This window comes from Pseudomonas sp. CC120222-01a (genome assembly GCF_003097235.1).
Taxonomy (GTDB): domain Bacteria; phylum Pseudomonadota; class Gammaproteobacteria; order Pseudomonadales; family Pseudomonadaceae; genus Aquipseudomonas.
In genome coordinates this window covers 1-57,671 of sequence record NZ_QEQQ01000021.1, presented here as the reverse complement: position 1 = coordinate 57,671, position 57,671 = coordinate 1, and the positions used below count along the sequence as shown (strand labels likewise).

The window sequence follows — 57,671 nt, the reverse complement described above, 5'->3', positions numbered from 1 at the left end:
CCTCCAGCTATGGCCTGATCGCCCGTTCGGTGGAGTACAGCGAAGACCGCAGCTGGGTGGTGTTCAACCTGCGCCCGGAAGCGCGCTGGCATGACGGCGCGCCGATCACCGCCGCCGACGTGGCGTTCTCGTACCGTACCCTGCTCAAGCAGGGGCACCCGATCTACCGCACCAACCTGCAAGAGGTGCAGCGCGTCGACATCCTCGGCCCGCTGCGCATCCGCTTCGTCTTCAAGCGCGCCGGCAACCCGCTGCTGATCCTGCGCCTGGGCGAAATGCCGGTATTGCCCAAGCACTACTGGCAAAAGCGTGACTTCGAGGCCACCACCTTCGAACCGCCGCTGGGCAGCGGGCCGTATCGCATCACCCAGGTGGAGCCTGGCCGGCGCCTGGTGTTCGAGCGGGTGAAGAACTACTGGGGCAAGGACCTGGCGGTAAATCGCGGCAAGTACAACTTCAACCGCGTCGAATACGAGTTCTACCGCGATGCCACCGTGGCCTTCGAAGCGTTCAAGGCCGGCGAGTTCGACATCTATATCGAGCACCAGGCAAAGAACTGGGCCAACGGTTACAACTTCCCGGCCGTGCGCCGGGGCGAAGTGATCAAGGCGCAGATCCCGCACCAGATCCCTACCCAGACCCAGGGCCTGTTCATGAACAGTCGCCGGGCCACGTTCAGCGACCCACGGGTGCGCCAGGCACTCGGGTTGATGCTCGACTTCGAGTGGACCAACCGGGCGCTGTTCAGCAGCGCCTACCGCCGTGCGACCAGCTACTACCCCAACAGCGAGTTCGCCGCCAGCGGCGTGCCCACCGGCAAGGAGTGGCTGCTGCTGGCGCCGTTCCGCGACCAGCTGCCCGACAAGCTGTTCACCCAGCCCTACCAGGTCAGCCACACCGACGGGCGCGGCATTGGCCGCCAGACCCTGCGCCAGGCCCTGAGCCTGCTCAATCAGGCTGGCTGGAAGCTCGACGGCCAGCGCCTGGTCAACGCCAAGGGCCAACCGTTCAGCATGGAACTGCTGCTGGTGAACCCGAGCCTCGAACGCATCCTGCAACCTTATGTCGAAAACCTGGCCAGCATCGGCATCGATGCGCGCTTGCGCACGGTAGACCGTGCCCAGTACAAGCAACGCCTGGACCAGTTCGACTTCGACATGATCCTGATGACCCTGAACCAGACCTTGAGCCCGGGCCTCGAACAGTGGCTGTACTTCCATTCCAGCCAGGCCTCGACCAAGGGCAGCAAGAACTATGCTGGGGTCAAGGACCCGGTGGTCGACCACCTGCTCGACACCCTGCTGGCCGCGCGCACCCGCGACGACCAGGTCGCCGCCGCCCGCGCCCTGGACCGCGTACTTTCATGGCAGTACTACATGATCCCCAACTGGTACCTCGACAATCACCGCCTGGCCTACCGCAACCGGTTCGCCTTCGTCACCACGCCGCCCTACACCCTCGGGCTGAATACCTGGTGGATAAAGCCTTCGGAGAAAGCCCAATGAAGCCGACGCTACGCCTGGCCTGCAGCCTGCTGTTCGCCTGCCTGAGCCTGCCCGCGCTGGCCGCGCCGCAACACGCGCTGACCTTGTACGACGAGCCGCCGAAATACCCGGCCGACTTCAAGCACTTCGACTACGTCAACCCCGACGCGCCCAAGGGCGGCACCTTCCGCCAGTCCAGCTTCGGCGGCTTCGACAGCCTCAACCCGTTCATCAACAAGGGTGTGTCGGCCGACAACGTCAGCATCATCTACGACACCCTGATGCGTCAGAGCCAGGATGAGCCGTTCACCGAATACGGCCTGGTCGCCGGCAAGATCGAGAAGGCACCGGACAACAGCTGGGTGCGCTTCTACCTGCGCCCCGAGGCTCGCTTCCACGATGGCCACCCGATGCGTGCCGAAGACGTGGTATTCACCTTCAACACCCTGATCAAGGACGGCGCCCCGTTGTACCGCCAGTACTACGGGGATGTGGCTGAAGTGGTCGCAGAAGACCCGCTCAAGGTGCTGTTCAAGTTCAAGCACAACAATAACCGCGAGCTGCCGCTGATTCTCGGCCAGCTGCCGGTGCTGCCCAAACATTGGTACGAAACCCGCGAGTTCACCCGTGGCAACCTCGAACTGCCGCTTGGCAGCGGCCCGTACAAGGTCGCCGAGGTCAAGGCCGGGCGCTCGATCCGCTACGAGCGGGTCAAGGATTACTGGGCCAAGGACCTGCCGATCAACCGCGGGTTCTACAACTTCGACGCCATGACCTTCGATGTCTACCGTGACAACAACGTGGCGCTGGAGGCACTCAAGGCCGGGGCCTTCGACTACGAACTGGAGATGAGCGCGAAAAACTGGGCGACCGCCTACGACGTTCCCGCCGTCCGCGATGGCCGCCTGATAAAGGAAGAAATACCCAACGGCAACCCGGTGGGCATGCAAGGCTTCGTCTTCAACCTGCGCAAACCAGTGTTCCAGGACGTGCGTGTACGCAAGGCACTCAGCCTGTTGTTCGACTTCGAATGGACCAACAAGCAGCTGTTCAACGGCGCCTATATTCGCACCGACAGTTACTTCGAGAACTCCGAAATGGCCGCCAGTGGCCTGCCCTCGCCGGCCGAGCTGAAAATCCTCGAACCGCTGCGCGGCAAGATCCCCGAGCAGGTGTTCACCGAGGCCTTCGCCAACCCGGTCAGCGACGGCAGCGGGATGATCCGCGAGCAGCAGCGCCAGGCCTACAAGCTCCTTCAGGAAGCCGGCTGGAAGATCGTCGACGACAAGATGGTCGACAAGGATGGCAAGCCGGTCAGCATCGAGTTCCTGCTGGCACAGACCCAGTTCGAACGTGTACTGCTGCCGTTCAAGCGCAACCTCGCTGACTTGGGGATAGGCTTCGAGATCCGCCGCGTGGACGTCTCGCAATACATCAACCGCCTGCGCTCGCGTGACTTCGACATGATCGTCGGCGGCTTCGCGCAATCCAATTCGCCCGGCAACGAGCAGCGCGAGTTCTGGTCCAGCACTGCCGCCGACAACCCCGGCAGCCGCAACTTCATCGGCTTGCGCGACCCGGCTATCGATCAACTGGTGGAGGAACTGATCAATGCCGACTCGCGCCAGAGCCTGATCGACCACTGCCGCGCCCTCGACCGCGTGCTGCAATGGGGTTACTACGTGGTGCCCAACTGGCATATCAAGACCAATCGGGTGGCCTACTGGAACCACATCGGCCACCCCAAGGTATCGCCCAAGTATGACGTCGGCATCGACACCTGGTGGGTCAAACCGGATGTGACACCGGCGGTCACCGAAGCCCCTGCGGACGAGGCCAACTGACATGCTGGCCTATATCCTGCGCCGCCTGCTGCTGATCATCCCGACCCTGTTCGGTATCCTGATCATCAACTTCATCATCGTCCAGGCCGCCCCCGGCGGCCCGGTGGAGCAGATGATCGCCAAGCTCGAAGGTTTCGAGGGCGCCACCAGCCGCATCGCTGGCGGCGGCGCCGAAGTTTCGGTAGCCGGTTCCAATTACCGTGGCGCCCAAGGCCTGGACCCGGCGCTGATCGCCGAGATCGAGCACATGTACGGCTTCGACAAGTCGGCGCCCGAACGCCTGTGGATCATGGTCAAGAACTACGCCACGCTGGACTTCGGCGACAGCTTCTTCCGTGACGCCAAGGTCATCGACCTGATCGCCGAGAAGATGCCGGTGTCGATCTCGCTGGGGCTGTGGAGCACGCTGATCATGTACCTGGTGTCGATCCCGCTGGGCATCGCCAAGGCCGTGCGCCATGGCAGCCACTTCGACGTCTGGACCAGCTCGGCGATCATCGTCGGCTACGCCATCCCGGCGTTCCTGTTCGCCATCCTGCTGATCGTGCTGTTCGCCGGTGGCAGCTATTTCGACTGGTTCCCGTTGCGCGGCCTGACCTCGAACAACTTCGACGAACTGTCTACCACGGGCAAGGTGCTGGACTACTTCTGGCACCTGGTGCTGCCGATCACCGCACTGGTGATCGGCAACTTCGCCACCATGACCCTGCTGACCAAGAACAGCTTCCTCGACGAGATCAACAAGCAGTACGTGGTCACCGCCAAGGCCAAGGGCCTGAGCCGGCCGCGGGTGCTGTACGGGCATGTGTTCCGCAACGCCATGCTGCTGGTGATCGCCGGCTTCCCGTCGGCGTTCATCGGCATCTTCTTCACCGGCTCCCTGCTGATCGAGGTGATCTTCAGCCTCGATGGCCTGGGCCTGATGAGTTTCGAAGCGGCGATCAACCGCGACTACCCGGTGGTCTTCGGCACCCTGTTCATCTTCACCCTGCTCGGGCTGGTGGTGAAACTGATCGGCGACCTGACCTACACCCTGGTCGATCCGCGCATCGACTTCGCCAGCCGGGAGCACTGACATGGCCCTGTCCCCCCTCAACCGCCGGCGCTTCGAGCGCTTCAAGGCCAACCGCCGAGGCTGGTGGTCGCTGTGGCTGTTCCTGATCCTGTTCGGCCTGAGCCTGGGCGCCGAGCTGATCGCCAACGACAAGCCGATTGCCGTGCGCTACGACGGCTCGTGGTACTTCCCGGCATTCAAGCGCTACCCGGAAACCACCTTCGGCGGTGAATTCCCGCTGGAGGCCAACTACAAGAGCCCGTACATCCGCGATTTGCTGGAGAAGAAAGACAGCTTCGTGGTCTGGGCGCCGATCCCGTTCAGCTACCAGAGCATCAACTACGACTTGCGCGTACCGGCTCCGGCGCCGCCCTCGGCGGACAACTGGCTGGGTACCGACGACCAGGGCCGCGACGTGTTGGCACGGGTGATCTACGGCTTCCGGGTGTCAGTACTGTTCGCACTCACCCTGACCGTGCTCAGCTCCATCGTCGGCGTCATCGCCGGCGCCCTGCAGGGTTTCTACGGCGGCTGGGTGGACCTGGCCGGGCAGCGCTTCCTTGAAATCTGGTCCGGCCTGCCGGTGCTGTACCTGCTGATCATCCTTGCCAGCTTCGTGCAGCCCAACTTCTGGTGGCTGCTGGGCATCATGCTGCTGTTCTCGTGGATGAGCCTGGTGGACGTGGTGCGCGCCGAGTTCCTGCGCGGGCGCAACCTTGAGTACGTTCGCGCGGCCCGCGCCCTGGGCATGCGCAACGGCGCGATCATGTACCGGCACATCCTGCCCAATGCCATGATCTCGACCATGACTTTCATGCCGTTCATCCTCACCGGTGCCATCGGCACCCTGACCGCGCTGGACTTCCTCGGCTTCGGCCTGCCCCCTGGCGCACCGTCGCTGGGTGAGCTGGTGGCACAAGGCAAGTCCAACCTGCAAGCCCCGTGGCTGGGCATCAGCGCCTTCGCCGTGCTGGCGATCATGCTGAGCCTGCTGGTGTTCATCGGCGAATCCGCCCGCGATGCCTTCGACCCGAGGAAGTGAAATGAGCGAACAGAACCTGATCGAAGTGCGCGACCTGGCGGTGGAGTTTGTCACCGGCGAGCAGGTCAACCGGGTGGTCGATGGCATCAGCTTCGACATCCGCAAGGGCGAGACCCTGGCCCTGGTCGGCGAAAGCGGCTCGGGCAAATCCGTCACCGCGCACTCGATCCTCCGCCTGCTGCCCTATCCGCTGGCCCGTCACCCCAGCGGCAGCATCCGCTATGAAGGCAAGGACCTGCTGCAGCAGAACGAGAAGACCCTGCAACGTATTCGCGGCAACCGCATCGCGATGATCTTCCAGGAGCCGATGACCTCGCTGAACCCGCTGCACTGCATCGAAAAGCAGATCAACGAAATCCTCCTGCTGCACAAGGGCCTGACCGGCAAGGAAGCCACAGCGCGCACACTGGAACTGCTGGAATTGGTCGGCATCCCCGAACCGCGCAAGCGCCTGAAGGCCCTGCCCCATGAACTGTCCGGCGGCCAGCGCCAGCGGGTAATGATCGCCATGGCCCTGGCCAACGAGCCGGAGCTATTGATTGCCGACGAGCCGACCACGGCGCTGGATGTGACCGTGCAGTTGAAGATCCTCGACCTGTTGAAAAAGCTGCAGGCAAAGTTAGGCATGGCCCTGCTGCTGATCAGCCACGATCTCAACCTGGTGCGCCGTATCGCCCACCGCGTGTGCGTGATGCAGCGCGGGCAGATCGTCGAACAGGCTGAGTGCGCCACCCTGTTCAGTGCGCCGCAGCATCACTACACGCAGATGCTGATCAATGCCGAACCCAGCGGGTTGCCGGCGCATAACCCGATCGGGGCGCCGTTGCTGGAGGTGAAAGACCTGAAGGTGTGGTTCCCGATCAAGAAGGGGCTGTTGCGCAAGACGGTTGACCACGTGAAGGCGGTGGACGGGATCAACTTCAGCCTGCCCCAGGGGCAGACGTTGGGGATTGTTGGCGAATCCGGGTCGGGCAAGTCGACACTGGGCCTGGCGATTCTGCGCTTGATCTCCAGCCAGGGCGGGATCCGCTTTCATGGGCAGCAGCTCGAAGGGATGAACCAGAAGGCAGTGCGGCCGCTGCGGCGGGAAATGCAGGTGGTATTTCAGGACCCCTTCGGCAGCCTGAGCCCGCGCATGTGTGTGGCGGATATCGTTGGCGAGGGGCTGCGGATTCACAAGATCGGCACGCCTGAAGAGCAGGAAGCCGCAATCGTTGCGGCGCTGGAGGAAGTGGGGCTGGACCCGCGCACCCGCCATCGATACCCGCATGAATTTTCCGGTGGTCAGCGACAGCGGATCGCCATAGCCCGCGCGTTGGTACTGAAACCCGCGCTGATTTTGCTGGATGAGCCCACCTCGGCGCTGGACCGCACGGTGCAGCGGCAGGTGGTGGAGTTGCTGAGGAATCTGCAGGCCAAGTACAACCTGACTTACTTGTTCATTAGCCACGACCTTGCAGTGGTGAAAGCGCTGAGCCACCAGTTGATGGTGATCAAGCATGGGCATGTGGTGGAGCAAGGGGATGCGCGGGAGATCTTCCATGCGCCGCAACATGTTTATACAAAGCAACTGCTTGAGGCAGCGTTTTTGGCGGACGTTTGAAGCATTCAGAATCAGATTTAACCGCTGGTTTGTAGTCCATTTCCCAAAGATACTCCGGGCGCTCTTTTTCCGTTGCGGCTGTGTGGGTCGAGCCCTAGTCTCGGTTGGTCGCTGAACATCAGCGATGCGGCTTTGACAGGCCGGAATTGAAAGTTAGTGCACCCGCGTCGCCCTCAATGGCGGCTGTGCGTGTGGGCACGCTTGCGTGCGCCGGTCTTTCCTTTCTTTCCACCGGTCTGTCAACCCGCGCACAGCTGCCACCCAACCGTTTGACAGCGGACGGATGGCAGCAAAACCGGAAAAAAGGAGATGTATATGCTGAAGATTGTCCCCGATCCACCCCACGATTTTCATTCCCTTGAAGACACGCTTATTCAGGCTGCGGACTACGCGCTATGCGCGGCGACCGTGGTGCAACAGGCGTTGTTGCTACATCCCAAATCACCGTCGTCGATCCTGATGATGACCTCGATGCATGAAATGGAAGCGCTGCGGGCTTTGCTCGAGTCAGCCTTAATTCAGGTGCAGATGCCCACTGGGCCTCGGACTTTGCACTGAGGCTCAGGTGATGTGCTGGCTGGTCTGGCCTCTTCGCGGGCACGCCCGCTCCCACAGGGGATTGCGTACCCCTGTGTGCGGGCGTGCCCGCGAAGAGGCCAGACCAAGCAATAGAGATTTCAGGGAGATTTACACAATGTCCACAGACAACCCCCAATGCACTGTCGGCAAGACCACCTTCTTCCAAGGTGAAAACCAGACCCACCCACTGTTCCGCATCGAACCCGGCATTCCTTGCCAGGATGCCCGTGAACAGGCCTCGGAACTCATGGGCTATGTGCGGGAACTGACCATTCTTGGCCTGATGGACGAGAAACCGATGATGATCTGGGCTTCTCATTATCTGAGCGCGATGGCCAAGGCGCTGATGGATGACGCCGAACTCGGCATGAGGCATTGATCGGCCGGGGCTGGTAACGCATCACGGCCACCAGGTGTTCGCCGACAGATGTGCAGCGCCTATCAGATCGAGCGCCGCCCGCGCGGCGCATCGCGGGCAAGCCCGCTCCCACATCTGTTTCGGGCCAATCTCTCCTGTGAAGCCAACAGGGACCGCCTTGTTGGCATGTCGATGTATCTCGGTGGACGCTGATGCCGCTCCACCTGTCTCCAGCCATGCACCAGGGCGGATCCTGTTGGCGGCACAGGAGTGACTGGCCCGAAACAGATGTGGGAGCGGGCTTGCCCGCGATGCGCCGCACGGGCGGCGCTCGATCTCACAGGCTCTGCAACTGTTGTGGCAAGCACCTGTCAGCCCTGCTGTGATCCCACGACAGGCACCTCGCCCACCCGACCACTCATCAAAAATTCTGATCACGATCGTCTTTCATCATCAGCCAGATCGGGAATAGATTCTCTCCAGTCAACTCCCAGCAACAACGGTAGAGCCCATGTCCAGCCAACAACAACAGCCCGCCTCCCCAGCCCTCGACACGCTGATCCAGCGTTCCGGCCTTCCCAGCCCCTCTCTCAGCGAAGCCCAGGCGCATAAGCTACTGCAGGCGCACTACGGCCTGGATGGCGACCTGACTGCGCTGGGCAGCCAGCAGGACCTGAACTTCCGCGTGGACACAGCCCAAGGGCGCTTCGTGCTCAAGGCCTGCCATGGCAGCTACGCCGAGGTCGAACTTCAGGCACAGCACGCCGCCCTGGCCTACCTGCGCGAGCAGGGCCTGCCAGTGCCTGCCGTGCAAGCTGCGCAAAGTGGCGAAACCTTGCTGGCAGTGGACATCGACGGGCAGCCACTGCGGGTGCGCCTGCTCGACTACATCGACGGCCAGCCACTGACCCGCCTCAAACACATGCCGCCACGCCTGATGGCTGAGCTGGGCAGGCTATGCGCACAGCTCGACCTGGCCTTGGTCGACTTCGACCACCCTGGACTGGTGCGTACCCTGCAATGGGACCCGCAACATGCCCAAGCGCTGATCGAACACCTGCTGCCAATACTGAAGGACACCGGGCAACGCGCTCGCATCGAGCAGGCCACCCGCGTGGCCTGCGAGCGCCTGGCACCTTTGGCGGAGCGGCTGCCGACCCAGGCGGTGCACCTGGACATTACCGACGACAACACCGTGTGGGCCCAGGACGACCAGCGCCAATGGCAACTGCAGGGTGTGATCGACTTCGGTGACCTGTCGCGCACTTGGCGCATCGCCGACCTATCGGTGACCTGCGCAGCGCTGCTGCACCATGCCGAAGGCGACCCGCTGCGCATCCTGCCAGCAGTCAGCGCCTACCAGGCCCTCAACCCGCTGACCGAGGCCGAGCTGCGTGCCTTGTGGCCTTTGGTGCTGAACCGTGCGGCAGTGCTGGTACTGAGCAGCGCTCAGCAATTGGCCGTAGATCCGGACAACCAGTACACCCGTGACAACGTCGCCCATGAATGGGAAATCTTCGATACCGCCACGGCCGTGCCGTTCGCCTTGATGGTGGCGGCCATTCTGCAGGCGGCCGGCCTGCAAGCCGATGCCGTCGACCTGACGGGCTGTGCGCCCCTGCTCCCCGAGTTGGCCGGGCAGGCGGTCAGGCGAATCGACTTGGGCGTGCTCAGCGCGCACTGCGAAGCCGGCAACTGGGAACAGGCGGGCTTCGACCAGCACCTGCTGAGCGCGCAACCTGCGCCGGCCTGCAGCCTGCACGGCCAGTATCGACTGTCACAAACCCATGTCGATCGCCCCGAAGAGCCCGCCACCTGCGCGCTGGGCGTGGAGCTGCATGTGCCCAACGGCAGCCCGGTTCAGGCGCCCGAAGCGGGCATCTGGCAACGTCACGGCGACGGCCGCGGCTGCCTGCGTACGCCGCACTGGGCCTTGTGGCTGCAGGGCCTGGAAGATGCCCCGGCGGATGGCCAGGCCGTGGCCAAAGGGCAATCGCTGGGCAGCAGCTGTGGCTTCCTCAGCGTCCAGTTGTGCCTCGACAGCCACATCCAGCCGCCATTCTTCGCCACACCATCGCAAGCTGCCGCCTGGCTGGCCCTGTGTCCGACGCCAGCCGTGCTGCTGGGCTTCGATTGCGACGCCGAACCGTTGCCCGACCCACAAGCCCTGCTGGCCCGTCGCGACGCCAGCTTCGCCCGCTCGCAGAAGCACTATTACGCGCAACCGCCGCAGATCGAGCGCGGCTGGCGCAACTACCTGATCGACCTGCAAGGCCGTTCGTACCTGGACATGCTCAACAACGTCGCCGTACTGGGCCACGGCCACCCGCGCATGGTCGCCGAATCGGCGCGCCAGTGGTCGCTGCTCAACACCAACTCGCGCTTCCACTACGCCGCCATCACCGAGTTCTCCGAGCGCCTGCTCGACCTCGCGCCCGAGGGCTTCGACCGGGTATTCATGGTCAACAGCGGCACCGAGGCCAACGACCTGGCGATCCGCCTGGCCTGGGCCTACAGCGGTGGCCGCGACCTGCTCAGCGTGCTGGAGGCCTACCACGGCTGGTCGGTGGCCACCGATGCCATTTCCACCTCGATCGCCGACAACCCGCAGGCCCTGGAAACCCGCCCCGACTGGGTGCACCCGGTGGAGGCACCGAACACTTTCCGCGGCCGCTTCCGCGGTGCCGACACGGCGGCCGACTACCTGCGCGACGTCGACACCAAGCTGGCCGACCTCGATGCCCGTGGCCGTCAGCTGGCCGGCATCATCTGCGAACCGGTGTACGGCAATGCCGGCGGCATTTCGCTGCCGGCCGGTTACCTGCGCGACGCCTATGCCAAGGTCCGGGCCCGGGGCGGCGTGTGCATCGCCGACGAGGTGCAGGTCGGTTATGGCCGCCTGGGCGAGTACTTCTGGGGCTTCGAGGAGCAAGGCGTGGTGCCCGACATCATCACCATGGCCAAGGGCATGGGCAACGGCCAGCCGCTGGGTGTGGTGATCACCCGCCGCGAAATCGCCGAGGCTCTGGAGGCCGAGGGTTACTTCTTCTCCTCGGCCGGCGGCAGCCCGGTGAGCTGTCGCATCGGCATGGCGGTACTGGACGTGATGCAGGAGGAAGGCCTGTGGGACAACGCCCGCGACACCGGGCGCTATTTCAAGGCACGCCTGCAGGCACTGGTCGACAAGCACCCACTGGCCGGTGCGGCCCATGGTTCGGGCTTCTACCTGGGGCTGGAGCTGGTGCGCAACCGTGAAACCCTGGAGCCGGCCACCGAGGAAACCATGCTGCTGTGCGACCGCCTGCGCGAACTGGGGATCTTCATGCAGCCGACCGGCGACTACCTGAACATCCTCAAGATCAAGCCGCCGATGTGCACCACCCGGGCCAGCGTCGACTACTTTGTCGACAGCATCGACCGGGTGCTTGGCGAAGGGCTGTAACTGTCAAGGTGTGGGCCCCAGCGCTGCGGCCCACGCCTGTAAAGCCGCGCAGGCAGCCATGGCGATCTGCTCATCGGTACGCCCGGTGAACTGCCGCTCGATCGCATCGGCGGCAATCAACCCGGCAATGGTGGGCTTGCCCACCGTGTCGGTCAGGTCCAGCCACTCCCCCCAACTGGCAGGCTCGTCGTACCAGCGTAGGTAACCCGAGGGTGAACGCGGCCACCAGCGCTCATCGAATTGCAGAATCACCTTTTCCAGCTTGCCCATTGCCAGATGTGCCAGTGCTTGTTGCTGTGCGTCTGGCAACACAGGGTTGAAGTGCAGCGTTTTCAGCACGCCTAGAGGGACTGTGCAAATGCAGAAATCGCACGACTGGTCATTGACCACGACCTTCGCGCCTGACCAGTCGATGGACGTTACCGGGCTGTTCAGGCGGATATCCAGCCCCTGCGCCAGGCGATCTACAAGTTCGCTGTAGCCACCGGGCAGCATGCGATCTCCATGCCCTACACCCTCCTCGTCCAGCGCGCAGATCGACAACTGCGCCACGGGCAGGCACGCTTCCAGTACCAGGTTGCCGTCGATGGCGAATTGCGTCGCGCGCACCTCTGCTGGATCAAGGCTAGCCATGTAGCGGTCGATCGCATCGGACAAGGGCAACCGCCGATCAATAGCTTCTGTCAGGGCCAACCAAGCGCCGTCGATGTCAGGCAACACCCCGCCGCGCGCAGCAGCGAGCGGGTTGCCGAAGTCGGTCTCGACGCAAGCCAGCCCCTGTTGCAGGGCAAGGGCGGCCAAGGGGTTGTCGGCGAAATGCTGAAGCCATGCAGCACCTTCATCGGCCCTAACGCCACCCAGTTCAATAGTGTGCGTGCGCCCACCCGTTCGCCCCCTGGCCTCCAGAACGACGCATTCGATACCTTGCTCATGCAAGGACCGCGCAGCTGCCAGCCCCGCGCAACCAGCGCCGATCACAATCACCTTGCGAGCGCCGGCATGCAAAGCCGCCTCGGCAGCACGCAGGCCATCTTCCCAGGCCCCGTGGGTCATCGCCGGAGCAGTGCCGCTACAGGCCTCCCCGGCGATGACCAGCCGTCTTTCCAGCACCTGGCCAAGGACTGCTCGGTGCTGCCCGGTCCCGCCTGGCAGCAGTGCGCTGTAGGCTCCTAAGCTGAACGGGTCTGTACTCCAGTGGGTGACATGCCACGCCGTGGGTCTATGCACGTTGTTGTCCTTGGGGGATTGTCCGAGCTGTGCATTAATGATCATAATTTCCAACCACAAAAGACAATTATCATCAGGTTCACTGACAATGGCCTTTACCAGCGACTCACTGGCAATTTTCCTTGCAGTCATGGATGCCGGGTCGTTCTCTGCAGCCGCTCGCAAGCTGGGGCGTGTACCGTCGGCCGTGAGCATGGCGATCGCGCAACTGGAGGCCGAGCTGGACCTGGCCCTGTTCGACCGCGCTACACGTAAAGCCCTGCCTACCAGTGCTGCCCTGGCGCTGGAGCCGCAAGCCAGGCAGGTGATCTGCCAGCTCAACCTGCTCGACGCCCAGGCCCTGCAACTGCACCAGGGGCTGGAAAAGCGCCTGACCATCGCCATGGCCCCGGAGCTGCAGACCGGCCGCTGGAGCCAGCCGCTGGAAACCCTGGCGAAGGAGTTTCCCAGCCTGGAGATCGAAGTGCGCTCGGCAACCCAGACCGAAGCGGTGCGCCTGCTGCATGAAGGCAGCGTGCAACTGGCGCTGGTGTTCGAGCGCCCGGGGATCGATGAGCGCGAGTCCTTTCTCGAAGCGGGCAGCCAGTTGCTGGTGGCTGTCGCTTCACCGCGTCATCCCGCTGGCAGCAACAGTGGCACGCCGCTGCCTGAAGAAGCGTTTGCCGAACAGCGACAGATCATCGTGGCTTCGGGCAAGGCCACCGGCTCGGACCCGCGCATGGTGCTGTCGCGGCGGATATGGTTGACCGACAGCTATCTGGCGACGCTCGACCTGGTGCAGTCCGGCCTGGGCTGGGCGTATTTGCCGCAGCCGCTGGTGGAGCCGTTGATTGCCTCGGGGGCACTGGCCGAGGTGCGGTTTGACAACATGGCCAGCCGGTTGCGGCTGTGGGTGGACATCATCTGGCTGAAGCCGCGGCCGTTGGGCCTGGGTGCCAGGCGCTATCTGGAAGTCATGCGCCAGCTCTTCGAAAAGGAACCCCCGAGGGCCTGATTGTGGGAGCGGCCTTGTGTCGCGAAAGGGCTGCGCAGCAGCCCCGGCAATCTATGCTGCGAAGCTGAGATCCTGGGGCCGCTTCGCGCCCCTTTCGCGACACAAGGCCGCTCCCACATTGACCGCGTCAACCTGGCGATGGCGCCACCAGGCGGTAGCCGACTCCGGCCTCGGTAATGATGAACCTCGGCGCCGTCGGATCATCACCGAGCTTCTGCCGCAAATGCCCCACCACGATCCGCAGGTAGTGGGTGTCGTCGACATGGGTCGGCCCCCAGATGTCCTTGAGCAATTGCTGCTGGGTAATCACCCGCCCCGGGTGCCCCGCCAGCTGTGCAAGCAACGCGTACTCCTTGCGCGTCAGTGCGATCTCCAGGCCATCCAGCGTCACTTTGCGAAAGGCGAAGTCCACCACCAGCGGCCCGAAGCTCGCCGTCACTTCGCTGCCGCCCGACTGCGGCACCTGGCGCAGCAGCGCACGCACCCGGGCCAGAAACTCCTGGATGCCGAAGGGCTTGGTCACATAGTCGTTGGCGCCGCCATCCAGCGCGTCTACCTTCTGCACTTCGCTGGCCCGCACCGACAGCACCAGCACCGGCACCGCGCTCCACTCGCGCAACTCGCGCAGCACCTGCTGGCCGTCCATGTCGGGCAGGCCGAGGTCGAGCACCACCAGGTCGGGCTTGGCCAGCGCGGCCTGGGCCAGGCCTTCGCTGCCGGTGGCGGCTTCGATCACCTTGTAGCCCTGGGAGCTGAGGCTGATGCGCAGGAACTTGCGGATCTGTGGTTCGTCGTCGATGACCAACAGGGTGGCGGACTGGCTCATGGGGTTTCGCTTTCGGCTTCGGGTTGCTGGGGCAGCGGCAAGCATAGAGTGATGCAGGTGCCGTGGCCATCGATGCCGTCGCCCACCAGGATCTGCCCGCCGTGGGCACCGATCATGCCCTGGCAGATCGCCAGGCCCAGGCCGGTGCCCTGCCCGCCACGATCACCACGGGCAGCGGTGTAGAACATGTCGAAGATCTTCTCGCGTTCAGCCACCGGGATGCCGGGCCCCTGGTCGCTGACGGCAAAGTGCAGCTGCTCATCGTGCACCGAAACCTGCAACTCCAGGCGGCCTTGGGCGGGCGAGAAGCGTGCGGCGTTTTCCAGCACATTGATCAGCGCCTGCTCGATCAGCGCGGCGTGCACGAACAGCAACGGCAGCTCGCCGGGCACCTCGGTGTGCACGTGCAACGGCGCCAGCACCGCGCGCAGGCGGTTGAGGGCACTGCCGACAATGTCGGCCGGGGCTACCCAGTCGCGGGCAAGCTTGAGGCCGCCGTGGCCGAGGCGGGTCATGTCGAGCAGGTTCTGGATGTAGCGGTCCAGGCGCTCGGCTTCGTTGCGCGTGCCTTCGAGCAGCTCGCGGCGATCTTCGACGGGGATCGCCTCGCCCAGCGCCAGCAGGCTGTCGATACTGCCGCGCATGGCCGTCAGTGGGGTGCGCAGGTCGTGGGACACCGAGGCGAGCAAGGCACTGCGCAGCTGCTCGGTTTCGCCGTGCAGGCGGGCGGCTTCGAGCTGTTCGGCCAGCCGGGCACGGGCCAGGGCCTGGGCCAGGGGTTGGCCGAGGGCCATCAGCAGGCGCCGACGCTGGGCACTCAGCGGTTCGCCTGAGCGTGGGCGCACACCGAGCAGCGCCAGGGGCTGATCGTCAACCGCCAGCGGCCACCACCACCAGCGCCCGTTGGGTAAGGTATCACTGCCGTGGCCAGCGGCCTGGCCATGCTGCCAGGCCCACTCGGCGGCGGCACGCTCGTTGTCGCTCAAGGCCTGGGCTTCGCCGCTCGCCAGGTGCAGCAGCCCTTCGCTGTTGCGCTCCAGCAGGCACACCTGCACGTCTTTCCAGCCATTGAGGTGGCGACCGGCGGCGTTGAACACGGCCTGGCGGTCAGTGGCCACGGTCAGCCGGCGCGACAGGTCGAGCAGCTGGTTGGTCTGCGCCTGGGTTTCGCGCAGGGCCTGCAGCTGGCTGCGCTGGCGGGCCGCGAGGTTGCCGGTGAGGGCCGCCATGAGCAGGAAGAACACCAGCGTTAGTACGTCTTCCTCGCGCTGGATGCTGAACGAGAAGTTCGGCGGAATGAACAGGAAGTCGTAGGTCAGGAATGACAGCGCCGCACAGGCCAGCGCCGGGCCCAGGCTGCTGCGCACGGCCACCAGCAGCACCGCGGCAAGGAACACCAGCGAGATATTGGGCAGCGCCAGCACGCTCGACACGCCCCAGGCCAGGCCGGCGGCCAACGCCGTGGCCACCAGCGCCAGCAGGTAGTGGCGCCAGACCCACACCCGGCTGACCGCAGCCCGCGCCGGCCGTGCCTGGCTGTCGCGGTCGAGCACGTTGATCTCCAGGCCATGGCTTTCGCGCAGCAGCCGGGTGGCAACGCCGGCGCCGAACAGGCGACGGCGCAGCCGGTCACGGGATTGCCCGACCAGCACCAGGCTGGCGCGACGCTCGGTGGCGTGCTGGATCAAGGTCCGCGCCACTTCGCCGGCACGCAGCAACACCACCTCGCCCCCCAGACGCTCGGCCAGTTGCTGGGCCGCCTGCAGGCGCTGGCGGGCGGCTTCGTCACGCAACCGGCCGTTGTCGACATGCACCAGGCTCCACGGCAGGTGGCGGCGCTGGGCAACACGGCTGGCGTGGCGCACCAGGCGCTCGGCCTGCTCATCGCCATCCACGCCCACCAGCAGGCGCCCACGCAAGGCCGGCGCCGCTTCGCCGCGCAGGCGGTAACCGTGGGCAAGGTCGGCGTCGACCTGGGCGGCGGCGGTCTGCATGGCCAGCTCGCGCAGGGCGGTAAGGTTGGTTTGTGAGAAGTACGCATCGATGGCGGCCCGTGCCTGCTCCGGCACATACACCTTGCCTTCGCGCAGGCGTTCGAGCAGCTCGCGCGGCGGCAGGTCGATCAGCACCAGCTCGAAGGCTTCCTGCAGTACCCAGTCCGGCAGGGTTTCGCGCACCTGCACGCCGGTGATGCCGCGGACCTTGTCGTTGAGGCTTTCCAGGTGCTGGACGTTGACCGTGGTGTACACGTCGATGCCGGCGGCGAGCAGCTCCTGCACGTCCTGCCAGCGCTTGGCGTGACGACTGCCGGGGGCGTTGGTGTGGGCCAGTTCGTCGACCAGGGCCAGGGTCGGCGCGGCCTTGAGCAGGCCGTCGAGGTCCATTTCCTCCAGGGTGACGCCACGGTATTCGCTGCGCAGCAAGGGCTGTTGGAGCAGGCCGCCGAGCAGTGCCTCGGTCTCGGCGCGGCCGTGGGTTTCGACCACCCCGGCCAGCACCTGCACACCTTGGCGTTGCTGGGCGTGGGCGGCCTGGAGCATGGCGAAGGTCTTGCCCACGCCGGGGGCGGCGCCGAGGAAGACCTTGAGCCGACCGCGACCGCTGCGTGGGAGGGTGGCCAACAGCGCGTCTGCGCGGGTGGAGTCACTCATGTTTCATCCTTCTGGGGCAATTCATGCCTTGTAGGAGCGGCCTTGTGTCGCGAAAGGGCCGCAAAGCGGCCCCAGACATTCAGCATCATTGCTGAAAGTGCTGGGGCTGCTCTGTAGCCCTTTCGCGACACAAGGCCGCTCCTACAGAGATAGAGGGCAGCTTTGCATCAGCGGCTCAGCTGTTCCAGTGCCTGGTTCAAGGCCAGCACATTGACCACCGGTGGCCCGATCAATGGGTGGAGGGTGGCCTCTTCCAGCAAGGCTTGCAAGCGCTCCACCGGTACCTGCCGCGCCGCTGCCACCCGAGGAATCTGGTAGGCCACTGCTTGCGGTGGCAAGTGCGGGTCGAGGCCGCTGCCCGAGGTGGTCAGCAAGGCCTGCGGCACCGGCCCCAACTGCGCCTGGTACAGTGCCGCAGCATCGCCCTTGACCCGTTCGGCCAGCGCCGGGTTGCTCGGTGCCAGGTTGCTGGCGCTGCTGGCCACGGTGGCGAATGCCCCGGCCGAGGGCCGCGAGTGGAACCAGCCATCGCCCTGGAAATCCTGGGCGATCAAGGCCGAACCCCGCACCTGCCCGCGCTCATCGCGCACCAGGCTGCCATTGGCCTGTTCGGGGAACGCCAGCTGGGCAACCCCGGTCACCGCCAGCGGGTACAGCGCGCCAGTGACGACCGTCATCAGCAGGATCAGGCTCATCGCCGGGCGTACGTAACTGTTCATGATGGCCTCCTCAGACCAGGTGCAAGGCATTGAGCAGCAGGTCGATCAGCTTGATCCCGGCAAACGGCACGATGATGCCGCCCAGCCCGTAGATCAGCAGGTTGCGCCGCAGCAGGTGCGCGGCACTCGCCGCCTGCACACGCACGCCGCGCAGGGCCAACGGGATCAGCACGATGATGATCAGCGCGTTGAACACGATCGCCGAGAGGATCGCGCTCTGCGGGCTGGCCAGGTGCATCAGGTTGAGCACACCGAGCTGCGGGTAGATGGCGGCGAACAGCGCCGGCAGGATGGCGAAGTACTTGGCCACGTCGTTGGCGATGGAGAAGGTGGTCAGGGCACCCCGGGTCACCAGCAGTTCCTTGCCCACCTGCACCACGTCCAGCAGCTTGGTGGGGTCGCTGTCCAGGTCGACCATGTTGGCCGCCTCGCGCGCCGCCTGGGTGCCATCGTTCATGGCCATGCCGACGTCCGCCTGGGCCAGCGCCGGGGCGTCGTTGGCGCCGTCGCCGCACATGGCCACCAGGCGGCCGTCGTTCTGCTCCTGGCGGATGCGGGCCAGTTTCTTCTCCGGGGTGGCTTCGGCGAGCACATCGTCCACGCCGGCTTCGGCGGCGATGGCCGCAGCGGTCAGCGGGTTGTCGCCGGTCACCATCACCGTGCGGATGCCCAGCTTGCGCAGCTCGGCAAAACGCTCGCGGATGCCCGGCTTGACCACGTCCTTGAGGTGGATCACGCCGAGCAGGCGCTTGTCCAGGCACACCAGCAGCGGGGTGCCGCCGCTCTGGGCGATCCGCTCCACTTCACGGGCCAACGCGGCCGGCAGGTCGAGGCGCTGCATGCCGACGAAGGCCAGCACGGCGTCGACAGCGCCCTTGCGGTAGCGGTGCTGCTGGAAGTCGATGCCCGACAGGCGCGACTCGGCGCTGAAGGCAATGGCCTGGTACTGCCCGGGCGACGGCTCGATGAAGTCGTGCAACTGGCGCAGGTATTCGACAATCGACTTGCCCTCGGCGGTGTCATCGGCCAGCGACGCCAGCAAGGCACCCTCCCCCAGCTCCTTGGCGGTCACGCCCGGGGCCGCATGCAGGGCGCTGCAGCGGCGGTTGCCGAAGGTGATGGTGCCGGTCTTGTCGAGCATCAACGTATGCACGTCGCCGGCTGCCTCCACTGCGCGGCCGGAGCGGGCGATCACGTTAAGGCGTACCAGGCGGTCCATGCCGGCGATGCCGATGGCCGAGAGCAGGCCGCCGATGGTGGTCGGGATCAGCGTCACCAGCAGCGCGGCGAGGAAGATCAGCGGCAGGCTGCCGCCGGCAAAATGGGCGAACGGTTGCAGGGTCACCACCACGATCAGGAAGATCAGGGTCAGGCCGATCAGCAGGATGTCGAGGGCGATTTCGTTGGGGGTCTTCTGCCGCTTGGCGCCTTCGACCAGGGCGATCATGCGGTCCAAGGTAGACTCGCCGGGGTTGCTGGTGATGCGGATCAGCAGCCAGTCGGAGACCAGCCGGGTGTTACCGGTGACGGCCGAACGGTCGCCGCCAGATTCGCGGATGACCGGCGCGGACTCGCCGGTGATGGCCGCTTCGTTGACCGCCGCGATGCCTTCGAGCACCTCGCCGTCACCGGGGATCATCTCGCCGGCCACCACGCGTACCACATCGTCCTTGCGCAGTGCCGTGGCCGCGACGCTTTCGAAACTGCCGTCGCGTTTGCGGCGCTGTGCCGTCAGCCCCTGGCTACCGGCCTTGAGGCTGTCGGCGCGAGCCTTGCCACGGCCCTCGGCGAGGGCCTCGGCAAAGTTGGCAAACAGCACGGTGAACCACAGCCACAGGGCAATCTGCGCGGCGACGCCAGTGCTGACGCCATTGCCGGGGGCGAAGCACAGTGCGGTGGTGAGGATGGCCGTCAGGGCGACCACCAGCATCACCGGCGCCCGTTTGAGCTGGCGCGGGTCAAGCTTGACGAAGGCCTGCACCAGCGCCGGCCGCCACAGGGCCGCGAAGCGGGTCTGGTCCTTGGCGCTGTGTGAGGCTTTCACTTCAGGAATGGGCATGTTCATGGATGATTCCTCAGAAACCCAGGCTCAGTTGTTCGGCGATCGGCCCGAGGGCCAGGGTCGGCAGGAAGGTCAGGCCACCGACCAGCAGGATGGTCACCAGCAACAGGCAGGCGAACAGCGGGCCGTGGGTGGGGAAGCTGTTGCTGCCCTGGGGCGCGCTCTTCTTCGCCGCCAGGCTGCCGGCCAGGGCCAGGATCGGCAGGATGTAGCCGAAGCGGCCGATCAGCATGGCCAGGCCGATCATCACGTTGTGGTACACCGTGTTGGCGCCAAAGCCGGCGAACGCCGAGCCGTTGTTGGCGGTGCCTGAGGTGTAGGCGTACAGCAGCTGGCTGAAGCCGTGGGCGCCCGGGTTGCTCACTGCACCTGCCGGGCCTGGCAGGCTGGCGGCGATGGCGCCAAGCACCAGCACGCCCACCGGCATCACCAGCAAGGTCGCCACCAGCAGCTGCACCTCCCGCGCTTGCAGCTTCTTGCCCAGGTATTCTGGCGTGCGGCCAATCATCAATCCGGCCAGGAACACGGCGATCAGCACGAACAGCAGCATGCCGTAGAGCCCGGCGCCGACACCGCCGAAGATCACTTCACCGACCATCATGTTGACCATCGCGACCATGCCGGTCAGCGGGTTTAGGCTGTCGTGCATGGCATTGACCGAGCCATTGGAGGCCGCTGTGGTGGTCACGGTCCACAACACCGAGCCGGTGGTGCCGAAGCGGCTCTCCTTGCCCTCCATGGGCGCGCTCTGCTGCACCTGGGCGCTTTCCAGCGCCGGGTTCGGCTGGTATTCCGACCACAACGCCGTGGCGCCGCCCAGCAGGAACAGGCCAAGCATGCAGGCGAGGATGGCGCGGCTCTGGCGCAGGTCCTTGACGTAGTGCCCGAAGGTAAACACCAGCGCCACCGGGATCAGGATGATCGAGGCCACCTCGAACAGGTTGCTCCAGGCCGTGGGGTTTTCGAACGGGTGCGCCGAATTGACGCCGAAGAAGCCACCACCGTTGGTGCCCAGCTGCTTGATGGCGATCTGGCTGGCGGCCGGGCCGAGCGGGATGGTCTGGTCGGTGCCTTGCAGGGTCACGGCGTGGGCGTAGTCGGCGAAGGTCTGCGGCACGCCCTGCCACACCAGCAGCAGCGCCAGCAGCAGGCACAGCGGCAGCAGGCCGTAGAGGGTGGCGCGGGTCATGTCGACCCAGAAGTTGCCCAGGCTGGTGGTGGAACGGCGGGCGATGCCGCGGCACAGCGCAACCAGCACGGCCAGGCCAGTGGCGGCGCTGACGAAATTCTGCACGGTCAGGCCGAGCATCTGGCTCAGGTAGCTGACCGACGCTTCACCACTGTAGGCCTGCCAGTTGGTGTTGGTGACGAAGCTCACCGCTGTGTTGAAGGCCAGCGACCATTCCTGGCCGGACAGGTGCTGCGGGTTGAGTGGCAGGTAGCCTTGCAGCAGCAGCACGCTGAACAGCAGCAGGAAGCCGGCCAGGTTGAAGGCCAGCAGCGCCAGGGTGTACTGCTTCCAGTTCTGCTCCTGGTCGGCGCGCACGCCAGCCAGGCGGTAGCAGCCCTGCTCCACCGGGCCCAGCACGGGCGTCAGCCAGGTGCGCTGCCCTTCCATGACCTTGTAGTAGAAACGCCCGAGCCAGGGTGCCGGCAGCAGCACGATGGCGAAAAAAGCCACTAGCAACATGTAATCGTAACTGTGCATGGCCGCTCCCTAGCTGCGATCGGCGCGCAGCAGCGCTACCAGCAGGTAAACCGCCAAGGCCACTGCCAGTAGCAGTGACAACCCGTCGAGCATGTACATGAGTGGAACTCCCCCGTGGTGCGGTGTTGACCGCTTTGAAGGAATTGTCCGAGGGAGGGGCGTAAAGGGGCGAGATCAGGGGGTGGGGATGGGAATAAAGAATGCGTAAAAATCAAAGTACAGGTTTTCTGTGCCGGCCTCTTCGCGGCGGTGCAGGTTTACTGCTGGGGTTGCCCGGCGTTACGGCTCCAGTCCAGCAGCAGGCTGTAACCGACCGCCAGCAGAGTCGGCCCGATGAACAGGCCGATAAAGCCGAATGCCAGCAAGCCGCCGAACACACCCAGCAGCACGATGACCAGCGGCAGGTTGCCGCCGCGGCTGATCAGGTAGGGCTTGAGCACGTTGTCCACGCCGCTGATGACGAAGGTGCCCCAGATACCGAGGAATACCGCCATGCCGTATTCGCCCTTCCACACCAGCCAGCCCGTCGCCGGGATCCATGCCAGCGGTGGCCCCATCGGGATCAAGCTGAGCATGAAGGTCACCAGGCCCAAGACGATCGCCCCAGGCACTCCGGCAATCAGGAACCCGATCAGTGCCAGCAGCGCCTGGGCTGCCGCCGTGCCGATCACACCGTTCACCACCCGCTGGACCGTACCGGCCACCAGCTCCAGGTAGTAATCGGCCCGCTCGCCCACAAGCCGGTTCAGCAGCCGCAGCACGAAAGCCGACAGCCGCGGCCCGTCACGATAGAAGAAGAACACGAACACCAGGCTCAGCGTCAGCTCCAGTACTCCGCTGCCGATCTGCGCGCTGCGCGCCAGCAGCCAGTTGCCGACCTGCCCCAGGTACGGCTTCATCGACTGCAGCAGGGCCGCACCTTGCTGATCGAGGGATTGCCACCAACTGACCAGGCGCTCACCCACGAAGGGAATGCCGCCCAGCCAGTCCGGTGCATCGGGCAGGCCATCGACCTGCACGTCACGCACAAAGGCGGTGGCGTCGCGGATGTGGTCGGCCAGGTTGAAGCCCAGCCACACCAGCGGCAAGGCAACGATCAGGATCCAGGCCGTGGTCAGCAGGCTGGCGGCCAGGGTTTCACGCCCCCCCAGCACACGCGTCAGCAGGCGCATCAGCGGCCAGCTGGCGAACGCCAGGATGGCCCCCCATAGTAGCGCGGAGATGAACGGTGCCATGACCCACAGGGCGGCACCCAGCAGCGCCAGCAGCAGAATCTGGATCAGCAGGCGGTCATTGTTGGCCATGGTGACGCTCACTCAACGAATCAGTTCCAGATGCAGGCCATCGGTGGGCGCAGTGCCGACTTCGAGGCGGCCATCACGCACACCGGCCTTGACCAGTTGCTCGCGCCAGGCCTCGGCCTGGGCGCCACTCAGGCTCGCGCGCAAGGTGCTGTCGAGGTTCAGGCTGCGCGCCAGCAAGGTCACCCAGCTGTCCTGCGGTGCAGCCAGGTCAGGGTAGTCGAGCTTGCCGGTGTCGCGCATTTCGCGCAGCACCGTGGCGGCGGTCGGCAGTATCTCGCCCAGCGGGCTGCTGGCGACGAATTCTTCCACATGCAGATAGGCGCGGCGGTTGCCACGGGTGACGCTGTACAGCGCAACCAGGGTGTCGGCCTCCTCGGCCGAGCGGCGCAGCAGGATGAACGCCTGCTGCTCGTCACCGCCGTTCAACCGGGCATTGGCAAACACGTCGTTGGCCCACAGGCTAGCTTCGCCGCAATCGCGGCCCTGGCACCAGAACAACGGATAGCCACCGTCATGCTGCAGCGCCTCGCGGGCGCTGGTGAAGGCTTCACGGGCGCTGCGCTCGACCGGCAGCTCGTAGGTGACCGAACTGACCTGGCCACGGCTTTCGATCTTGTCTTCGACACGCAGGCGGCCGCTGATCTTGCGCAGCGGGCCCATGGGATAGACCCGCTCCTGCTCCACGGCCGGGCGCTGGTCGACCACCTTGGCGTCCACCGGCACGGGCAGGCTGCCGGCCCACAGCAAGGGGCTGGCCAGCAGGAGGCAGGTGGCGATGGCAGTACGCATGGAAACGGGGGCGCTCATCGGCGGCCCATGCGGCGCGGCGCGCCGGGTTGAAGCTCCAGGATGTCTGGCAGTTGCATGGTTGTCTCCCTGTTCAACCCGCCAAGCCTCGACACTTGTCCGGTGCAAGTCAAGCAAAGCCAAAGAAGCGATTGAAACAGTCTGCGACAAGGGCCGCGCCCTCTTCGTCATTCAGGTGCAGGTGATGCCCTCCGGGCAACACAGTCTGCTCAAAGGGTAGCTGCTCCAGCAGTTCGGTGTGGCGCACCAGCATGCCGTCGGCCGCCACCACCAGGCTGGCCGGGCAGCTCACTCGCCGCACGTAGGCCATGGCCTGGGCCTGGCTCAGGCGCACTGGCGATGGCAGGGTCAAGCGGCTGTCGCTGCGCCAGCTGTAACCACCGGGCACCGGCATCAGGCCACGTTGGGCCAGGCGCTCGGCGGCTTCGCGGCTGACCGCGACCATGCCCTTCATGCGCGCCTGCACGCCCTCCTCCAGGGTCGGGTAAACGGACTTGCGCTTGCCATCGAGCCGCAGTTGGGCCTGCAGGGCCATGCCCAGGCGCTCACCGGCATCCTGCTCGGCGCCGGTCGGGGGAATGACACCGTCGATCAGGGCAAGGTGGCTGACCCGGTCTGGCAAGGCACCCGCCACTTGCACCGAAATGATCGCGCCCAACGAATGCCCGAGCAGGGCAAAACGCTGCCAGCCCAGTTGCTCGGCCACCCGCAGCACATCGTGGGCGTAATCGGCCAAGGCATACCCCGCGCCCAATGGGCGATGCTCGGAATAACCGTGCCCGGCCAGATCGAGGGCGACGATGCGCAGGCCCTTCAACCGGGGGGCCAGGCGCGAGAAGCTGTTGGCGTTGTCCAGCCAGCCGTGCAGGGCGATCACCGGCAGGCCATCCTCCGGGCCGAACAGGTGCGCGGCCAGCTCGATGTGGCCCAGGTTCAAGCGCACTTCCTCGACCTGCGCGCTCATGCCTGGCTCCAGCGGTCGAACAGGCCCTTGATCAGGCTGGCCGTGTCGGTCGGCCGTTCCAGCGGGAACATGTGCCCGCCCGGCACGCTATGGTATTCGCCCCGCGGCATGCCGCGCACCGCCAGGGTATGGTGGCGGCGGATGACGTTGCTGCGCTCGCCACGCACCATCGCCAAGGGCACCTGCAACTGGCGCGCAGGCGCCGGGCTGGCGTGCGGGATATTGCGGTAGATGCTGATCTCCGTGGCCGGGTCGAAGCGCAGGCGCAAGCCCTCTTCGTCCGCTTGCAGGCCATGTTCGAGGTAGGCTTCCAGGCAATCCGGGTCGAAGTGGCGGAACAGCGACTTGCTGGCAAAGTAGACGCGCGCGCTGTCACGGTCGGCAAAGGCTTCGCGCCGCCCCAGGGTACGGCCAGCCGGTGTGATGCGGTCGATGAAGCCAAAGCGCTTGGCGGTGCGCAGCAGCCACTGGTCTGCACGGGTCAATACCGGTGAGTCGAGCATCACCACGCCTCGATACAGCTCGGGCCGGCGCAAGGCGGCGTGCAGGTGCAACACGCCCCCCAGCGAATGGCCGACGCCCCACACCGGCGCCGCCTGCTGCGCCAGGTGATGCAGCAGTTCGTCAACCAGCTGCTGCCAGTTATCGTCCACCGGAAAGCGCGGGTCATGGGCGTGCTGAGCCAGATGACTGACCTGATAATCCGGCGCCAGGGCAGCGAACAGCTTGCCGTAGGTGGCCGAGGGAAAACCGTTGGCATGGGCGAAGAAGATCTGCTGCGACATGGCGCCTGGTCCGGACGGGGATGATGGCTCATTGTCGGCATCACGCCGGCACTCGGCAACGTCTGTAAATGTCATCGCCAAGGGCAATCAGGTCATGCCGACTCGTCGAAACTGGCCAGCGAGCGGCGCAGGCAGGCTTGCATGTAGGCAATCTGGCTTTCCAGCGCCTCACGGGCCAGGCGTTGGTCATGGACATCGAGTTGCAGTCGGCGCAGGGCCAGGCAGCTGGTCTGCAGCAGGTGGGACATGCGTATGCAGGACTGCTGCAGTTCGTGCAGGTCCTGCTCGACCAGCAGGTTGTCCATGGGGCGCTGCTCAACCGTGTTACGGACTCTGCTCATCAGGTGATGGAACTTGGCGTCGGCGGCCTCGCGCAACAGGGCGTACTGGGCGAAATCGAGACGGTTGTCACGCTGTACGGCTTCGATCGTTGGTTGCAGATCCAGAGAGCGCAACAGCTCGTGCATCAACCCGCTCATTCAACGCTCCCTGCCCTGTCATCTGCTGAACAACCTGGCGCCAAGCATCCGTTGGATCCAAATGGCTGGCAACTGGCAAAAATGCCAGTTGCTTGCGGTCACTCTGGCGAATTAAGCGCGCGTAAGGTCATCAGCCCTGCCAGCGGCCAGTCGCCTTCCAGCTCCGCCAGGCTGGCGGTGCTCATGGGCGCCGGCTGCTGCACATGGCCATGCTCGAGCATGCCGACCAGCGACCCCACCAGTGGCTGGTGGCTGACCAGCAACACATGCTCCAGGCCCAGGCGCTCGATTTCACCGATCACCTGCCGCACGTCGCTGTCAGGCGTCAGCCACGGCACGGTGCGCACGGGCTCGGCGAAGCCCAGGGTGTCATGCACCAGGGCCGCCGTCTGTTGTGCGCGTACATACGGGCTGGCAATGATCGCCTGCAACGGCTGGCCAAGCAGTCGGGCCGCACTGTGCAGCACCTGCTCGCGGCCATGGCCGGTCAGGCGCCGCTCAGCGTCGGTGTTGGCGCGTGGCTCCGCTTCGCCGTGGCGCAGCACCCACAGCTTCACAGCTTGGGCTCCTCGTCACGCACCGGGTGCGGTGCCGGGGCCACGGCATGGGGCGCCTCGCCTTCCGGGGCACGGGCTGCCGGCCAGTCGGCGAACGGCCAGGGTTTCTGGTCGGTGTGGAAGGTACCGAAACGGCCGATCTGCGCCAGGTACTGGCTCAGGCTGTCACCGAAGTTCATCAGGCTGGCGCTCGGTGCGCCATACACCAGGCGGTAGATCATTTGCACCAGTACCAGGCCGCCGAGCAGCAGCTCGGCCAGTTGCCAGACCACCAGGAACACCAGCATCCACAGCACCCGCAGGATGATCGACTCGCGCTGGGCGCGCTCGGGGGTATCGTTCATGTGCTGCTCCTTCGCTTAATTGAAACCACTGATGGAAATGAAATCGACGTCGGTCTTGGGCTCGGCGCGCATCAGGTGCTCGATCACCTGGTTCAGCGTGCGGCCTTCGAACAGGATGGCGTGCAGGCCGGCCACCAGCGGCATGTAGACCTGCACTTCCTGGGCCTTGGCCTTGAGCACCTTGAGCGTATTGACCCCTTCGGCCACTTCGCCCAGGCGGCTGACCGCCTGCTCCAGGCTCAGGCCCTGGCCCAGGGCATGACCGACCTGGTAGTTGCGGCTCTTGGGCGACGAGCAGGTGACGATCAGGTCACCGACACCCGCCAGGCCAAGGAACGTCATGGGGTTGGCCCCCTGGCTGACGGCAAAGCGGGTCATCTCGGCCAACGCACGGGTGATCAGCATGCTCTTGGTGTTCTCGCCCATGCCCAGGGCGACGGCCATGCCGGCGATGATGGCGTAGACGTTTTTCAGCGCACCACCCAGCTCGACGCCGAAGCGGTCGCTGCTGGCATAGACCCGGAAGGTGCGCCCGTGCAGCACCGCCTGCACCCGCTGGCACAGTTGTTCGTCTTCGCTGGCGACCACGGTGGCGGTCAGCGCATGCTCGGCAATCTCGCGGGCCAGGTTAGGGCCAGAGAGCACGCCGATGCGGGCCTCGGGGGCGATTTCCTCGAGGATCTGGCTCATCAGCTTGAAGCTCTGCGCCTCGATGCCCTTGGTCAGGCTGACCAGGTACTTGCCGCGCAGCAGCTCGGCATGGGGCGCCAGCACGCTGCGCAGGGCGCTCGAAGGCAGGGCGACAAAGATCAGGTCACTGGCTTGCAGGGTCGCCAGCAGGTCGTTGACCGGCTCGACACCGTCCTGCAGGCGAATGCCCTTGAGGTAGCGCGGGTTCTCGCGGTTGACCCGCATCGCCTCGGCCTGCTCGGGGTCGCGCATCCATTGACGCACCGGTACGCCATTTTCGGCCAGCAGGTTCGCCACGGCGGTGCCGAAGCTGCCGCCTCCCAGAACTGCAACAGGTTGCTGTTCAGTCATATTCAATCCGTTAAAGCCATTAAGTTAAGTGGCGACTTGAACATTATACGGGTCGCTTGCTACAGAGCCAGTGGTGGGTTCTTTTGGGTTCGCCGGGGGATTTTTGCTGCCTGTGAGATCGAGCGCCGCCCGCGCGGCGCATCGCGGGCAAGCCCGCTCCCACATTTGTTTCGGGCCAATCTCTCCTGTGAAGCCAACAGGGACCGCCTTGTTTGTTCCCTTCGATATTGAGGTGGGCGCAAGCTGTGCCTCATCGGTCTTCAGTCATGCATCAAGGCGGATCCTGTTGGCGGGACAGGAGTAACTGGCCCGAAACAAATGTGGGAGCGGGCTTGCCCGCGATGCGCCGCGCGGGCGGCGCTCGATCTCACAGGCGCAGGGACTCTCAAGGCATGCACCTCTCACAGGCGCTGAAACCTTCAAGACATGCACCCCCGCCCCACACCCCATCCCAACCCCGCAAATCCCCCGCAACCCACTGGCAAAACCCGCCCGGTCAGTTACCATGCCTGTTTCAATCCTGAGACAAGGCTGTCCTGTGTTGCCCGGCCCGCCCCCCTACCCTCGCCTGCTGTTGCTGACTGCCCTGATCGGCGGTTCGGCCATGGCCGACGACTTGTTCATCGACAACACCGACCTGCCGCAGGTTCTGACCGCGACTCGCCTGAAACAATCTCCGGCGGCGGTACCAGGCAGCATGACCGTACTCGACAACGAGCTGATTCGCGCCAGCGGTGCCCGCGACATCCCTGAACTGCTGCGCCTGGTACCGGGCATGATGATCGGCTACGGCGCCGGCAACCAGCCAACCGTCAACTACCACGGCAGCAACGTCAACGATGCGCGGCGCATGCAGGTACTGATCGACGGCCGCTCGGTGTACCGCGCAGGCCTGGCCACGGTGGACTGGAGCGACATCCCGGTCGCCATCGAGGACATCGAGCGCATCGAAGTGTTCCGCGGCCCCAACACCGTCAGCTACGGCGCCAACGCACTGATGGCGGTGGTCAACATCCTCACCCGCAACCCGGCCGACAGCCACGGCACGCGGATGAAACTGACCCGCGGCCAGGATGGCATCAATGACTATTACCTCAGCCACGGCTTCGGCTGGGACGGCGGCGACATGCGCCTGTCGGTGTCCGGCCAGCAGGATGATGGCTTCGACGAGAACCAGTTCGGCCAGGACTACCGTGACAGCCGCCGCCTGAACCGCTTCAACCTCAGTGTCAGCCACGTGCTGGCGCCAGACCAGACCCTGGAATGGCAACTGGCGGCCAAGGAAGGCAGCAACCAGCGACCGTATACCTATCAGCCGGTGTTCCCCTACGTCACCCAGACCGGCGATAACGCCGATGTCAACGCCAAGGACTATGCCGGCTCGGTGCGCTGGAACATCGACTTCAACCCTGAGCACAGCCTGTATGTGCAGGGTTCGGCCCAGCTTTTCGACCGTCAGCAGGTCTGGCGCGCCTGCGATGCGGCGCTGTCGTTCAGCCCCGAACTGACCCGTTTGTGGCAGATGAACCCCGACTTCGCCGAAAAGGTTGCCCGCGGTGCGAACAACCCGCCAAGCAGCAGCAACCCGGAAGAACAGGCGCTGGTCGATGCGATCAAGGACCAGTGGAACAACCAGGGTGGCAAGAATGTGGTCTGCGGCGATGTCGACCAAAGCACACGCGAGACACGCTATGACCTGGAAGTACAGGACACCCTGAGCCTGACCGACAGCCTGCGTCTGCTCAGCGGCATGAACTACCGTTATGATCGCGCCGACTCGCAGACCTACTTCGACGGCAGCATCGACGACCAGACCTGGCGCCTGTTCGGCCAGCTGGAGTGGCGCGCCGACGAGCACTGGATCCTCCAGGGCGGCGCGATGTTCGAGGACTCGCGCCTGTCCGGCAGCTCGCTGACCCCGCGCATGGCGGTCAACTACCTGATCACGCCGCGCCACGGCCTGCGTGCGGTGTACTCCGAAGCCGTGCGCTCGCCGGACATGTTCGAGAACAACGTCAACTGGAGCTACACGGTCAAGAACCTCAGCCCCGCCGCATTCGGCCAGCGCAATGCCGAATACTTCGTCAAGACCCGCGGCCCTGGCGACCTCGAACAGGAACGCATGCGCTCGCGCGAGCTGGGCTATAACGGCTACTTCAGCGACCTCGACCTGAGCATGGATGTGAAGCTGTTCTACGACGAGATCACCGGAATGATCAGCGAGCCCCTGAAGAACAACCAGTACATCGCCAGCAACGCCAACAAGGCTCGCTTCAGCGGAAGCGAGGCGCAGTTCGACTGGCGCCTGGCGCCACGCGACCGCCTGCGCCTGACCTATGCCTATGTCGATGCCTGGGCCAGCAACCCCGCCGACCGTCGCCTCAGCGCCCACAATAGCGGCTCGGCCGGCTGGATGCGCGAATGGGGCCAGGGCTGGTCGAGTGCGCTGTTCTACTACGGCGACGACGCCCTCAACACGTACCGCTACGAACGCGTCGACCTGCGCGTGGCCAAGCGCTTCCATATCCACGGCAGCACGCTGGAACTGGCCGCGCTGTGGCAGCAACGCCTGGACGATCAACCCACCACCGTGGAGCAGAACCGCTATGACAGCCGCCACCGCCTGAGCGTCAGCGCGGAGCTGGAGTTCTGATGGCCCGGCTGCTGCGCCTGCTGCTGTTCTGCCTGTGGCCACTGGGTACGCTGTCCGCCAGCGAAATCCTGCTGGTCGGCGGCGACGAACAGCCTGGCTTTCGCAGCTTCGTCGAAGCCCTGCAAGGCCGCCGCAGCCATGACCAGGTGCGCTTCCAGAGTACCGCTGCGCTGCCGCGCCCCGCTCAGCTCAAGGCTGACGTGCGCCTGGTGCTGCTCGACAACAGCGCGCTGGAATGGCGCCTGAGCGATAACAGCGGGCCACCCGCGCTCGCCATGCGCATCAGCCGGGTACAGGCTGAACAACGCCTGGGAAAGTCGCGCCCTGCTTACCTGACCCTGCTGTGGAGCGACCCGCCGCTGGCACGGCAGCTGCGCCTGGCCCGCTACCTGTTGCCACAGGCCCAGCGCATCGGCGTGCTGTACGGTGAGCACAGCCACTTCCTACTCGACGAGTTGCGCCAGGCAGCACGCCCGCTGGGCCTGGAGATCGTCGCCCAGGACTGGCCGGACCAACGCGACAGCCGGCCCCTGCAACATCTGCTGGCCAACAGCGACGTGCTATTGGGCCTCGACGACCCCGACCTGTACAACTCCAAGACAGCGAAGAACCTGCTGCTCAGCAGCTACGGCCGGCAGATGGCGCTGATCGGCCCGAACGCCGGCTTCGTCCGCGCTGGCGCCCTGGCCAGCACCTACAGCGACCAGGACGACTGGCTGGCCGTGCTCGACCGGTTGCTCGACCAGCCGCCGGCGCACTGGCCGCGCAGCCTTTACCCGGCGCGCTATGCCGTCAGCGGCAACCAGCAGGTGGCGCGTGCCCTGGGCCTTGAACCGATCGATCCGAACGCCACCGCCAAGGCCTTGGCCGAAGGAGAGCCCACCCCATGAGCAAACGCCTGAGTTGGGACATCCACACCCGTACCCAGATCATCAGCCTGGGCCCGGCATTGTTGCTGACCTTGCTGTTGATCAGCTTTTTCACCTTCGTGCGGATCCAGGATCTGCGCCAGGAGCTGAACCACACCGGGCAGCTGATTGCCAACCAGCTGGCACCGGCCTCCGAGTACGGTGTCATCTCCGGTAACAATGAAGTCCTCGAAGGCCTGATGCGCGCCACCCTGAGCATCCCGCACGTGCGTTTCCTCGAGGTACAGGACAGCCGCAACCACATCCTGGTGTACGTCGAGCAGCAGGACGAGAGCAACAACCGTGCGCAGCAGGTGGAAGTGTTCCAGGCACCGATCCGCCTGCAGCAGATCCGCCTGGACAGCGACTTCCTGCAACAGGGCAAGGCGCCGACACCGGCCATCGGCGACGATTACCTGGGCCGGGTGATCGTCGGCATGTCGGACGATGCCTTCAGCCAGCGCCAGCAGGAAATCGTGATCAAGGCCGCCATCCTGGCGCTGTTCGCCTTGCTGTTCACCTTCCTTCTTGCCCGCCGCCTGGCCATGAGCCTGGCCAAGCCGATCAGCGACATGGGCCATGCGGTCAAGGCCATCCAGCAGGGTGAATACAACGCACCCCTGCCGGTGGTTGACGACAGCGAACTCGGCCACCTGGCGCGGCATATCAACAACCTCGCCAATGCCCTGGACCAGGCCAGCGCCGAACAGAAACAGGCCATCGCCCAGCTGATCCAGGCGCGCGAGGAAGCCGAACAGGCCAACGGCGCCAAGTCGGAGTTCCTGGCCATGATGAGCCACGAATTGCGCACCCCCATGAACGGCGTGCTGGGCATGCTGCAATTGCTGGAGACCACCCAGCTGACCACTGAACAGGCGGATTACACCGCAGTGGCCAGCGAGTCCACCGGGCATTTGCTGAAGGTCATCAATGACATCCTCGACTTCTCGCGCATCGAACGCACGACGCTGCAGCTTGAGCACATCGACTTCAACCTGGTTGAGCTGATCGCCAGCAGCGTGCAGTCGTTCCAGCACAGCGCCCAGCAGCGCGGCCTGGACCTGCACCTGCAGTTGCCGGCAGAGGGCACACAGCCGCAGGTGGTCGGCGACCCGACGCGCATCCGCCAGATCCTCCTCAACCTGATCGGCAACGCCCTGAAGTTCACCGAGCGCGGCCAGGTCCAGGTCGAAGCGCGCTGGCAGTTGCTGGACCGGCAATTGCTTTGGTTCACCTGCAGCGTGCGTGACACCGGCATCGGCATCGACAGCGAACGCCTGGAAATGATGTTCGTTGCCTTCCAGCAGGCCGACAGCTCCATTTCACGGCGCTATGGCGGCACCGGCCTGGGCCTTTCGATCGCCCGCACCCTGGCCGAACGCATGGGCGGCAAGCTGCGCGGTGAAAGCCGCGAAGGGCTGGGCTCGACCTTTACCCTGGAAATGCCCCTGCCTCTGGCCAGTACCACCCCGGCAACGTTGCCCGGCAGCTCGGCGGCCAGCGCGCCACTCGAGGTCGGCAAGCGCATCCTGCTGGTGGAAGACAATCCGGTCAATCAGAGTGTCATCGAAGCCATGTTGCGCAGCCTGGGGATGGAGGTCAGCGTGGCCCACGACGGGCTTCAGGCCATTGAGCAGGTCAGCCAGCAACCGTTCGCTGCGGTGCTGATGGATTGCCGCCTGCCGCAGATGGATGGCTACGAAGCGACCCGGCGTATCCGCCTGCTGCCGGCCTGCAGCCAGTTGCCGATCATCGCCCTGACCGCCAATGCCTTGCAGGGCGACCGCGAACGGTGCATGGCCGCCGGCATGAATGATTACCTGAGCAAACCGTTCCGCCGCACCGAGCTGCAGCGGGTATTGCAGCGCTGGTTGCCTGGACGGACAACAGCGACTGGCGATAAATGCTAAAGTGCGGCAGTCTTAAGTACTGGACAGGACCTTGTTCGGGCCTGAAAATAGACGTTTCAGTGCACACCTGTACTTCTTTCGCCAGGTGCGCTGTGACTTTCACCACAACGCAATAGTCTACCTGTAGGCTGCCGCCCCAGAAGCAAAAAGGGTCGGCCGGGAAGATTCATCCCCTGCCACAGGGGGTTATTGAGGAGCTCGCATGACCAAACAACACGCCTTTACTCGGGAAGACCTGCTGCGCTGCAGTCGCGGTGAGCTGTTCGGCCCAGGTAATGCGCAACTGCCCGCGCCGAACATGCTGATGGTCGATCGCATCACCCATATCAGCGAAGAAGGCGGCAAGTACGGCAAAGGTGAATTGGTCGCCGAGCTGGATATCACCCCGGACCTGTGGTTCTTCGCCTGCCATTTCGAAGGCGACCCGGTGATGCCGGGCTGCCTGGGCCTCGACGCCATGTGGCAGCTGGTCGGCTTCTTCCTCGGCTGGCAGGGCCTGCCGGGCCGTGGCCGTGCGCTGGGTTCGGGCGAAGTTAAGTTCTTCGGCCAGGTACTGCCTACCGCCAAGAAAGTCACCTACAACATTCACATCAAGCGCGTCCTGAAGGGCAAGCTGAACATGGCCATCGCCGATGGCTCGGTCAGCGTCGACGGTCGCGAGATCTACACCGCCGAAGCCCTGCGTGTCGGCGTGTTCACCTCCACTGACAATTTCTAAGGGTTATTCGCATGCGCCGCGTCGTTATCACTGGTCTGGGCATCGTATCGTGCCTGGGCAATGACAAAGCTACCGTCACCGAAAACCTGCGCAACAGCCGTCCGGGTATCCGTTACAACCCGGAATACAAGGAAATGGGGCTGCGTAGCCAGGTTTCCGGGTCCATCGACCTCAACCTCGAAGAACTGATCGACCGCAAGGTCTACCGCTTCGTCGGCCACGCTGCTGCCTACGCCTACCTGGCGATGCAGGACGCGATCAAGGACTCGGGCCTGACCGAAGAGCAGGTTTCCAACCCGCGTACCGGCCTGGTTGCCGGCTCCGGCGGCGCCTCGACCCTGAACCAGATGGAAGCGCTGGATACCCTGCGCGAGAAAGGCGTCAAGCGCGTCGGCCCGTACCGCGTCACCCGCACCATGGGCAGCACCGTTTCGGCGTGCCTGGCCACCCCGTTCAAGATCAAGGGTATCAACTACTCGATCTCGTCGGCCTGTGCTACTTCCGCACACTGCATCGGCACCGCCCTGGAGCAGATCCAGTGGGGCAAGCAGGACATCGTCTTCGCCGGTGGCGGTGAAGAAGAGCACTGGAGCCAGTCGTTCCTGTTCGATGCCATGGGCGCCCTGTCGACCAAGCGCAACGAAACCCCGGAACTGGCTTCGCGCGCCTACGACGCCGACCGTGACGGCTTCGTCATCGCTGGCGGCGGCGGCATGGTCGTGGTCGAGGAGCTGGAGCACGCTCTGGCCCGCGGCGCCAAGATCTACGCCGAAATCGTTGGCTACGGTGCCACTTCCGACGGCTACGACATGGTCGCACCAAGCGGCGAAGGCGCCATCCGCTGCATGCAGCAGGCGCTGTCCACCGTCGACACCCCGATCGACTACCTGAACACCCACGGCACCTCGACCCCGGTCGGTGACGTTGCGGAAATGAAAGGTGTGCGTGAAGTGTTCGGCGACAAGGCTCCGAAGATCAGCTCGACCAAGAGCCTGTCGGGCCACTCGCTGGGTGCCGCAGGCGTGCACGAGGCGATCTACTGCCTGCTGATGATGGAAAACAACTTCATCGCCGGCTCCGCCAACATCGACGAGCTGGACCCTGAAGTTGCCGACCTGCCGGTACTGCGCAAGACCGAAGAAAACGCCAAGATCGACACGGTCATGAGCAACAGCTTCGGCTTCGGCGGCACCAACGCCACTCTGGTGCTCAAGCGCTGGACTGGCAAGTAAGACGCTGCTGCGGTAACTGAAAACGCCCCGACTGGTTCGGGGCGTTTTCATTTGTGAGGCCTGCCAGGACCTCTACTTCACCTTGGGCAACACAGCCAGGAAGTTGTCCTTGGCCACTTTGTTGGCCACCTCTTCAGGCAAGGCATCCAGAAACCGCCTGAACCCGTGCATCTGCTCCCCCAGGCTGCCAAACCGCCCCACCACATCCGAACCCAGCATGAACCGGTCTGGATATTGCTCGACCAGCGCGACCCATTCCTGGCGCGGCACGCCCTGCTCGTCCAGCAGATAGGGCTCCAGGACACTCCACGACAAATCCACATATAAATTCGGATAGTCCGCCAGCAAGCGGGTCAACACCGGCAACAGAAAGTCCATCCGCGTCTGATGCCGATGAATCTCCGCGCTGCTGCCCGCGTGCGCCCAGATGAAGCGGGTATGCGGATGATTGCGCAACGGCTCTTCAATCTCCGCCAGGTACAGCGGATTGCGCTCTCGCTTGGAGGTGATGTTCGAGTGCAGCAACACCGGCATGTCGCGCTCCGCCGCCAGGTGGTAGATGCGGGTCATTGCCTCGTTATTGGCACGCGGTGTATCGCCACTGGTGAGCGCGGTCAGGTCGTCATGGCGCGTGAAGACTTCACCGATCCCCTGCCACAGCCCCGGGTTGAGTTCGAGCATGCGCTCGATATGGCTGACGGCATTCTTGTCCACCGGGTTGAAGCCCGTCAGAAACGGATGGAAACGCTTTCGCTGCTCGGGCGGTAGTTTTTCCAACGCGGCAGCGACATAGGTATCGGTCGCGCTGTACCAATAGGCATCGGCGTCGTCGCCAGCGTAATAGCGCGGGCGCTTGGGTTCGTCTTCGTGCCATTTCTTGGCCACCGGAATGCCGGAAATCATCGAATGCTCGACACCAGCAGCATCCATGGCCTTGATCAGCGCCGGCATGCCCTCCGTCTCCTGAAAGAAATCCACGTAGTGCAGATGAGCATCACTGAAGCGATAGTCACGGGCCTGGGCCGCCTGGCATAGCCAGCCAGACAACAGCATGCAGACCAGCGCTCTGGCAATCATGGGCAACCTCCTTCTGCGGGCATCAGCAGGGTAGACCGGGCCGCCAGCGCAACGGTTCAGCATTGCTCGGCAAACCGCTATGCTTGGGGCATTTCCAACTCGCCTGGAGCCCGCCATGAGCAGCCCGCTGATCATCCGCCCACGCGCCGAATCGGTCGAGGGCCAGCCGATCCTGCGCCCGCTGCCCTCGGCCCAATGCCGCAGCGTCGGCCCGTTCGTGTTCTTCGACCATATGCTCGAGACCGACTATGCACCGGGCCATGGCATGGATATCCGCCAGCACCCACATATCGGCCTCTCCACCCTCACCTACCTGTTCGAAGGCGCGATCCTGCACAAGGACAGCCTGGGCTCGGAGCAACGCGTGCTGCCTGGAGACGTGAGCTGGATGACCGCCGGCAAAGGCGTGGCGCATGTCGAGCGCACGCCGGCAGACGCCTTGGCCCATGGTTCACGCTTGCACGGGCTGCAGGTGTGGCTGGCCTCGCCACAGGCGCATGAACAGTGCGAGCCGAGCTACAGCCACCATCTGGCGGCGAGCCTGCCGGTCAGTGACAACCTGGGCGTGCGCATCTGCATGATTGCTGGCGGTGGCTTCTGCCTGGAGTCACCGGTGCCGGTGCTCTCCCCTACCCTCTATGCACAGGTGTTGATGCAACCGGCTACCACCCTCGTGGTGCCAGTCGAACATGCCCAGCGGGCGCTGTATCTGCTCGATGGCGAGTTGCTGATGGATGATGAGCAGGTCGAGGCTTACAGCCTGGTGGTACTGCCGGAGGGCGAAGAGGTAACGCTGTATGCGGAGGAAGAATGCCAGCTGGTGCTGATTGGTGGCGAGCCACTGGATGGGCCACGGCGGATGAACTGGAACTTTGTGGCCAGTGATGCGGCGCTGATCGAGCAGGCCAGGGTCAAGTGGGCTGCCGGGGATTGGCCGACAGTGCCTGGGGAAACCTCAAGGATCGAGTTGCCACGCTAAAAAACGGGGCCGCGTTGCGGCCCCCCCTGCGATGTCAACGCTGGAACACTTCAGCAAGCAGGTTGTGCATCGAGCGGAACGCCCGCTCCGAGGTGCGACGGTCGTACTGCATCTTGCCCGGCACATTGGCATTCGGGTCGGTGAACGAGTGCACCGCACCACCGTAGCTCAGCAGCTGCCAGTCCACCTTGGCGGCGTTCATCTCATCTTCGAACGCTGGCAATTGTTCCTTCGGCACCAACGGGTCGGAAGCACCGTGCAATACCAGCACCGAGCCCTTGATGCGCTTGGCGTCTTCCGGGTTCGGGGTGTCCAGTGTGCCGTGGAACGACACCGCCGCTTTCAGGTCCGCACCGGTACGGGCCAGCTCCAGGGCACAGCAGCCACCGAAGCAGAAGCCGAAGGTGGCCACCTTGCCCGGCTCCAGCAGCGCCTTGGACTGCCCCAGCAACTGGTCCAGCGCTTCTTTCATGCGCTTGCGCAATTCGCCACGGTCGTTCTTCAGGGGCATCATCGCCGCCCCTGCCTCATCGGCATTGGACGGACGCACCGACTGCCCATACAGGTCGGCAATCAGTACCACATAGCCCTTCTCGGCCACTTCCTTGGCGATACGCTCGGCGCCTTCGCCAATACCCATCCAGTTCGGCGCCATCACCAGGCCCGGGCGGCCCAGTGCACCTGGCTCGTAGACCAGGCGGCTTTCATAGGTCTTGCCGGACAGGTGATAGACCAGCGATTCGACGATTACCTTGCTCATCAAGCACTCCTTAGGCACTCACTATAAAAAAAGCCCGCCGAAGCGGGCTTTCCTGTGCATCAACTCAAGCAGACAGCTCGACCAGTAGCTTGTTCAGGCGACGAACGTACGCTGCCGGGTCTTTCAGGCTGTCACCGGCCGCCAGCGCGGCCTGATCGAAGAGGATGTGCGACAGTTCGGCAAAGCGGTCTTCGCTCTGCTCGTTGTCCAGCTTCTCGATCAGCGGGTGAGTCGGGTTGAACTCGAAGATCGGCTTCGAGTCCGGCACCTTCTGGCCGCTGGCTTCGAGGATCTGGCGCATCTGCAGGCCCAGGTCCTGTTCGCCGATGGCGAGGATCGCCGGCGAGTCGGTCAGGCGGTGCGAGACGCGCACTTCGGCGACGCTGTCACCCAAGGCACCTTTCAGTCGCTCGACCAGGCCTTCCTTGTTCTTGGCTACTTCTTCCTGGGCTTTCTTGTCCTCTTCCGAATCCAGCTTGCCCAGGTCCAGGTCGCCACGCGCAACGTCGACGAATGCCTTGCCATCGAACTCGTTGAGGTAGCTCATCAGCCACTCGTCGATACGGTCGGTCAGCAGCAGGACCTCGATGCCTTTCTTGCGGAAGACTTCCAGGTGTGGGCTGTTCTTGACCTGCGCGTAGGACTCGCCGGTGAGGTAGTAGATCTTGTCCTGGCCTTCCTTGGCACGCGCCAGGTAATCAGCCAGGGCAACGCTCTGCTCGCCGCTGTCGTCCTGGGTGGAGGCGAAGCGCAGCAGGCCGGCGATCTTTTCCTTGTTGGCGAAGTCTTCAGCCGGGCCTTCCTTCAGCACCTGGCCGAAGTTTTTCCAGAAGCCTTTGTACTGCTCAGGCTCGTTCTTCGCCAGTTTCTCCAGCATGTCCAGCACACGCTTGGTCAGCGCGGTCTTCATCGAATCGATGATCGGGTCTTTCTGCAGGATCTCGCGGGAGACGTTCAGCGACAGGTCGTTGGAGTCGACCACACCTTTGATGAAGCGCAGGTACAGCGGCAGGAACGACTCGGCCTGGTCCATGATGAACACGCGCTGGACATACAGCTTCAGGCCACGTGGCGCTTCGCGCTGGTACAGGTCGAACGGTGCGCGGGCCGGCACGTACAGCAGCGAGTTGTATTCGAGCTTGCCTTCGACCTTGTTGTGGCTCCAGGCCAGCGGGTTCTCGAAGTCATGGCCGATGTGCTTGTAGAACTCCTGGTATTCCTCGTCCTTGACCTCGGAGCGCGAACGGGTCCACAGGGCGCTGGCGCGGTTGACGGTTTCCCATTCCTGCGCTGGTTTTTCTTCGCCTTCGGCCGCTTCGGCCTGCTCCTTGGGCAGTTCGATCGGCAGGGCAATATGGTCGGAGTATTTCTTGACCACGTTGCGCAGGCGCCAGCCATCGGCGAACTCCTGCTCGTCCTTCTTCAGGTGCAGGACGATGCGAGTGCCGCGCTGCGGCTTGTCGATGGTCGCGACCTCGAATTCACCCTCGCCCTTCGACGACCAGTGCACGCCTTCGGTAGCTGGCTGGCAGGCACGGCGGCTGTACACATCGACCTTGTCGGCAACGATGAAGGCCGAGTAGAAGCCCACACCGAACTGACCGATCAGGTGCGAGTCCTTCTTCTGGTCACCGGTGAGGTTCTTCATGAAGTCGGCGGTGCCGGACTTGGCGATGGTGCCCAGGTGGGCGATGACATCTTCACGGCTCATGCCGATGCCGTTGTCCTCGAGGGTGACGGTACCGGCGTCCTTATCGAAGCTCAGGCGGATCTTCAGGTCGGCGTCGCCTTCAAGCAGCTCTGGCTTGGCCAGGGCCTCGAAACGCAGCTTGTCGGCGGCGTCGGAGGCGTTGGAGATCAGTTCACGCAGGAAGATTTCCTTGTTCGAGTACAAGGAGTGAATCATGAGGTGCAGCAGCTGCTTTACCTCGGTCTGGAAGACTAGTGTTTCCTTTTGAGCCTCAACACTCATGGTCTTCAAAACTCCGATCTGATGGCAGTGGCGCCTGGCGGCCAACATGGCCTGCTTTAACGGCGGATGTCATGCAGATGGGGGCTGCCCGGACGATTTCAAGGGCTTTTCCGGTTCGATCTTGAAATGCGCGCGGGCGGTAGCGATCGGCGACTGCCGATCACCTTGCCAAGCGGTGATCGCCACGTTGGTCACCCGCCGGCCCTGGCGCCATAGCTGGCACTGGGCATAGGTGTCGCGAAAATGCCCCGCGCGCAGGTAGTCGATGGAGAAATCGATGATCTTCGGGATACTCGCGCTCTCGCTGTAGATCAGCAGGTACAGGGCCGCAGAGAGCTCCATGAAGCCGGCGATGACGCCACCATGGATGGCCGGCAACAACGGGTTGCCTATGTTGTCCTCACTGGCCGGCAGGCGGAACAGCAGGTCGTCACCCTCGCGCTGGCACTCGATGCCGATCAGGCCGGCGTAAGGGATCAAGGCCAGCAAGGGGCCGTAGTCGCCAACCGCGTGAGCCGCGTTCAACTGCTGGCGAACGTCTTCAGGGATCATGCCCCGCCCTCCTTCAGGCTGTTGCCGAAACGGATGCCACCCTTGATCTCCTGGCCCAGGCGCATGAAGGTACCGACCACCTGGCAGATCGGCTGCCCGGGGTCGTCCTGGTAGGCGGTGCCGCGGGTGAAAATGACGTCACGGGTCACGCGATAGCAATGCGCATGGCCGTAGATCGGCTTGCCGGGTGCGGACGGGTGCATGTAGTCGATGCGCAGGTCGAGCGTCGGGCACACCTCGAAGCGCGGCAACACGCACAACGTGGCCATGCCACAGGTGGTATCCATCAACGTGGTCAGGGCACCACCGTGCACCGCGCCGGTCTGCGGGTTGCCGACGATCGCTGGCGACCAGGGCATGACCAGCGTCATACCTTCACTGTCAGCATGGGCAACGCGCATCTGCAATCGCTGGCAATGTTTCAATGCCGAGAGAAAACGCTCAGCCATGGCCAACAAGCTTTGATCGTTCATAGGCGAGTTCCGTAAGCACTGCCGCAGCGGCATAAAATCAATAAAAAGTCTATATAGAACGGGGCGTTATATATCTGTAACCTCTGCGGAACTTATTCCGCGTGATTGAACTCGAAGGAACAAGTCAATTATTCCACCAAGGAGAAACACCCCCATGCGTAAACCTTTTGCTTTTGCTCTGATGCTGGCTGCTGCCATGGGCCTGGCTGCTTGCGATAAAGCGAGCGAAGACAAAGCCCAAGACGCACAGCAACACGCCGAGCAAGCCCAGGAAAAGATGGGCGAAGCTCAGGATAAAATGAACGACGCCGCCAAGGAAAACGCCGAAGCCGCCAAAGATCAGGCCGAAGCCGAGAAGAAGGCCGCCGAAGAGGCTGCCCCGACTACTCCGGCGCCGGAAACCGCGCCTGCCACTCCGGCCGAGCCTGCCAAGCAGTAATCGACCGAAACAAAAAAACCCGACATTGTCGGGTTTTTTTGTGCCTGCATTAACTGGATTAAACGTTTCAGTTAATACTGCTGGAACTTTCCTTGGGCACTTCTGTCGGCGCACTTTCAGTGGGCGTGAACACCATGACGTCCAACACATCGGAATGGAACTCACGGCGATACAGAACCAGCACCACACCCACACTCATGACCATGAATAGCCAGGGGCTGATGAACCAGGTAAGCATGGCCATGCCGAAGTAATAAGAACGCAGGCCGAAGTTGAACTGGTTGGCTGCCAGCGATAGCACCCGCGCCGCACGTGAGGCAAACGCCTTGCGCTCCAGCTCATTGACCTGGCGTTCACCGATCATTGGCGCGGACCCCACCAGTACCGCAGCAAAGTTGTACTGACGCATGCACCAGCTGAAGGTAAAGAAGGCGTAGACGAAGACCATTGCCAGGCACAGCAGCTTGATCTCCGACATGCCTTGGGACGCCTGCTGCACCAGCGGCAGGTCCGCGAGCAACGACAGGGCACGATCCGAAGCGCCCAGCACGGTGAGAATACCGGCGAGGATGATCAGGGTACTGGAGGCGAAAAACGAGGCATTGCGCTCCAGGTTGCCGATCACGCTGGCGTCGGCGATGCGGTTGTCGCGCAGCAGCATGCGGCGCATCCAGTCTTCCCGGTACAGGTGCAACACGCTGGCCAGGCACGCGGTGTCGCGGCCCTTCCAGATGGCATAGCGGGTGTAGCCGCCCCAGCAGAGGGCGAACCAGCAGACGGCCAGGAGGTTATGGAGGTTGCTTTGGATGAAGTTCATGCAGGATTCCCGAGGGCCAGGTGCACAAAGAATAGTGACCGGGTTTCGACGCCTACAAGCGATAAAAGGCACAACCTGAAACGAAAAAGCCCCGCATCCTCGCGGATACGGGGCTTTCGAGTCTCCACCCTTGGCGTGCACCCTATGGCTTGTGGCCGGTGCCGCCCTCAGGCTTCAACTGTTGCCATCAGGCCAACGCTTCGCGCGGCTTGCCGAGCATGCGGTCACAGGCCACGGCGCCAACCAGCGTTACCACCGAAGGCACCAGCCAGGCCAGGCCCTGATCGCTCAGCGGCAGGTGCGCCAGAACGTCCGGCAGCACATGGGCAATATCACTACCCTTGATCGCATCGACGATACCGAACACCAGCGACACCAGCATCACTGGGGCCAGGATGCGGGTCGGCGAATTCCACAGGTCCTTCACGAAGCTCAGGCCCACCACCACGATGCATGGCGGATAGATGGCGGTCAGCACCGGGATCGAGAACATGATCAGCTTGGTCAGGCCCAGGTTGGAGATCAGCAGCGAGAAGCCCGCCAGGATCACCACCAGTGCACGGTACGACAGCGGCAGGATCTGGCTGAAGTACTCGGCACAGGCGCAGGTCAGGCCCACTGCAGTCACCAGGCACGCCAGGGCGATCAGTACGGCAAGGAAGCCGCTGCCCAGCGAGCCGAAGGTGTGCTGCACATAGGCGTGCAGAACGGCGGCACCGTTGGTGGCATCGGCGGCGATGTCGTGGCTGGTGGCGCCCAGGCGGAACAGGCTGATGTACACCAGGGCCAGGCCGACACCGGCGATCAGGCCGGCGATGATGGCGTAGCGGGTGATCAGCTTCGGCGACTCGACACCACGCGAGCGGATGGCGTTGACGATGACGATACCGAATACCAGGGCACCGAGGGTATCCATGGTCAGGTAACCGTCAGAGAAGCCCTTGGAAAAGGCGGCAGCAGCATAGGCCGGCTGCGCTTCACCAATGGTCCCGGCAGGCAGGGCGAAAGCAGCGATGCCCAGTGCCGCCAAGGCGATGATCTTCAGTGGCGCGAGGAAGCGGCCGACAGTGTCGAGCAGCTTGCCCGGGTACATGGACACGGCCAGCACCACGGCGAAGTACACCAGGCTGTAGATGAACAACGCCGTCGGGCTTTCACCGGTCAGCGGCGCCACACCCACTTCGAACGATACGGTCGCGGTACGCGGCGTCGCGAACAGCGGGCCTACCGACAGGTAGCACACGGCCGCCAGCAGGCCGCCGAAGAACTTGCCGATCGGGCTGCTCAGAGCGTCCATGCCGCCACCGACCTTGGCCAGTGCGACCACGGTGATGACCGGCAGGCCAACGGCAGTGACCAGGAAGCCCAGGGCCGCCATCCACACGTGCGGGCCAGACTGCAGACCGACGATAGGCGGGAAGATGATGTTGCCAGCGCCCACGAAAAGCGCAAACGTCATAAAGCCAAGCGCCAGGATATCCTGGCCTTTGAGAACTTTCATTTAAGGTAGTACCACACTGCTGAAATCGGGATTCGAGAGGGGATTTCCCTTTGGATGAGGGGAAATGCTGCCCGGCTTGATAGGCCAGACCCGTTTAGCGTGTCGTTCCCTTTTGGGGTACGGGCACAGAGTGAACGCGTAGATTAACCGTTTTACCCGGCAAACGCACTGGCACAGTGCTGCTTGTCCGATGTGCGTACATGTTTGTCGTCTGTGTGACCGAGAACAGTAGGGATTATCCTCGGATTGAAACATACGTCTGCTTCAAAATTCCTATCGAACCGATCGAATAATCTGTGTTTTCAGGTCCGGCCTCTTCGCGGGCAAGCCCGCTCCCACAAAGATTGCGCATAACCTGTGGCCCGCGAAGAGGCCGGACCTGAAAACACTGAGCCAATAACGACAAAGGCCACCCGAAGGTGGCCTCTGTGCGCGTGGGGGGTGTAGCAGGTATTACTTCTTGGCTTCCCAGCCGGTCAGCTCGGCCAGGGCCTTGCCGATGTCAGCCAAGGAACGCACGGTCTTCACACCAGCGTCCTGCAGCGCAGCGAACTTCTCGTCCGCAGTGCCCTTGCCGCCGGAGATGATGGCGCCAGCGTGGCCCATGCGCTTGCCCGCAGGTGCGGTAACACCGGCGATGTAGGAAACGACTGGCTTGGTGACGTTGGCCTTGATGTAGGCCGCCGCTTCTTCTTCAGCCGAACCGCCGATCTCACCGATCATGACGATCGCTTCGGTCTTCGGATCTTCCTGGAACAGCTTCAGGATGTCGATGAAGTTGGAGCCTGGGATCGGGTCGCCGCCGATGCCCACGCAGGTCGACTGGCCGAAGCCGGCGTCGGTGGTCTGCTTGACCGCTTCGTAGGTCAGGGTGCCGGAACGCGAAACGATACCGACCTTGCCTGGCAGGTGAATGTGGCCTGGCATGATGCCGATCTTGCACTCGCCCGGGGTGATGACACCTGGGCAGTTAGGGCCGATCAGGGTCACGCCCAGCTCGTCGCACTTGACCTTGGCATCCAGCATGTCCAGGGTAGGAATGCCTTCGGTGATGCAGACGATCAGCTTGATGCCGCCGAAAGCTGCTTCCAGGATCGAGTCCTTGCAGAAAGGAGCCGGAACGTAGATAACCGAAGCGTCAGCGCCGGTAGCTTCCACGGCTTCCTTGACGGTGTTGAACACCGGCAGGCCCAGGTGGGTGGTGCCACCCTTGCCTGGGGTAACGCCGCCGACCATCTTGGTGCCGTAGGCGATGGCTTGTTCGGAGTGGAAAGTACCCTGCGAGCCGGTGAAGCCCTGGCAGATGACTTTGGTATCTTTATTGATCAGGACGCTCATTACTTGCCCTCCGCAGCTTTGACAACTTGTTGAGCAGCGTCGGTCAGGCTGGTGGCCGCAATGATGTTCAAACCGCTTTCTGCCAGTACTTTAGCGCCCAGTTCGGCGTTGTTGCCTTCGAGGCGAACGACAACCGGAACTTTCACGCCGACTTCTTTCACTGCACCGATGATGCCTTCGGCAATCATGTCGCAGCGAACGATGCCGCCGAAGATGTTGACCAGAACGGCCGCGACATTGCTGTCGGACAGAATGATCTTGAACGCTTCGGTAACGCGCTCTTTGGTAGCGCCGCCGCCCACGTCGAGGAAGTTGGCTGGCTTGCCGCCGTGCAGGTTGACGATGTCCATGGTACCCATGGCCAGGCCGGCACCGTTGACCATGCAGCCGATGTTGCCTTCGAGGGCAACGTAGTTCAGTTCGAACTTGGCAGCGTGGGCTTCACGGGCGTCGTCCTGCGACGGGTCGTGGAAGGTCTTCAGCTTAGGCTGACGGTACATGGCGTTGGCGTCGATGTTGATCTTGGCATCGAGGCAGTGCAGGTCGCCGTCGGCCTTGATCACCAGCGGGTTCACTTCCAGCAGGGCCAGATCGTGATCCTTGAACAGCTTGGCCAGGCCCACGAAGATCTTGGCGAACTGTTGAACTTGCTTGCCTTCCAGACCCAGCTGGAATGCCAGCTCACGACCCTGGAACGGCTGAGCGCCAACCAGTGGGTCGATGGTAGCCTTGAGGATCTTCTCAGGCGTTTCGTGAGCAACTTTCTCGATGTCCACGCCACCTTCGGTGGAAGCCATGAACACGATACGGCGGCTCGAACGATCTACTACAGCGCCCAGGTACAGCTCTTTGGCGATGTCAGTGCAGGATTCGACCAGAATCTTGGAGACGGGTTGACCGTTGGCATCGGTCTGGTAGGTAACCAGATTCTTGCCCAACCACTGTGCAGCGAACGCCTTGGCGTCTTCCTTGCTGCGAACCAGCTTGACGCCGCCCGCTTTACCGCGACCACCCGCGTGAACCTGGGCTTTTACTACCCACTCGTTCCCGCCGATCTTGTCGCAGGCTTCTGCAGCTTGCTCAGGGGTATCGACAGCGAAACCCTTGGAAACTGGCAGGCCGTATTCAGCGAACAGCTGCTTACCCTGATACTCGTGAAGATTCATGCTTTTTACCGTCTTCGTTAGGTACTGCGCTTCGGCGCTGCGCCATTACTGGCGCCGCACCACCTGTGACCATTGACCCCGGGTTTTCCCGTGTAGTCCGGTCCGGCGGACGTTCCGCGGTGAGTCATGCGCGCAAGACTCACGACGGGCAGCCCGCCGTGGTTTCTTATAATTAACGCTTCTTACGGTTGGCCACGTGAATGGCGCCGCCATTCACTGCCAGCGCTGCTTCATGCAACGCTTCGGACAGGGTTGGATGGCTGAAGACCATCATGCCCAGATCCTCGGCACTGGTGCCGAATTCCATTGCGATTGCGCCCTGCTGTACCAGTTCGGCAGCCGACGGGCCAATCACGTGAACACCCAGGACGCGGTCGGTCTTGGCGTCGGCGATGACCTTGACGAAACCACCGGTATCGTTGGCTGCCATCGCACGGCCGCTGGCCGCGAACGGGAAGGTGCCTACGTTAACCTCAACACCCTCGGCCTTCAAGGCTTGTTCGGTCTTGCCGACCCACGCGATTTCCGGGTGGGTGTAGATGACCGACGGGATCAGGTCGTAGTTCATCTGAGCCTTGTGGCCCTTGATGCGCTCGACGACCATGATGCCCTCTTCCGAGGCCTTGTGCGCCAGCATCATGCCACGCACCACGTCACCGATGGCGTAGACGCCCGGAACGCTGGTAGCGCAGTAGTCGTCGACGAAGATGTAGCCACGCTCATCGATGGTCACGCCGCTGTCGGCAGCCAGCAGATCGGTGGTCACCGGACGACGGCCGACCGCAACGATCAGCTTGTCGAAGGTGATCTTCTGCTCGCCTTCGGCGTTGGTGTAGGTCACTTCGACTTCGTTGCTATTGACTTTCGAGCCGGTGACGCGAGCGCCCAGCTTGATGTCCAGGCCTTGTTTGGTCAGGGTCTTCTGGGCTTCTTTCGACACGGCGGTGTCGGCAGCCATCAGGAAGGTGTCCAGGGCTTCCAGGACGGTGACTTCAGCACCCAGGCGAGCCCATACCGAGCCCAGCTCCAGGCCGATCACGCCGGCACCGATCACGCCCAGGCGCTTCGGTACGGTCTGGAATTCCAGGGCGCCAGTGGAGTCGACGATGACGTTCTGGTCGACCGGAGCCGGCGGAATGTCGATCGGACGCGAGCCGGAAGCGAGGATCACGTTCTCGGCTTCGATGACTTCGGTGGTGCCGTCAGCCTTGGTGACTTCGACCTTCTTGCCAGCCAGCAGCTTGCCGTGGCCCTGGATCGAGGTAACGCCGTTGGCCTTGAACAGAGTGGCAACGCCACCGGTCAGGTTCTTCACGATGCCAGCCTTGCGGCCAACCATCGCGGCGACGTCCATCTTCACTTCGCCAGTGGAGATACCGTGGACGTTGAAGCTCTCTTTGGCTTCCTTGTACTTCCAGGAGCTGTCCAGCAGCGCCTTGGACGGGATGCAGCCTACGTTCAGGCAGGTGCCGCCCAGGGCCAGCTTGCCCTCGGCGTCGGTGTACTTCTCGATACAGGCAGTCTTCAGACCAAGTTGTGCGGCCTTGATGGCAGCAACATAGCCGCCAGGACCTGCACCGATTACCACTACGTCGAATTTCTGGGTCATAAAAGATTCCTTATCAGCTACAAGCTACAGGCCGCGGACCGCGCGGCATGGCTTCTCGCGAAGCCAGGGCCGGCACGGTACGCAGCCAGAGGGTTAGATGTCCAGCAGCAGGCGAGACGGATCTTCCAGCAGGTTCTTGATGGTGACCAGGAAGGTTACCGCTTCCTTGCCATCGATCAGGCGGTGATCGTAGGACAGTGCCAGGTACATCATCGGGCGAATAACCACTTGGCCATTGATGGCCATCGGGCGCTGGATGATGTTGTGCATGCCCAGGATGGCAGCCTGTGGCGGGTTGACGATCGGGGTCGACATCATCGAGCCGAAAGTACCGCCGTTGGTGATGGTGAAGGTGCCGCCGGTCATCTCTTCGATGGCCAGCTTGCCGTCACGGGCCTTCTTGCCGAAGGTGGCAATGCCGTTCTCGATTTCAGCCAGGCTCATCGACTCGGCGTTACGCAGTACCGGTACCACCAGGCCACGGTCGCTGGACACGGCAACGCCGACGTCGGCGAAGCCGTGGTAGACGATGTCGTTGCCGTCGATCGACGCGTTGACAGCCGGGAAGCGCTTCAGGGCTTCGGTGGCGGCCTTGACGAAGAACGACATGAAGCCCAGGCGTACGCCGTTGTGGGTCTTCTCGAACAGGTCCTTGTACTTCGAACGCAGGGCCATGACTTCGGTCATGTCGACTTCGTTGAAGGTGGTCAGCATGGCCATGTTCGACTGGGCTTCGACCAGACGCTCGGCGATCTTGGCGCGCAGGCGGGTCATCGGCACGCGCTTCTCGGTACGGTCGCCAGCGGCAACCACAACCGGGGCAGCAGCGGCAGCAGCGGCAGGCTTGGCCGCAGGAGCCGGAGCCGACTTCTTGTTGGCGACGGCGGCGACGACGTCTTCCTTGGTGATGCGACCACCTTTGCCGGTGCCGGCAACGGTAGCCAGGTCGATACCGCTCTCTTCAGCCAGCTTGCGCGCGGCAGGAGCAGCGATCGGGTCGTCTTCGCCAGCGTCGGCAGCCGCGGCAGCCGGAGCAGCGGCAGCCGGGGCAGCAGCTGGAGCGGCGGCGGCAGCACCGCCTTCAACGATCGAACCCAGTACTTCGTCGGACAGGACGGTGTCGCCCTCGCCCTTGACGATGGCGCCCAGCACGCCGTCGGCGGTGGCCAGCACTTCCAGGACGACCTTGTCGGTCTCGATGTCGACGATCAGCTCGTCACGCTTGACGGCATCGCCAGGCTGCTTGTGCCAGGTGGCAACGGTGCCATCGGCAACCGATTCCGGGAAGGTTGGGGCTTTGATCTCGATAGCCATTATCTGTGTTTCCTTAAATTCGGTTTCAGGTGCGCGAAGGCATTAAACAGTGAAGGCGTCTTGCAGCAGTTTTTCCTGCTGTTCGGCGTGCTTCGATGCGTAACCACAGGCTGGCGCGGCGGAAGCGTCGCGGCCGGCGTATTCCAGGACCAGCGCCTTGTTGTGGCGGCCCAGGATACGGCGCATGTGGTGCTGACTGCTGTACCAGGCGCCCTGGTTCATCGGTTCTTCCTGGCACCAGACCGCATGCTTGAGGTTGGTGTATTGCGCCAGGATTTCGACCAGGTCGTCTTCAGGGAACGGATACAGCTGTTCCAGACGCAGGATCGCGATGTCTTCACGGCCTTCGGCACGGCGTTTTTCCAGCAGGTCGTAGTAGACCTTGCCGCTGCACAGGACCAGGCGTTCGACCTTGGCCGGATCGAGGGTGTCGATTTCCGGGATCACGGTCTGGAACGAGCCTTCTGCCAGGTCTTCCAGGGTCGAGATGGCCAGCTTGTGGCGCAGCAGCGACTTCGGCGTCAGGACCACCAGCGGCTTGCGCAGCGGGCGAATGACCTGGCGACGCAGCAGGTGGTAGATCTGTGCCGGGGTGGTCGGTACGCAGACCTGAATGTTGTGCTCGGCGCACAGCTGCAGGTAACGCTCCAGACGCGCGGAGGAGTGCTCCGGGCCCTGCCCTTCATAACCGTGTGGCAGCAGCATGGTCAGACCGCACAGGCGGCCCCACTTGTGCTCGCCGCTGGTGATGAACTGGTCGATCACCACCTGGGCACCGTTGGCGAAGTCGCCGAACTGGGCTTCCCAGATCACCAGCGCGTTCGGCGTGGTGGTCGAGTAGCCGTATTCGAAGGCCAGTACTGCCTCTTCCGACAGGAAGGAGTCGTACAGGTCGAAACGTGGCTGGCCCGGGAACAGGTTCTTCAGCGGTACGTAGGTGCTGGCGTCCTTCTGGTTGTGCAGCACCGCGTGACGGTGCGAGAAGGTGCCACGGCCGATGTCCTGGCCGGTCATGCGGATCGGGTGACCTTCGAACTGCAGGGTGGCGTAGGCCATGGTCTCTGCATAGCCCCAGTTGATCGGCAAGCCACCGGCCTGCATCTTCTGGCGATCTTCGTAGATCTTCGCGACCTGGCGCTGGACGACGAAGCCTTCCGGCAGCTCCAGCAGCTTGGCCGACAGGTCCTGCAGGGTCTTGAGGTCGAAGCGGGTGTCGTGACGCGCGGTCCAGGCATGGCCCAGGTACGGACGCCAGTCGACGAACAGCTCGCGGTTCGGCTCCTTGACCAGGCTCTTCACCACGTGCAGGCCGTTGTCCAGGGCGTTGCGGTACTCGTCGATCTTGGCCTGAGCACGCTCGGCATCGATGCGACCGGCCTGGATCAGCGAATCAGCGTACAGCTCACGGGTGGTGCGCTGCTTGGTGATCTGCTGGTACATCAAAGGCTGGGTGCCGTTCGGTTCGTCGGCCTCGTTGTGGCCGCGGCGACGGTAGCAGACCAGGTCGATGACCACGTCACGCTTGAACTGCATGCGGTAATCGATGGCCAGCTGGGTCACGAACAGCACCGCTTCCGGATCGTCACCGTTGACGTGCAGGATCGGCGCCTGAATCATTTTGGCGACGTCGGTGGCGTACTCGGTGGAACGTGCGTCCAGCGGGTTGCTGATGGTGAAACCAACCTGGTTGTTGATCACGATGTGCACGGTACCGCCGGTCTTGAAACCGCGGGTCTGCGACATCTGGAAGGTTTCCATGACCACGCCCTGGCCGGCGAACGCAGCGTCGCCGTGGATCGAGATCGGCAGAACCTTGTCACCCACGGTGTCGTTGCGACGGTCCTGACGGGCGCGCACCGAACCTTCCACCACTGGCGAGACGATTTCCAGGTGGGACGGGTTGAACGCCATGGCCAGGTGAACTTCGCCACCCGGGGTCATCACGTTCGAAGAGAAGCCCTGGTGATACTTCACGTCACCGGAGCCCAGCTCATTCATCTTCTTGCCTTCGAACTCGTCGAACAGCTCGCGCGGGTTCTTGCCGAAGGTGTTGACCAGCACGTTCAGACGGCCGCGGTGGGCCATGCCGATCACGACTTCCTTGGTGCCGTAGGAGCCGGAGCGCTGGATCATCTCGTCCAGCATCGGGATCAGGCTTTCGCCGCCCTCGAGGCCGAAACGCTTGGTGCCTGGGTACTTGGTGCCCAGGTATTTCTCAAGGCCTTCACCGGCAGTCACACGCTCGAGCAGGTGCGTCTGCACGTCGACCGAGAATTCCGGACGGCCGCGCACGCTTTCCAGGCGCTGCTGGAACCAGCTGCGCTGCTCGGAATCGACGATATGGGTGAACTCGGCGCCAATGGTGCGACAATATGTCTTCTGGAGTGCCTCGAAGATGTCGCGTAGGCTCGCCTCCTCTTTGCCGATGAACAGGTCGCCGGCACGGAAGGTCGTATCAAGATCGGCATTGGTCAAGCCGTAGTGATTGATCGACAGGTCTACAGGCGCAGGTCGCTGCCACAACCCCAACGGGTCGAGCTTGGCAGCCTGATGGCCGCGCATACGATAGGCCTGGATCAGTCGCAGAACTTCAACCTGCTTCTTCTCGTGTTCTGTGCTCACGCTCCCGGCGGAAACCGGTTGGGCGCGGCGCTGGTTCTTTGCCAGCAGTACGAAATGGTCGCGGATCGTCGAGTGCGATACATCGGTAGCGGTGCTGCCGTCGGCTGGCAACTTCTGGAAGTAAGTGCGCCACTCTTCTGGCACAGCGTTAGGGTCGTGCAGGTAGAGCTCGTAGAGCTCTTCCACATATGCAGCGTTACCACCTGAAAGGTGGGCGCTATCCCACATGCGCTGCATCACGCTTTCTTGCATGCTTGGTCACCCTCGGTTAGGGGACTGATCGGCGAGAGCCACAGCAAACCTGGAAAAGTCCGAATAAAGCGACTGAACCACGCCACTTGGATCCTGCTGATTTTCCGGGTACCAGCCCGGAAAGCCCCTGCTGGTCTCATATCTTCATAGGTATCGAACGCGGGCTTTGTGAGCCCTTGCTCAGGTTTTACCTCAGTGCGGGCTCACCACCCGCACCTCGGCTTACTGCAGTTACAACGCTTTGTATCAGGTGCCGCTTTGCAGCAGCATGTTACGTACGTGACCGATTGCCTTGGTAGGGTTCAGACCCTTCGGGCAAACGTTGACGCAGTTCATGATCCCGCGGCAGCGGAATACGCTGAACGGGTCATCCAGGGACGCCAGGCGCTCCTGGGTCTTGGTGTCACGGCTGTCAGCCAGGAAGCGATAGGCCTGCAGCAGGGCGGCCGGGCCCAGGAACTTGTCCGGGTTCCACCAGAACGACGGGCAGGAAGTCGAGCAGCAAGCGCACAGGATGCACTCGTACAGACCGTCCAGCTTGTCGCGGTCTTCCGGCGACTGCAGACGCTCGATGGCCGGAGCCGGCGTGTCGTTCTGCAGGAATGGCTTCACCTTCTCGTACTGCTTGTAGAAGATGCTCATGTCGACCACCAGGTCACGAATGACCGGCAGGCCTGGCAGCGGGCGCAGAACCAGCTTGTTGCCCTTGACCACAGCCGACAGCGGCGTGATGCAGGCCAGGCCGTTCTTGCCGTTCATGTTCATGCCATCGGAACCGCAAACGCCTTCACGGCAGGAGCGACGGTACGAGAAGCCCTCGTCCTTCTCCTTGATCAGCGCCAGCACGTCCAGCACCATCAGGTCCTTGCCGCCGGTATCGACGTCGAACGACTCCATCTTGGGCGCCGAGTCGGTGTCCGGGTTGTAACGATAAACTTCGACTTTCAACATAGCAGCCACCCTTAGTAAGTCCGGACTTTTGGTTCGAAGGCTGGAACAGTCTTCGGCGCAAAGTTGACGCCACGCTTGGCGACGCGCTTCTCACCCGGGTAGTACAGGGTGTGGCACAGCCAGTTTTCGTCGTCACGGTCTTCGAAGTCTTCACGGGCGTGAGCGCCGCGGGACTCTTTACGGGCTTCGGCCGCAATGGCGGTAGCTTCGGCGACTTCCAGCAGGTTCTGCAGCTCCAGCGCTTCGATACGCGCAGTGTTGAAGGCCTGGGACTTGTCGTTGATCTTGACGTTGGCGATGCGCTCACGCAGGCCGGCCAGCTGCTCGATACCCTTCTGCATGTATTCGCCAGTACGGAATACACCGAAGTAGTTCTGCATGCAGCTCTGCAGCTCGCGCTTCAGGCTGGCAACGTCTTCGCCGGAAGTACGCTCGTTGAGCTTGTTCAGGCGGTTCAGGGCAACATCGATGTCGGTGTCGCTGGCGTCGAGGTGCTCGATGCCGTCGCTCAGCGCCTTCTCCAGGTGCAGGCCGGCAGCACGGCCGAACACCACCAGGTCGAGCAGCGAGTTACCGCCCAGGCGGTTGGCGCCGTGTACCGATACGCACGCCACTTCACCTACGGCGAACAGGCCAGGAATGATGTGATCCTTGCCTTCTTCGTCCATGGTGATGGCCTGGCCATGGATGTTGGTGGCAACGCCACCCATCATGTAGTGGCAGGTCGGAACGACCGGCACCGGCGCGACCACCGGGTCGACGTGGGCGAAGGTCTTGGACAGTTCGCAGATACCTGGCAGGCGGCTGTGCAGCACCTCCTCGCCCAGGTGGTCCAGCTTCAGCAGTACGTGGTCCTTGTTCGGGCCCACGCCGTTGCCGGCGATGATTTCCTTGACCATGGAACGGGCAACCACGTCGCGGCCGGCCAGGTCTTTCGCGTTCGGCGCGTAACGCTCCATGAAGCGCTCGCCGTGGGCGTTGATCAGGTAGCCACCCTCACCGCGGCAACCTTCGGTGACCAGTACACCGGCGCCGGCGATGCCGGTCGGGTGGAACTGCCACATCTCGATGTCCTGTACCGGTACGCCTGCGCGCAGGGCCATGCCGATACCGTCACCGGTGTTGATCAGGGCGTTGGTGGTGGACGCGTAGATACGGCCCGCACCGCCAGTGGCCAGAACGGTGGCCTTGGACTTGATGTACATGGTTTCGCCGGTTTCGATGCAGATCGCGATCACACCGACGAAAGCGCCTTCCTGATTCTTCACCAGGTCAACGGCGTAGTACTCGTTGAGGAAGGTGGTACCGGCTTTCAGGTTGCCCTGGTACAGGGTGTGCAGCAGCGCGTGACCGGTACGGTCGGAAGCGGCACAGGTACGGGCGGCCTGGCCACCTTTACCGAAGTCCTTGGACTGGCCACCGAACGGGCGCTGGTAGATACGGCCGGTTTCGGTACGCGAGAACGGCAGACCCATGTGGTCCAGCTCGAAGACCGCAGCCGGGCCTTCCTGACACATGTATTCGATAGCGTCCTGGTCACCGATGTAGTCGGAACCCTTGACGGTATCGTACATGTGCCAGCGCCAGTCGTCGTTCGGGTCGGCCGAAGCGATGGCGCAGGTGATGCCGCCCTGGGCGGATACAGTGTGCGAACGGGTCGGGAAGACCTTGGTGACTACGGCAGTCTTGTGACCGCCCTGGGCCAGCTGCAGCGCTGCGCGCATGCCGGCGCCGCCGCCACCGATGATGATGGCGTCGAAGGAAATGGTTGGAATGCTAGCCATGGATCAGATACCCCAGAGAATCTGCACACCCCAGACGAAGTAAGCGAACATCGCAACGCCGCATACCGCCTGGAACAGGAAACGAATCGCAGTCGCCGACTTGCCGAACGACATTGGCGTCAGGTAGTCGGTGGCGATGGTCCACATGCCGACCCAGGCGTGAGCGCCCAGGGCAACGAGGGCCAGCAGACTGAAGATCCGCATCGCGTTGTTGGAGAACAGACCATGCCACTGGGTGTAGTCGATGCCTGGGTGGCAGACCACGTAGCCGATCAGGAAGATGAAGTAAGCCGCGAGAACGACCGCCGATACGCGCTGCGCCATCCAGTCATAGAGGCCCGAACGCGACAGGTTCGTGACATTGGTTACCATACCCAAACTCCCACCAGAACGATCAGCACCACGGAGATGACGATCACGATTTTCGAGCCCAGCTTGCCGCCTTCCAGCGTCTCACCGATACCCATGTCCATGATCAGGTGGCGTACACCTGCCACGAGGTGATAAAGCAGGGCGGACAGCAGGCCCCAGGTCACGAACTTGGCCAGCGGGCTGGTCAGACACGCCTTCACCTCACCGAAGCCTTCCTCGGAACCCAGCGACTTGCCCAGTGCATAAAGCATGATGGCAAGGCCGAGGAACAGGATGACGCCGGAGATACGGTGCAGAATGGACGTGTACGCAGTGACAGGAAGCTTGATGGTCCTTAGGTCTAGGTTTACAGGTCGTTGGCTTTTCACGGCTTTTTTCACACTGAAGAGCCCCTAGCGAATCAGGGCAAAGTTGTTGGTAAGTGTACTGGTCAGGTACCCACCACCCAGGGAACGGCGACCCCCAGCAGTTCGGGCTTGCAAGCCCCTGGGAGTCGGGTGCCGAGTATAGACAGTTAGGCTGCTTATGACAACGTGACGGGGTAGCCCAAATAGCGGATTGCCTTTAGCGAGCAAAAGGCGTAAATGGGCGAGAAATTCTAGAAAAATCAGGCTTCAGAGGGCCTTTCAACCAGCCTTTAGGCAAATTGACATTCGAATTTACTTCTCTATAGTGGTGCGGGCCCTGCGTGGGGGGCTGTCTGATGATTTCAAGCATTAATAGGAGGCCACATGGCTGACAAAAAAGCGCAGTTGGTCATCGAGGGCGCTGCCCCCGTCGAGCTGCCCATTTTAACCGGCACCGTTGGTCCTGATGTAATCGACGTCCGCGGGTTGGGGGCCACTGGTCACTTCACCTTCGACCCTGGTTTCATGGCGACCGCCTCGTGCGAGTCGAAGATCACCTACATCGACGGCGACAAGGGCGTGCTGCTGCACCGCGGCTACCCGATCGAACAGCTCGCCGAGAAATCGGATTACCTGGAAACCTGCTACCTGCTGCTCAACGGCGAATTGCCGAATGCCGAGCAGAAGGCCCAGTTCGTCAGCACCGTCAAGAACCACACCATGGTTCACGAGCAGCTGAAGTCCTTCTTCAACGGTTTCCGCCGCGACGCTCACCCGATGGCGGTGATGTGCGGCGTGGTCGGCGCCCTGTCGGCGTTCTACCACGACTCCCTGGACATCAATAACCCGCAACACCGCGAAATTTCCGCGGTGCGCCTGGTCGCCAAGATGCCGACCCTGGCCGCGATGGTTTACAAGTACTCCATGGGCCAGCCGATGATGTACCCGCGCAACGACCTGTCGTACGCGGAAAACTTCCTGCACATGATGTTCAACACCCCGTGCGAGATCAAACCGATCAGCCCGGTGCTGGCCAAGGCAATGGACCGGATCTTCATCCTCCACGCCGACCACGAGCAGAACGCCTCCACCTCCACCGTGCGCCTGGCAGGCTCCTCGGGCGCCAACCCGTTCGCCTGTATCGCTGCCGGTATCGCCGCACTGTGGGGCCCGGCCCACGGCGGTGCGAACGAAGCGGTCCTGACCATGCTCGATGAAATTGGCGATGTCTCGAACATCGACAAGTACATCGCCAAGGCCAAGGACAAGAACGACCCGTTCAAACTCATGGGCTTCGGTCACCGCGTCTACAAGAACCGTGACCCGCGCGCCACCGTGATGAAGAAGACCTGCGACGAAGTCCTGGGCGAGCTGGGCATCAAGAACGATCCACAGCTGGAACTGGCCATGCGCCTGGAAGAGATCGCCCTGACCGATCCGTACTTCATCGAGCGCTCGCTGTACCCGAACGTCGACTTCTACTCGGGCATCATCCTGAAGGCGATCGGCATTCCGACCAGCATGTTCACCGTGATCTTCGCCCTGGCACGTACTGTCGGCTGGATCTCGCACTGGAAAGAAATGCTCTCCAGCCCGTACAAGATCGGCCGCCCTCGCCAGCTGTACACCGGCGAACTGCAGCGCGACATCGTCGAGCTGAAGGACCGCAAGTAAGCCTTACCCGCCGAACGCAAAAAAAGGCTGCCCTCGGGCTAATGCCAGTCAGTTAAGCTGACTGGCATTTTCATTTTCGGGTCGGGTATTTTGCTGGTCGTTGCTTCACTGCTCTGGGGAACCAACGATCAGGTCGCCGATGAGGTAGGACATACTGCGCTGCTGATGCCTGCAAGTCCGCCAGAAATCCTGGCAGGTTGCCGGGATGATTCAGTGATGTGCCATGCAGCAAGCCCAAGATTGCCCAGCTGCAGGCGGTAAAACTCATTTCGCAGGGATAAACACCTGGGCACTGCCTCGACATCTGAACCATCTGATAGCGCAGCAGGTTGTAGCCCAGCAGCACGCCCCAAAGTTCTTGCGCAATCATCTCTGGT

At 63.3% G+C, this 57,671-nt stretch carries 48 protein-coding genes and 1 pseudogene (1 of these 49 running past the window's edge); 17 read left to right on the top strand and 32 right to left on the bottom strand.

The window, feature by feature from the left end:
- The 8 genes from N430_RS22805 to N430_RS22765 all read left to right on the top strand — a co-directional run.
- On the top strand, window positions 1-1,505 hold the 3' portion of the coding sequence (locus tag N430_RS22805; protein WP_110639051.1) for an extracellular solute-binding protein. Its footprint begins 268 nt before the window's first position; the window shows 1,505 of its 1,773 coding nt (coding positions 269-1,773); its start codon lies off the left edge, out of view; it ends in the stop codon at window positions 1,503-1,505.
- The gene (locus N430_RS22800) at window positions 1,502-3,328 is read left to right on the top strand and encodes an extracellular solute-binding protein (RefSeq protein WP_110639050.1); all 1,827 of its coding nucleotides are present in this window, start codon (window positions 1,502-1,504) and stop codon (window positions 3,326-3,328) included. The genes N430_RS22805 and N430_RS22800 overlap by 4 nt, the downstream gene beginning before the upstream one ends.
- A 1-nt stretch (window position 3,329) precedes the next feature.
- Complete coding sequence (locus N430_RS22795) at window positions 3,330-4,403, top strand: microcin C ABC transporter permease YejB (protein WP_079228977.1); 1,074 nt, start codon at window positions 3,330-3,332, stop codon at window positions 4,401-4,403.
- A 1-nt stretch (window position 4,404) separates the two neighbouring features.
- Window positions 4,405-5,424, top strand: coding sequence for an ABC transporter permease (locus N430_RS22790; protein ID WP_103446637.1), 1,020 nt, complete (start codon window positions 4,405-4,407; stop codon window positions 5,422-5,424).
- Window position 5,425: 1 nt separating this feature from the next.
- Window positions 5,426-7,027, top strand: coding sequence for an ABC transporter ATP-binding protein (locus N430_RS22785; RefSeq protein ID WP_110639049.1), 1,602 nt, complete (start codon window positions 5,426-5,428; stop codon window positions 7,025-7,027).
- Window positions 7,028-7,342: 315 nt separating this feature from the next.
- Window positions 7,343-7,585, top strand: coding sequence for a hypothetical protein (locus N430_RS22780; protein ID WP_110639048.1), 243 nt, complete (start codon window positions 7,343-7,345; stop codon window positions 7,583-7,585).
- A gap of 136 nt (window positions 7,586-7,721) precedes the next feature.
- On the top strand, window positions 7,722-7,985 hold the full coding sequence (locus N430_RS22775) for a DUF3077 domain-containing protein (RefSeq protein ID WP_110639047.1): 264 nt from the start codon (window positions 7,722-7,724) through the stop codon (window positions 7,983-7,985).
- Window positions 7,986-8,475: 490 nt separating this feature from the next.
- Entirely contained in the window at window positions 8,476-11,406 is a 2,931-nt protein-coding gene (locus N430_RS22765) for an aminotransferase (protein ID WP_110639046.1), read from the top strand.
- Window positions 11,407-11,409: 3 nt separating this feature from the next.
- On the opposite strand, the gene N430_RS22760 is transcribed toward N430_RS22765, so the two are convergent.
- Window positions 11,410-12,678 (bottom strand): NAD(P)/FAD-dependent oxidoreductase, encoded by a 1,269-nt coding sequence (locus N430_RS22760; RefSeq protein WP_110639045.1) that lies wholly within the window; start codon window positions 12,676-12,678, stop codon window positions 11,410-11,412.
- A gap of 43 nt (window positions 12,679-12,721) precedes the next feature.
- On the opposite strand from N430_RS22760, the gene N430_RS22755 reads away from it, so the two are divergent.
- Window positions 12,722-13,627: a LysR family transcriptional regulator gene (locus N430_RS22755; protein WP_110639044.1), complete on the top strand. Its 906-nt coding sequence runs from the start codon at window positions 12,722-12,724 to the stop codon at window positions 13,625-13,627.
- Window positions 13,628-13,754: 127 nt separating this feature from the next.
- On the opposite strand, the gene N430_RS22750 is transcribed toward N430_RS22755, so the two are convergent.
- The 14 genes from N430_RS22750 to N430_RS22685 form a co-directional block, all read right to left on the bottom strand.
- Complete coding sequence (locus N430_RS22750) at window positions 13,755-14,453, bottom strand: response regulator (RefSeq protein ID WP_110639043.1); 699 nt, start codon at window positions 14,451-14,453, stop codon at window positions 13,755-13,757.
- Window positions 14,450-17,104 carry a sensor histidine kinase KdpD gene (locus N430_RS22745; protein ID WP_110639042.1) on the bottom strand — a complete coding sequence of 885 codons (2,655 nt, stop codon included), beginning with the start codon at window positions 17,102-17,104 and terminating at the stop codon, window positions 14,450-14,452. The genes N430_RS22750 and N430_RS22745 overlap by 4 nt, the downstream gene beginning before the upstream one ends.
- Before the next feature lie 167 nt (window positions 17,105-17,271).
- Window positions 17,272-17,823 carry a potassium-transporting ATPase subunit KdpC gene (kdpC, locus tag N430_RS22740; RefSeq protein WP_110639041.1) on the bottom strand — a complete coding sequence of 184 codons (552 nt, stop codon included), beginning with the start codon at window positions 17,821-17,823 and terminating at the stop codon, window positions 17,272-17,274.
- A 10-nt stretch (window positions 17,824-17,833) separates the two neighbouring features.
- The gene (gene kdpB / locus N430_RS22735; protein WP_110639040.1) at window positions 17,834-19,888 is read right to left on the bottom strand and encodes a potassium-transporting ATPase subunit KdpB; all 2,055 of its coding nucleotides are present in this window, start codon (window positions 19,886-19,888) and stop codon (window positions 17,834-17,836) included.
- Between the two features lie 10 nt (window positions 19,889-19,898).
- Window positions 19,899-21,593, bottom strand: coding sequence for a potassium-transporting ATPase subunit KdpA (gene kdpA / locus N430_RS22730; protein WP_110639039.1), 1,695 nt, complete (start codon window positions 21,591-21,593; stop codon window positions 19,899-19,901).
- Window positions 21,594-21,602: 9 nt separating this feature from the next.
- On the bottom strand, window positions 21,603-21,692 hold the full coding sequence (kdpF, locus tag N430_RS22725) for a K(+)-transporting ATPase subunit F (RefSeq protein ID WP_033696222.1): 90 nt from the start codon (window positions 21,690-21,692) through the stop codon (window positions 21,603-21,605).
- A 158-nt stretch (window positions 21,693-21,850) separates the two neighbouring features.
- On the bottom strand, window positions 21,851-22,897 hold the full coding sequence (locus N430_RS22720; RefSeq protein WP_110639086.1) for an AI-2E family transporter: 1,047 nt from the start codon (window positions 22,895-22,897) through the stop codon (window positions 21,851-21,853).
- Window positions 22,898-22,909: 12 nt separating this feature from the next.
- Window positions 22,910-23,704: a DUF4892 domain-containing protein gene (locus N430_RS22715; RefSeq protein WP_110639038.1), complete on the bottom strand. Its 795-nt coding sequence runs from the start codon at window positions 23,702-23,704 to the stop codon at window positions 22,910-22,912.
- 109 nt (window positions 23,705-23,813) lie between these two features.
- A complete protein-coding gene (locus N430_RS22710; RefSeq protein ID WP_110639037.1) occupies window positions 23,814-24,668 on the bottom strand; it encodes an alpha/beta hydrolase in 855 nt (284 codons plus the stop codon).
- Window positions 24,665-25,453 carry an alpha/beta fold hydrolase gene (locus tag N430_RS22705; protein ID WP_110639036.1) on the bottom strand — a complete coding sequence of 263 codons (789 nt, stop codon included), beginning with the start codon at window positions 25,451-25,453 and terminating at the stop codon, window positions 24,665-24,667. The genes N430_RS22710 and N430_RS22705 overlap by 4 nt, the downstream gene beginning before the upstream one ends.
- A 92-nt stretch (window positions 25,454-25,545) precedes the next feature.
- Complete coding sequence (locus N430_RS22700) at window positions 25,546-25,920, bottom strand: hypothetical protein (protein ID WP_110639035.1); 375 nt, start codon at window positions 25,918-25,920, stop codon at window positions 25,546-25,548.
- A gap of 110 nt (window positions 25,921-26,030) precedes the next feature.
- Window positions 26,031-26,489 (bottom strand): phosphohistidine phosphatase SixA, encoded by a 459-nt coding sequence (gene sixA, locus N430_RS22695; protein ID WP_110639034.1) that lies wholly within the window; start codon window positions 26,487-26,489, stop codon window positions 26,031-26,033.
- Entirely contained in the window at window positions 26,486-26,833 is a 348-nt protein-coding gene (locus N430_RS22690) for a DUF4389 domain-containing protein (RefSeq protein ID WP_110639033.1), read from the bottom strand. Before N430_RS22690 ends, sixA begins: the two co-directional genes overlap by 4 nt.
- A 15-nt stretch (window positions 26,834-26,848) precedes the next feature.
- Window positions 26,849-27,874: an NAD(P)H-dependent glycerol-3-phosphate dehydrogenase gene (locus tag N430_RS22685; protein WP_079228990.1), complete on the bottom strand. Its 1,026-nt coding sequence runs from the start codon at window positions 27,872-27,874 to the stop codon at window positions 26,849-26,851.
- Between the two features lie 505 nt (window positions 27,875-28,379).
- Here N430_RS22685 and N430_RS22670 point away from each other — a divergent pair.
- From N430_RS22670 to fabB, 5 genes are all read left to right on the top strand, one after another.
- Entirely contained in the window at window positions 28,380-30,527 is a 2,148-nt protein-coding gene (locus N430_RS22670) for a TonB-dependent siderophore receptor (protein WP_178083404.1), read from the top strand.
- Window positions 30,527-31,417 (top strand): ABC transporter substrate-binding protein, encoded by an 891-nt coding sequence (locus N430_RS22665; protein ID WP_110639031.1) that lies wholly within the window; start codon window positions 30,527-30,529, stop codon window positions 31,415-31,417. The genes N430_RS22670 and N430_RS22665 overlap by 1 nt, the downstream gene beginning before the upstream one ends.
- On the top strand, window positions 31,414-33,345 hold the full coding sequence (locus N430_RS22660) for a response regulator (protein WP_110639030.1): 1,932 nt from the start codon (window positions 31,414-31,416) through the stop codon (window positions 33,343-33,345). Before N430_RS22665 ends, N430_RS22660 begins: the two co-directional genes overlap by 4 nt.
- 202 nt (window positions 33,346-33,547) lie before the next feature.
- On the top strand, window positions 33,548-34,063 hold the full coding sequence (fabA, locus tag N430_RS22655) for a 3-hydroxyacyl-[acyl-carrier-protein] dehydratase FabA (protein ID WP_012315334.1): 516 nt from the start codon (window positions 33,548-33,550) through the stop codon (window positions 34,061-34,063).
- An 11-nt stretch (window positions 34,064-34,074) separates the two neighbouring features.
- Window positions 34,075-35,295, top strand: coding sequence for a beta-ketoacyl-ACP synthase I (gene fabB, locus N430_RS22650; RefSeq protein WP_050706509.1), 1,221 nt, complete (start codon window positions 34,075-34,077; stop codon window positions 35,293-35,295).
- A gap of 72 nt (window positions 35,296-35,367) precedes the next feature.
- On the opposite strand, the gene N430_RS22645 is transcribed toward fabB, so the two are convergent.
- Window positions 35,368-36,372, bottom strand: a complete 1,005-nt coding sequence (locus N430_RS22645) for an amidohydrolase family protein (protein WP_110639029.1) — start codon at window positions 36,370-36,372, stop codon at window positions 35,368-35,370.
- A 115-nt stretch (window positions 36,373-36,487) separates the two neighbouring features.
- Between N430_RS22645 and N430_RS22640 the strand changes: the two genes are divergently transcribed.
- Entirely contained in the window at window positions 36,488-37,351 is an 864-nt protein-coding gene (locus N430_RS22640; protein WP_110639028.1) for a pirin family protein, read from the top strand.
- 34 nt (window positions 37,352-37,385) lie between these two features.
- Here N430_RS22640 and N430_RS22635 read toward each other — a convergent pair whose 3' ends face one another.
- From N430_RS22635 to N430_RS22620, 4 genes are all read right to left on the bottom strand, one after another.
- Window positions 37,386-38,111 (bottom strand): dienelactone hydrolase family protein, encoded by a 726-nt coding sequence (locus tag N430_RS22635; protein ID WP_110639027.1) that lies wholly within the window; start codon window positions 38,109-38,111, stop codon window positions 37,386-37,388.
- A 64-nt stretch (window positions 38,112-38,175) separates the two neighbouring features.
- Window positions 38,176-40,083: a molecular chaperone HtpG gene (gene htpG / locus N430_RS22630; protein WP_110639026.1), complete on the bottom strand. Its 1,908-nt coding sequence runs from the start codon at window positions 40,081-40,083 to the stop codon at window positions 38,176-38,178.
- Window positions 40,084-40,152: 69 nt separating this feature from the next.
- Window positions 40,153-40,635 (bottom strand): PaaI family thioesterase, encoded by a 483-nt coding sequence (locus tag N430_RS22625; protein ID WP_110639025.1) that lies wholly within the window; start codon window positions 40,633-40,635, stop codon window positions 40,153-40,155.
- The gene (locus N430_RS22620; protein ID WP_110639024.1) at window positions 40,632-41,108 is read right to left on the bottom strand and encodes a PaaI family thioesterase; all 477 of its coding nucleotides are present in this window, start codon (window positions 41,106-41,108) and stop codon (window positions 40,632-40,634) included. Before N430_RS22620 ends, N430_RS22625 begins: the two co-directional genes overlap by 4 nt.
- A 154-nt stretch (window positions 41,109-41,262) precedes the next feature.
- Here N430_RS22620 and N430_RS22615 point away from each other — a divergent pair, with 154 nt between their 5' ends.
- Window positions 41,263-41,547 (top strand): hypothetical protein, encoded by a 285-nt coding sequence (locus N430_RS22615; protein WP_110639023.1) that lies wholly within the window; start codon window positions 41,263-41,265, stop codon window positions 41,545-41,547.
- A 67-nt stretch (window positions 41,548-41,614) separates the two neighbouring features.
- Here N430_RS22615 and N430_RS22610 read toward each other — a convergent pair whose 3' ends face one another.
- From N430_RS22610 to sdhC, 11 genes are all read right to left on the bottom strand, one after another.
- A complete protein-coding gene (locus N430_RS22610) occupies window positions 41,615-42,364 on the bottom strand; it encodes a DUF599 domain-containing protein (RefSeq protein ID WP_110639022.1) in 750 nt (249 codons plus the stop codon).
- Window positions 42,365-42,551: 187 nt separating this feature from the next.
- Window positions 42,552-43,865, bottom strand: coding sequence for a branched-chain amino acid transport system II carrier protein (gene brnQ / locus N430_RS22605; protein WP_110639021.1), 1,314 nt, complete (start codon window positions 43,863-43,865; stop codon window positions 42,552-42,554).
- Window positions 43,866-44,318: 453 nt separating this feature from the next.
- A complete protein-coding gene (gene sucD / locus N430_RS22600; protein WP_016393102.1) occupies window positions 44,319-45,203 on the bottom strand; it encodes a succinate--CoA ligase subunit alpha in 885 nt (294 codons plus the stop codon).
- The gene (gene sucC / locus N430_RS22595; RefSeq protein WP_003254205.1) at window positions 45,203-46,369 is read right to left on the bottom strand and encodes an ADP-forming succinate--CoA ligase subunit beta; all 1,167 of its coding nucleotides are present in this window, start codon (window positions 46,367-46,369) and stop codon (window positions 45,203-45,205) included. Before sucC ends, sucD begins: the two co-directional genes overlap by 1 nt.
- A gap of 172 nt (window positions 46,370-46,541) precedes the next feature.
- Window positions 46,542-47,978, bottom strand: coding sequence for a dihydrolipoyl dehydrogenase (gene lpdA, locus N430_RS22590; RefSeq protein ID WP_110639020.1), 1,437 nt, complete (start codon window positions 47,976-47,978; stop codon window positions 46,542-46,544).
- 93 nt (window positions 47,979-48,071) lie between these two features.
- Window positions 48,072-49,292, bottom strand: coding sequence for a 2-oxoglutarate dehydrogenase complex dihydrolipoyllysine-residue succinyltransferase (gene odhB / locus N430_RS22585; RefSeq protein WP_110639019.1), 1,221 nt, complete (start codon window positions 49,290-49,292; stop codon window positions 48,072-48,074).
- Window positions 49,293-49,334: 42 nt separating this feature from the next.
- On the bottom strand, window positions 49,335-52,166 hold the full coding sequence (locus N430_RS22580) for a 2-oxoglutarate dehydrogenase E1 component (protein ID WP_110639018.1): 2,832 nt from the start codon (window positions 52,164-52,166) through the stop codon (window positions 49,335-49,337).
- Window positions 52,167-52,412: 246 nt separating this feature from the next.
- Complete coding sequence (locus N430_RS22575; RefSeq protein ID WP_016711649.1) at window positions 52,413-53,117, bottom strand: succinate dehydrogenase iron-sulfur subunit; 705 nt, start codon at window positions 53,115-53,117, stop codon at window positions 52,413-52,415.
- 11 nt (window positions 53,118-53,128) lie between these two features.
- Entirely contained in the window at window positions 53,129-54,901 is a 1,773-nt protein-coding gene (gene sdhA / locus N430_RS22570; protein WP_103446607.1) for a succinate dehydrogenase flavoprotein subunit, read from the bottom strand.
- A gap of 3 nt (window positions 54,902-54,904) precedes the next feature.
- Entirely contained in the window at window positions 54,905-55,273 is a 369-nt protein-coding gene (gene sdhD / locus N430_RS22565) for a succinate dehydrogenase, hydrophobic membrane anchor protein (RefSeq protein WP_027921320.1), read from the bottom strand.
- A complete protein-coding gene (gene sdhC, locus N430_RS22560) occupies window positions 55,267-55,653 on the bottom strand; it encodes a succinate dehydrogenase, cytochrome b556 subunit (RefSeq protein WP_012315350.1) in 387 nt (128 codons plus the stop codon). Before sdhC ends, sdhD begins: the two co-directional genes overlap by 7 nt.
- A gap of 351 nt (window positions 55,654-56,004) precedes the next feature.
- On the opposite strand from sdhC, the gene gltA reads away from it, so the two are divergent.
- On the top strand, window positions 56,005-57,294 hold the full coding sequence (gene gltA / locus N430_RS22555) for a citrate synthase (protein WP_054899921.1): 1,290 nt from the start codon (window positions 56,005-56,007) through the stop codon (window positions 57,292-57,294).
- Window positions 57,295-57,364: 70 nt separating this feature from the next.
- Here the strand turns inward: gltA and N430_RS22550 are convergent.
- A pseudogene (locus N430_RS22550) lies at window positions 57,365-57,671 on the bottom strand (IS4 family transposase); the annotation flags it as partial.

Excerpts from the sequence above, each read along its gene's own strand:
- N430_RS22800 (WP_110639050.1), top strand. The coding sequence starts at position 1,502 with ATGAAGCCGACGCTACGCCTGGCCTGCAGCCTGCTGTTCGCCTGCCTG.
- N430_RS22795 (WP_079228977.1), top strand. The coding sequence starts at position 3,330 with ATGCTGGCCTATATCCTGCGCCGCCTGCTGCTGATCATCCCGACCCTG.
- N430_RS22790 (WP_103446637.1), top strand. The coding sequence starts at position 4,405 with ATGGCCCTGTCCCCCCTCAACCGCCGGCGCTTCGAGCGCTTCAAGGCC.
- N430_RS22785 (WP_110639049.1), top strand. The coding sequence starts at position 5,426 with ATGAGCGAACAGAACCTGATCGAAGTGCGCGACCTGGCGGTGGAGTTT.
- N430_RS22780 (WP_110639048.1), top strand. The coding sequence starts at position 7,343 with ATGCTGAAGATTGTCCCCGATCCACCCCACGATTTTCATTCCCTTGAA.
- N430_RS22775 (WP_110639047.1), top strand. The coding sequence starts at position 7,722 with ATGTCCACAGACAACCCCCAATGCACTGTCGGCAAGACCACCTTCTTC.
- N430_RS22765 (WP_110639046.1), top strand. The coding sequence starts at position 8,476 with ATGTCCAGCCAACAACAACAGCCCGCCTCCCCAGCCCTCGACACGCTG.
- N430_RS22760 (WP_110639045.1), bottom strand. The coding sequence starts at position 12,678 with ATGATCATTAATGCACAGCTCGGACAATCCCCCAAGGACAACAACGTG.
- N430_RS22755 (WP_110639044.1), top strand. The coding sequence starts at position 12,722 with ATGGCCTTTACCAGCGACTCACTGGCAATTTTCCTTGCAGTCATGGAT.
- N430_RS22750 (WP_110639043.1), bottom strand. The coding sequence starts at position 14,453 with ATGAGCCAGTCCGCCACCCTGTTGGTCATCGACGACGAACCACAGATC.
- N430_RS22745 (WP_110639042.1), bottom strand. The coding sequence starts at position 17,104 with ATGAGTGACTCCACCCGCGCAGACGCGCTGTTGGCCACCCTCCCACGC.
- kdpC (WP_110639041.1), bottom strand. The coding sequence starts at position 17,823 with ATGAACAGTTACGTACGCCCGGCGATGAGCCTGATCCTGCTGATGACG.
- kdpB (WP_110639040.1), bottom strand. The coding sequence starts at position 19,888 with ATGAACATGCCCATTCCTGAAGTGAAAGCCTCACACAGCGCCAAGGAC.
- kdpA (WP_110639039.1), bottom strand. The coding sequence starts at position 21,593 with ATGCACAGTTACGATTACATGTTGCTAGTGGCTTTTTTCGCCATCGTG.
- kdpF (WP_033696222.1), bottom strand. The coding sequence starts at position 21,692 with ATGTACATGCTCGACGGGTTGTCACTGCTACTGGCAGTGGCCTTGGCG.
- N430_RS22720 (WP_110639086.1), bottom strand. The coding sequence starts at position 22,897 with ATGGCCAACAATGACCGCCTGCTGATCCAGATTCTGCTGCTGGCGCTG.
- N430_RS22715 (WP_110639038.1), bottom strand. The coding sequence starts at position 23,704 with ATGAGCGCCCCCGTTTCCATGCGTACTGCCATCGCCACCTGCCTCCTG.
- N430_RS22710 (WP_110639037.1), bottom strand. The coding sequence starts at position 24,668 with ATGAGCGCGCAGGTCGAGGAAGTGCGCTTGAACCTGGGCCACATCGAG.
- N430_RS22705 (WP_110639036.1), bottom strand. The coding sequence starts at position 25,453 with ATGTCGCAGCAGATCTTCTTCGCCCATGCCAACGGTTTTCCCTCGGCC.
- N430_RS22700 (WP_110639035.1), bottom strand. The coding sequence starts at position 25,920 with ATGCACGAGCTGTTGCGCTCTCTGGATCTGCAACCAACGATCGAAGCC.
- N430_RS22690 (WP_110639033.1), bottom strand. The coding sequence starts at position 26,833 with ATGAACGATACCCCCGAGCGCGCCCAGCGCGAGTCGATCATCCTGCGG.
- N430_RS22685 (WP_079228990.1), bottom strand. The coding sequence starts at position 27,874 with ATGACTGAACAGCAACCTGTTGCAGTTCTGGGAGGCGGCAGCTTCGGC.
- N430_RS22670 (WP_178083404.1), top strand. The coding sequence starts at position 28,380 with ATGCCTGTTTCAATCCTGAGACAAGGCTGTCCTGTGTTGCCCGGCCCG.
- N430_RS22665 (WP_110639031.1), top strand. The coding sequence starts at position 30,527 with ATGGCCCGGCTGCTGCGCCTGCTGCTGTTCTGCCTGTGGCCACTGGGT.
- N430_RS22660 (WP_110639030.1), top strand. The coding sequence starts at position 31,414 with ATGAGCAAACGCCTGAGTTGGGACATCCACACCCGTACCCAGATCATC.
- fabA (WP_012315334.1), top strand. The coding sequence starts at position 33,548 with ATGACCAAACAACACGCCTTTACTCGGGAAGACCTGCTGCGCTGCAGT.
- fabB (WP_050706509.1), top strand. The coding sequence starts at position 34,075 with ATGCGCCGCGTCGTTATCACTGGTCTGGGCATCGTATCGTGCCTGGGC.
- N430_RS22645 (WP_110639029.1), bottom strand. The coding sequence starts at position 36,372 with ATGATTGCCAGAGCGCTGGTCTGCATGCTGTTGTCTGGCTGGCTATGC.
- N430_RS22640 (WP_110639028.1), top strand. The coding sequence starts at position 36,488 with ATGAGCAGCCCGCTGATCATCCGCCCACGCGCCGAATCGGTCGAGGGC.
- N430_RS22635 (WP_110639027.1), bottom strand. The coding sequence starts at position 38,111 with ATGAGCAAGGTAATCGTCGAATCGCTGGTCTATCACCTGTCCGGCAAG.
- htpG (WP_110639026.1), bottom strand. The coding sequence starts at position 40,083 with ATGAGTGTTGAGGCTCAAAAGGAAACACTAGTCTTCCAGACCGAGGTA.
- N430_RS22625 (WP_110639025.1), bottom strand. The coding sequence starts at position 40,635 with ATGATCCCTGAAGACGTTCGCCAGCAGTTGAACGCGGCTCACGCGGTT.
- N430_RS22620 (WP_110639024.1), bottom strand. The coding sequence starts at position 41,108 with ATGAACGATCAAAGCTTGTTGGCCATGGCTGAGCGTTTTCTCTCGGCA.
- N430_RS22615 (WP_110639023.1), top strand. The coding sequence starts at position 41,263 with ATGCGTAAACCTTTTGCTTTTGCTCTGATGCTGGCTGCTGCCATGGGC.
- N430_RS22610 (WP_110639022.1), bottom strand. The coding sequence starts at position 42,364 with ATGAACTTCATCCAAAGCAACCTCCATAACCTCCTGGCCGTCTGCTGG.
- brnQ (WP_110639021.1), bottom strand. The coding sequence starts at position 43,865 with ATGAAAGTTCTCAAAGGCCAGGATATCCTGGCGCTTGGCTTTATGACG.
- sucD (WP_016393102.1), bottom strand. The coding sequence starts at position 45,203 with ATGAGCGTCCTGATCAATAAAGATACCAAAGTCATCTGCCAGGGCTTC.
- sucC (WP_003254205.1), bottom strand. The coding sequence starts at position 46,369 with ATGAATCTTCACGAGTATCAGGGTAAGCAGCTGTTCGCTGAATACGGC.
- lpdA (WP_110639020.1), bottom strand. The coding sequence starts at position 47,978 with ATGACCCAGAAATTCGACGTAGTGGTAATCGGTGCAGGTCCTGGCGGC.
- odhB (WP_110639019.1), bottom strand. The coding sequence starts at position 49,292 with ATGGCTATCGAGATCAAAGCCCCAACCTTCCCGGAATCGGTTGCCGAT.
- N430_RS22580 (WP_110639018.1), bottom strand. The coding sequence starts at position 52,166 with ATGCAAGAAAGCGTGATGCAGCGCATGTGGGATAGCGCCCACCTTTCA.
- N430_RS22575 (WP_016711649.1), bottom strand. The coding sequence starts at position 53,117 with ATGTTGAAAGTCGAAGTTTATCGTTACAACCCGGACACCGACTCGGCG.
- sdhA (WP_103446607.1), bottom strand. The coding sequence starts at position 54,901 with ATGGCTAGCATTCCAACCATTTCCTTCGACGCCATCATCATCGGTGGC.
- sdhD (WP_027921320.1), bottom strand. The coding sequence starts at position 55,273 with ATGGTAACCAATGTCACGAACCTGTCGCGTTCGGGCCTCTATGACTGG.
- gltA (WP_054899921.1), top strand. The coding sequence starts at position 56,005 with ATGGCTGACAAAAAAGCGCAGTTGGTCATCGAGGGCGCTGCCCCCGTC.